This window comes from Spirosoma spitsbergense DSM 19989 (assembly GCF_000374085.1).
GTDB classification, from domain to species: Bacteria; Bacteroidota; Bacteroidia; order Cytophagales; family Spirosomataceae; genus Spirosoma; species Spirosoma spitsbergense.
Genome location: NZ_KB893545.1, coordinates 1 through 57,671, shown reverse-complemented (window position 1 = coordinate 57,671; position 57,671 = coordinate 1). Strand labels below are relative to the sequence as shown.

Sequence of the window (57,671 nt, the reverse complement as noted above, 5' to 3'; positions counted from 1 at the left end):
GGTCGGTTACTATCGGTTCGCTGCCAGGTGATAAACCAGCCCAGTCCCAGCAGGATGAGCAGGCTACCGATTCCCGCTTTTCGCTGTATGGGTTTGATAACCCGTCCGGCACTACGGGCAAAACTCCAGACCAGCAGTACAAAGCCAGCGCCCAGACAGCCTAAGGGTAAAACAACCCAGTCAGGTTTCAGCACGTACAGAAGGATGCCGCTAATCAGAGCGGCCACATAGCGCACAAACGGGGCACCTTTCATTCGGTTGTGTAAGCCGAACCCGGCAGCACCATTTTGTAGTGCTGGATACCCGCTTCTTCAAACATATGACCGACAGCAACAAAGCCAAAACCGGCATACAACGGCATGGCCAGTAGCTGGGCGTGCAGATAGATACTTTGGATAGGCTCCGGCTGCTGACTGAACACATCATCCAGCACCGCCTTTACCAATGCCTTGCCTACGCCCATTCCCCGATAATCCGCCAACACCGCAAAACGCTCCATCTTTATCCCGTTCGATGTGCGTCGCCACCGGGCTGTACCACAGGGAACATCATCTTTATACGCTAGGAAATGAGTGCTGCTATCCTCGAATTCGTCGTACTCTTCCCGGGCATCAACCCGTTGTTCCTCCACAAACACCTTTCGGCGAATGGTAAAGGCAGTTTCAAGGTCGGCAGGGGTAGCAATAGGGAGAACTGAAATCATGATCATTTACTGTTGGTGGTTTGTCGTCTGTCGTTTACAATTTGACTATCCTGTAGCAAACCGGAAACACTGAACTACAAACATCAAACTAATTATTCACTGCACCAGCAACCGTTTGCTGACTGTTTCGCTGCCGGTTTTCACCCGGACAATATACAATCCGGGGGACAGTCCAGTTACAGGCAGTATAACTCGCGTACTTGGCACATCGGTGTAGGAAAGGGTTCGCAACTGCCGACCAGCCATATCGAGCAGACCAACGCTGAATGACTGCGTTCCTTTCAATTGCACATCGACCGCCGGATCACTGCTGGCAGGATTGGGATAGACGGCAATAGTCAGGTTCTCCGATCCGGGCAAAGAGGCACTAGTACTGACTACTTTAGCCCGGCGTGCGTTAAGCACCAATACAGCCCGCATCCGGGCTACTTGCCCGGATGTGAACATATTCATGCAGGCATCGGGCCAGTAGTTCATGTAATTCTCCATCAAATCGCGCACCTGTCCTTTCCCATCGCAGTTGGAAAAAGTTTGCCGACAGGACTGCTGCGCCGTTGACCCATCCGCCATCGGGGGCGTATCAGCTACGTAATCGTTACCACAATTCGCATCGCCCCAAGGGTGAATAAGACCCAGCCAGTGCCCGATTTCGTGCGTTACGGTGCGGCCCAGCAGATAGAGAGACCGGTTTACTGTGCCCGTTTGCCGACCAAAAACCCGGTAGTCAATGATCGACCCATCGGTCAAATCATTCGTTCTGGGAGGCAATCCTTTTAACGTGTCGGTTGCCGTTGGAAACTGCGTGTAGCCCAGATAGTTGTCCTGAATGCTGGTAACCCAGATATTCAGATACCTATCACTGGGCCAGTAAACAATCTGCGACAGCAGCAAGTCGTCATCAAAAATACTGAACGACGATTTCTGGGCATAATAATGACGGGTAATACCCGTGGTAGGCTGCCCGTTGGGATCAGCGGTAGCCAGATAAAACTCGATCTGGGCATCAGCCCCGATGGGACTGGTATTGTATCCGTTGGTACCGGGCAGACGACGGTAGTCCTCATTCAGTACTTGAATCTGAGACAAAATCTGGGCATCGGAAATGTTTACGTTATTCACACCGCCAATGGTGTTAGACGCATTATTGTGTACTACGTGTACCACGATGGGAATACGGTAGATCACGTTGGCGGCAGGCTGGCGGAGCGATTGCTGTTTCTCCAGATACTGGTCGATCTGGTTATTCAGCTCATTGAGTTGACGGAGCCGATCCGGATTGCGTTGCTGCAGGATACGCTCATGGTCCATAACGCCACAGCGGTTGACCAGGGAGTCCGGGGTAGATTGGGCGTTGGCCGCGGAGGTCAGTAAACAAATAAGTGAACCGGCCAGCCACAGCCAGCCGGTTCGTTTTTTAGTAATCAGGCTCTTATTGCCCTGCTTTATCATACGCCGTAATAATTTCCCGAACCAGGCGGTGGCGCACTACGTCACGACCATCCAGTTCCACAAAGGCAATTCCTTTGATGTTTTTCAAAATATCGACCGACTCAACCAAACCGGATTTCTGCCGGTTGGGCAGGTCAATCTGCGACCGATCGCCGGTGATGATGGCCTTCGATGTTGGTCCCATCCGGGTCAGAAACATCTTCATCTGCATGGATGTTGTGTTCTGTGCCTCGTCGAGCAGAATAAAGGCATTGTTCAGCGTGCGCCCCCGCATGTAGGCAAGGGGGGCTATCTCGATGATGCGATTTTCGGTGTAAAACTTTAGTTTCTCCGCCGGAACCATATCGTCGAGTGCATCATAAATCGGGCGCAGATAGGGATCGATTTTCTCTTTCAGATCGCCCGGCAAAAAGCCCAGATTTTCTCCGGCTTCCACCGCCGGACGCGTAATGATAATTTTCTTAACCTCTTTGTTTTTCAACGCCCGTACGGCAATAGCGACCGCCGTATAGGTTTTACCCGTTCCTGCCGGGCCAACGGCAAATACCAGGTCGTATTTTTCGGCTGCTTCTACCAGCCGTTTCTGGTTGTCGGTCCGTGCCCGAACCACCACACCCCGGTTCCCGTACACCAGCACCTCATCGTCATTAGGCACCACCGGTGGCGTGCCGTTGCCGTTAACCGGTTGGCCGCTATTGCTGATGTAGGTTTGAATGGTTTCCTGGGTTAGTTTACCGTATTTCTGATAATGCGCCATCAGCGATTCCAGGATCTCGCTGATTCGGCTGATCTCCGGCGTTGTGCCCTTAATCCGTATCTCGTTGCCACGCGAGATAATCTTGCTCATGGGAAACGCAGCCGCCACCTCTTTTATATTGTGGTTCTCTACGCCCAGAAAATCAATGAGCGATACATTGTCGAGGGTAATAACTTTTTCGACCAAACGATGAATAGTTTAACGTGTGTATTTCCGAAAAGTAAGCGATTTCTTTGCTTCTACAACGTGTTTGGTGAAAAAATTATTCCTTTCCTTATTTTCCGTGCCGGTTACTACTTTCTGGCACAAAACGGGTATTTAATGGCAATAAATATCTATCTTGCTGACACACAGTTCACTGTCAGGCTTCCGTAATTAATACGACAATTTACCCCTCTTCCGTTGCCTAAAAAAAACGTTTTTTTTTCGATGTTGTAGCAACAACATTACCAGAATGTTACGTAAATTTTCCTTGTCCTGATCGGTATACGTCGTTTTAGCGGACTTGGCTTATGGGGGATGATTGCGTAAACTTGCAGTAAGACAATGGAGAATAACGCACGCCCAAATCAACACCTTCGGAAACCATCTGCCTTTGCCGGCGGTCGTCAGCAGGCTGGTAACCACTGGCTCGATACGGGCCTTGGCAAGCTCCCTCCCCAGGCCCTCGACCTGGAAGAAGCGGTGCTGGGAGCGCTGATGATTGAGAAAGATGCCCTATCGTCGGTAGTCGATATTCTAAAGCCGGAGACATTTTACAAAGAAGCACACCAGCGAATTTATAATGCCATCCTGACGCTCTTTGGTAACTCCGACCCCATTGACTTACTAACCGTTACCAACAAACTCCGGCAAACCGGCGAAATTGAACTGGTTGGTGGCGGTGGCTTCGTAGCAGAGCTAACGTTTCGGGTCAACTCGGCGGCCAACATCGAGTACCACGCCCGGATTGTGTCGGAGCAGGCCCTCAAACGGGCACTCATCGCCATGTCGTCTACCATCCTGCGGGATGCGTACGAAGACACCACCGATGTGTTTGAACTCCTCGACCGGACGGAGCAATCGCTCTTCAAGATTTCAGAATCGAACATCAAGAAGAATTACGCCGACATGAGTACCATCGTTCGGATGGCACTCAACGAACTCGAAACCAAGAAGAACCAGGAAGGACTAACGGGTGTACCATCCGGCTTCACCAACCTGGACCGGGTAACGTCGGGCTGGCAGCCTACCGAATTGATTATTTTGGCGGCAAGGCCAGCCATGGGCAAGTGCCTCGGAAAAGGTACAAAAGTCGTCATGTTCGACGGCTCACTTCGAAAAGTAGAAGACATTCGTGAAGGTGATTTGCTGATGGGTGACGACTCAACGCCCCGCCGGGTGTTGTCTATTGCACGAGGCCGTGAGCAGATGTACTGGATACGACAAAATAAAGGCATTGACTATCGGGTTAACGAGAGCCATATATTGTCGTTGAAACGGTCACGTACCGAAGGACCACACAAAAAAGGCGACGTGCTGAACATCAGCGTCCGTGACTACCTAATAAAAGCCGACAAGTTTAAAACTAATTATAAGGGGTATAAAGTAGCGATTGAATTTCCAGTCCGGTCCGTTCCACTGGACCCGTACTTTGTTGGGTTGTGGCTGGGTGATGGTCATGCTTACAGTTCGCGTATTACCAATACCGACACCGAAGTAGTTGACTATCTCCAATCCTATGCTGATGATCTGGGCCTGAAAATGGTTACCTACCAACAGGAAAACCGTACAGCTAACTATGCTATTACGTCGGGGAAACGCGGGGGTGCCCAATGGGGAAACCGACCTTTTGTGTTTAATATTCAGGAACAGCTGAGAGGCTTGTCAGTCATCGAAAACAAGCATATCCCAACATCATACCTCATAAATTCTACTGAAAACCGGCTGAAACTGTTGGCGGGCCTGATAGACAGTGATGGCCATTATCAGGAAGCGTTCAATTGCTACGAGATTACGCAGAAGAACAAAGAACTGGCTGAACAGCTAAAGTACCTCTGTGATACACTAGGATTTAAGTGCTCACTGAAAGAAAAACAGGCCGTCATTACGTCGCGGGGTTACATTTCAACCGTGTACCGTCTGCGTATCTTCGGCAATCTGGATTCTATTCCTGTACGAATTGAGCGAAAGAAAGCACGACCACTCAAAGCCCGTGCTGATTGGCGGGTCACCGGCATTAGCGTCGAAGCTGACAAGGTGGATGATTATTACGGCTTCACCATCGACGGAAACAGTTTGTTCCTGCTCGAAGACATGACCGTAACGCATAATACAGCCTTTGTCGTTAGCGCCCTTCGCAATGCGGCCGTCGACCATGGTAAACCGGTGGCTATTTTCTCGCTGGAGATGTCGTCTGTGCAGTTGGTTAACCGACTTATTGCGGCCGAAGCGGAGATTGACTCCGAAAAAATCCGGAAAGGAACGCTGGCCCCACACGAGTGGACTCAGTTGCACCACAAAATTCAGCGGCTCACCGAAGCCCCTATTTTCATTGACGATACTCCCGCCCTATCCATTCTGGAACTACGGGCCAAGTGCCGCCGACTGAAAGCCCAGCACGATATTCAGATGGTAGTAATCGACTACCTCCAGCTTATGTCGGGCGATACGTCGGGACGGATGGGTGGTAACCGCGAACAGGAAATCGCGTCTATTTCCAGGGCACTCAAGAACCTGGCGAAAGAACTGAACGTGCCGGTTATTGCGCTGTCGCAGTTGAGCCGGGCCGTAGAAACGCGGGGGGGCGATAAGAAACCACAGCTTTCCGACTTACGGGAATCGGGGTCTATCGAGCAGGATGCCGACATGGTCTGTTTCCTGTATCGCCCGGAGTATTATAACATCACACAAGACGAAAACGGTAATTCAACGGCGGGTATTGGCGAGGTAATCATCGCTAAAAACCGGAGTGGTTCGCTCGACACCATTCAGCTTCGTTTTATCAACAAGTTCACCAAATTCTGCGACCTCGACTCCTACTTCGAACCGGTTGCCACGCAGGGCTTTGCACCCGATGTTAATGGGCTGAGCAGTTTTGAAGCACCGCCCTCGGCAGGTAGCGTATTCAAAAGCAAGGCCAATAATATGACCAATTTCGGCAACGCTGACCCGAGTCAGGAAACGCCCTTTTAAGTAAACAGGGCAGACATTTTCTCTTCAGTTTTGCAAACTGTCCGGCGTAGGACACTGATAGGCGGCTCACGGTCAACTGTGGCATAAACCGACCTTGACCGTGAGCCGCCTATTGGCACTAAGTTATGAACAGCGGGCATCCCTGAAAGCGAAGCCAATAATTTATCATCGGGCCACGATCAACAGGCCAATCCCGACAATGTAGCAGAGCAACATGCCGTTCAGCAGCGCACTAACCCCTTTAGGAGCGGCCCGAAACTCTTTCCAGACGTAGATACCCCACAGAGCCGCTACGACGGTGGCCCCCTGCCCCAGCCCGTAACTGATGGCCGGACCCGCTTTGTCGGATGCCAGAATGCTGAACGACATCCCCAGGCACCAGATCATCCCGCCCAGTACCCCCGTCAGGTGGTCGCGGCTGCTGCCCCGGAAATAGTCGGTATAGCTCACCGGTGCCCCCACAAACGGCCGACGCATGAGCAGGGTATTGAACAGCAGGTTACTGCCCAGAATACCTATCGCAAAAAAGACCACGGCGGTGTAGGGGCTGAGTTTACCGGGCTCGGGCTGCTCAAAATTCGGGAACATCGACTGGGCTACATAGCCGTAAAACAGGCCCATCAGACAGCCCGCCACCACCGACAACAGCAGGCCCTTCGTAGATAAACCAGTACTGGCAATGCTCGTTCGGCGGTAGGCCACGGCGTTCAGCAGAATGGCCACCACAATCAGCACCATCCCACTGAACAGCAGGCCCGCACTGCCCACCGGGGCGTTAAGGTAGTTAACCACCACCCCAATCACCAGCGCCAGCCCGATACCCACCGGAAAGGCCACCGACATGCCCGCAATGGCAATGGCAGCCCCCAATAGGATATTGGCCGCGTTAAAAAGTACTCCACCCCACAGCGCCGAACCCAGATTAGCCGGGTCGGCTTGCCGGATATCGGCCAGGAACGAGCGGCCACCTTCGCCCAGGCTTCCCATCGTCAGGGCCAGTACGAGCGCCAGTGCTACAATGCCCAGCACGTAATCCCAGTAGAACAACTCAAAACGCCAGCTACCGGCAGCCAGTTTCTGGGTGTTGGCCCATGATCCCCAGCACAGCATGGTAACGATACAAAACAGGACGGCCGTACCGTAGGATTCGATAATAAACATAGATCAGCGGGGTTAGTAGCGGGCCAGAATGGGTTTGTCGCTATACACGAGCAGTGCCTGTAGCCGCAGGGTGTAGTCTTTATCGGGATTCAGCACCTTGAGCCGAACGGAATGCTTGCCGGGGGTTAGCTGGTATTTCCAGGTCAATTCGTGCCGACGACGGGTGAAGCTGGCAGGCAGGGTAACCGTTTCCATCTTCTGCCCATCAACGTACACCTCCATTGTGTAGGCGAAATCGCTCTCGTAGCGACCATTCGTCTGGTTTTTGGGCGTCGCCTGACCTATGACAGCGAAGCCGTTTCCCTCGAAACTGGCGGTGTATTCGTCAGTCAGGTCTTTGTTGATGCCACGCTTCTCAATTGGAAAATGACCGGCAAAGCTTTGTTCGAGCCGGACGGGTTTGGGAGTTTGTAGCGCAATGGTCACTTTATCGCCGGTCACCTTGCCGCCGTTGCGTTCAATTACCTGAAGCGCGTGCTTCATCCCGATACCGTACACATCGTTGAGCGACATGGTGGTGTATTTGAAGTCGATATCTTCGGCTTCTTTCAGGCCCAGCTTCCAGTAAGCCGGAATTTTGTCGTAGCCCAGCATGGTACCCAGAATCCCGCCCGCCGACGATGGATTACAGTCGGAATCCTGCCCGGTACGGGTGCTGATCTGCATGGTTTTGGTGTAGTCCCCCTGGCCGTAGAGCAGGCCCATGACAATGTAGGCCGCGTTTACTTTCGCATCAATGTTAAAGGTAGCAAACACCCCTTCCGGACAACCTATATCGTCCGACCACTTGCGCTGCACCTCAAACCAGGTGCGTTTCCAGTCGTTCGGGTACTGATCGTGCCACTTGATAACATCGGCAATGCACTGGTAAAAAGTGCTCTGGGCGGGAACGGTTTTCAGCCCCTCGCGTACAATGTAATTCACATCATCGCTGACGAAGGCCAGCGCGTACATAGCTCCCACATACACCCCACCATACCAACCATCGCCGTAGTTCATGATATGCCCGATAGGGTCGCCGATCTGCACGGCCGTATTGGGCATACCGGGCGCCATCAGCCCCGAAAAATCAGCTTCGATCTGAAAATCAATGTCGTCGGCATGGGGGTTGTTAAGCCAGTGACCCGACTCCGGGGCTTTCATCCCGTTGAGAATGTTGTAGCGACCCGCCTGGTTGGCGTGCCAGAGCATATAGTCAGCTTTGGCAAAAGCGTTGGCGTGTTCACTCACGGGTGCATCGAGGCCCTTTTTCTCGAACACATCCACAAACGTCAGGTCCATATACAGGTCGTCGTACAGGCCAAAATTCTCGACCATCGTTTTCTTGATGTAGCCGTCATACCAGGGAATAGGCTGATACTCGTTGATCATGGTCCCGTTGAACCGGAATTCGGTGGGGCCGCCAAACGTAACGCCAATCACCTGACCGGCCCAGCCTCCTTTAATCTTGTCCTGGAGTTTGGCTTTGCCCATCGTGACCGTAGCGGGCGGATTCAGGTTCGGTCGGGGCGCGGGAATAAAAGCCAGCAACGCCAGCAGAGGGAGCACTAAGTAACTTCGTTTCATTGGTTTTATTCGGAGAGTAGGATTCAGTTGGACAATAAGGGTAAGGCCTCGACTTCGTGGCGGTGGGGGAGTGATGCCTGCGCGCCCATGCGGGTAACGGAAATAGAAGCGGCTTTGCAGGCGAAGGCCACGGCCTCAAACAGACGTTGCCCTTCGGCTAAGGCCACCGCCAGGGCCCCGTTGAAACAGTCGCCGGCGGCCGTGGTATCAACCGCCGTTACGGGCGGGGCCGTCACCAGTTTCGTTTCTGCGCCGGAGTCTGTAGACACGTAGGCCCCACGTGAGCCGAGGGTAATAACCACATTGGGTACGCCCGCATCGTGCAGAGACCGGGCGGCCTGCCGGGCGGTGGTTTCGTCGGTAACGCGGATGCCGGTGAGCAGTTCGGCTTCGGTTTCGTTGGGCGTAATGGCGTACAGGCACGCCAGCACAGCGGGGTCAATGACCTGCGCCGGAGCCGGGTTCAGTACCACTCGCATACCCTTTTCGTGGCACGCCCGGATGGCATAGGTCACGGTTGGCATGGGCGATTCCAACTGAAGCAGCACCACCGTATTGCTGGGTTCGGCAATCGAAGCCAGGGCATTGGCTACCTGAGACTGATTCAGCCGGGCATTGGCCCCGGAGGCCACCATGATGCAGTTCTCGCCCCCCCCGTCTACCCCAATCAGGGCCACGCCCGAGGGTTCGTCGGCATCGGTCGTAATAAAATCACCCCGTATACCCTCGCGCTCGAACTGCTGGCGGGCCTGTCGGCCAAACACATCATTACCCACGTTGGCCACAAACGTGATGACGGTAGCCTCCTGCTGCCCGGAGCCGGGCAGTGGAGTTGCCAACCGGGCAGCAGCCACGGCCTGATTGGCCCCTTTGCCACCAGGATTCATTAGAAACGTGCCACCAATCACCGTTTCGCCGGGGGCGGGCAACTTGTCGGCTTTGATTACCATGTCGGTATTAGAGCTACCGATTACGCATACAGAAGAGCCCATACAGGATCAGGAATAGTTTAGAACAAACCTATTAAATTTTTGCATTCAACAAAGGCCTGTTTTTCAATCAGTAGCTATTTCTATTTGCGTTAATTTAGAGAAATAATAGCTTTTCAGGAGCAAAACACATTATTAATCAAAAATTTTAGCTATTCCTACATGACCATTGATGTATTGTATCCACTTGTTCAGTCGCTGACTAAATCCGAAAAACGGTACTGTCGGTTACTGGCCAGCCGACAGGCAGGCGACAAGCCGAACCGCACTGGCGGACCGGCGGACCGAGGCTTTCTGCGGCTGTTCGACTGCCTGTTGCGCCACGAAACAACGGGCGATACCCTGTCGACCGACCTGGCCCAGCAGTTTCCCGGTGCCACCCTCGAACCCGCCCGTAAGTACCTCTACCGGGTACTTATGCAGAGCCTGCGCCAGTTCGAGCAGGACAAACGGGTGGACGTCCGCATTGCGCAACTCCTGCAGGACAGCCAGATTCTATACGAGCGGGGGCTGGTGAAGGCCAGCCAGGAACAGTTGGAAAAAGCACAGTCGCTGGCCGGGCAGTACGAGCGCGGCCTGTATGGGGTGCTGGCCGCCCGGCAGCAGGTGGAGCAGTGGGTGCGTCTACAGTTCGATGGTGTAGATGAGCCGACGCTGGCCAGCCTGCACGCCCGCATTACGCAGGAGAGTGAACGCAGCCAGACAGCCCTGCACCATGCCGCCCTGTATGAAACCCTGCTGCACCGTTACCGGACTCGGGGTATGGTGGGCACCCCATCGGATACACTGCGACTCAACGACCTGCTGCTGGAAGAGCACCGGTTGCTGAACCGGCAGAACCGAACTGGTCCACCAATGCGGTCGTTTACCATGCAACAGCAGCACCTGCATTTTCAATCGGCCTATTTCCGCATGATTGGCGACGGGGCAGGTAGTTTGCGGGTGTACCGCGAACTGGACGATCTCTTTCAGCATAACTCCACTCTATGGGCCGAACAGCCGCTGTATTACGTCCAGCTGCTGGAAGGCATTCTGACCGACCTTCGGCTGCTGAAACAGTACGACGAGATACCTTTTTTCATTGAGCGGCTCCGGCTGATCGACACCCCGGTGCAGGGCCTGAATCGGACGGTACCCTATTCCGTTCTATACTATTCCATGCTGTCTGCCATCGATCAGGGTCAATACGCTGATGCCGCTACCCTCCGGCAAACCCACCTCGCCGACAATCCCGCTTTTGAGCGCGGACTGGCTCCGCTTGCCCTGCCCGTCCGCACCGAATTCGAACTGCTGCTGGTGCGGCTCGACGTTGGGCTGGGGAACGTATCGGCAGCTTTACAACGGCTCAACCGGGTGCTGGCGGGGTCGGTCCGCTCACTTCCGGGAATGCTCGCTACGCAAATCCGACTGACGAACCTACTGCTCCACGCCCGCCTGGGCAATGCCGACTACCTGAGCTATGCCCTGCGCTCGGCCGAGCGGAAACTAAAAGCCAGCGCGCATTCCCTGACCGGGGAACGGCTCACGCTGGACGTGCTGCGCGCGTGGCTAACTGGTCGGTTGGGGACGGATGCGGTAGCCCGTATCGACGGGTTTACCGGTAGTCCCGCCGATCATCAACTGCTGGTCAATCTGGATTTACGCCCCTGGGTGATGGCTGTACGGCAGGCAGGAGCCTTGGGATAAGTGTGCCGGTTCAGTTCATATCGTTTAACGACGTTACAACCTGCTCATGAACAGCCTTTTGTGTTTTTTTCATATTGAACACCTAATTGAAACTATTTTTGTTACAATACGATTTTATCAGCAATCAACCACCGCAGTATGAACAGCAATTTCCTGACGGCGATTCACATCATGACTTATCTGGCTTACCCCGGCAACGCAGGGGCACCGGCCGAATATGTCATTAAATTCGTGCGTTACGCGGGCAATGTAAACGCGCTGGTCACCTCCGACGAAATGGCCGGGGTTCTCGATACCAACCCGGTCGTTGTCAGGCGGTTGCTGGCTCAGTTGCGCACGGCCGGCCTGGTGGCCTCCCTGCGGGGTAAAACCGGCGGGTACCAACTGGAACGGCCCGCAGCCAGCATATCATTACTCGACGTATTTCTGGCAGTTGAAGGCGACCGGGTGGATTTTTTCGCCCTGGCCCAGCGCGATAACCGGCCGGGCTGCGGTCCCATTGCCAACAGCATTCAACAGACCCTGCACCCGATTTTCGCCCAGTCGCTCGATATTCTCAAGCAGAGTCTGAGCCGCCATTCCATTGCCGAGGTACTGAATCAATCCCTCGACCGGCTCCGAAACAGTTGTGCTCCCTAAAATTTTACCTGATAATGTAACAAAAAAAGTTCTAATTAAAACCAGATTGACTCATGAAAGCAGTTCAGTTTACCGAGCACGGCGAAGCCGATGTATTGCAGTTGGTTGATGTACCAGCACCCGAACCGAAGGCCGGTGAGGTATTGATTAAGGTTGCCGCTGCCGGGGTCAATTACGCCGATATCCTGCAACGAAAGGGCACCTATCCCCTCCCCGTCACCCTACCCTACGTGGCGGGTTACGAAGTGGCCGGTCGGGTAGAAAGTCTGGGCGAAGGCGTCACGAACCTGAGCGTAGGGCAACGGGTGATGGCCATGGTACCGAGTGGTGGCTATGCCGAATACGCTGTGGCCTCAGCGGCTCAGGCTATTTTGTTGCCCGATGGATTGGGCGACGCCGAAGCCACCGCCCTACTGGTACAGGGACTGACAGCCATGGGCCTGTTCCGTACGGGTCACTACGATTCGTTGCTGGTGCTGGCAGCTGCGGGGGGTGTTGGCTCAGTGCTGGTACAGATTGGTAAGAATGAAGGCAGACAAGTGATTGCGGCTGTGGGCAGCGACGACAAGAAACAGCAGGCGCTGGACCTGGGAGCCGATGTGGCCGTGAGTTACGGGAACGCCGATGCCGACTGGGTGCAGCAGGTGCGCGACGCCACCAATGGAAAGGGAGTCTCGGCCTCGTTTGACGCGATTGGTGGACAAGTAGGCGCGGATGCACTCAAAACCCTGGCCTTCGGCGGAACGGGGGTCGTTTTCGGCGCGGCCAGTGGTGAACCAACCATGCTGGCCGCCCAGCAGCTGGTGGGTCAGCTACAGGGGCTGCGCGGCTATTCGCTCTTTGGCGAAACGGCGAAATTTGGCGAGTATGCAGGGCAATTGTTTGGTTACCTGCAGGCGGGAAAACTCAAACTGCCCCTGCAAACTTATTCGATTGACGATGTACAGACCGCCCACCGCGACATGGAGTCGCGCCGGACGCAGGGTAAAGTAGCATTACTTTTCTAAGCAAACGCCCAGGGGGTCGTTTCTGCCAGCGCTAGCTGAAACGATCCCCTAAGCATCAGACCGATTACCGCCCCCAGCGCCCGCTGCCAGCGATCTGTCTGGTGCTGGATGTAATACGCCAGATTAAAGCCCGTTACGGTCTGGTTTTCGTCGACAAAATAGTCCGAATGAACCAGCCCCTACTGGCCACTGGCGGCTCCGTACACGACCATGGTGCCATCCGCAGTCAGGCAGTCAATCACGTTGGCCCAGAAGCGCGGCTTTTAGCTTCAAATCGCTCACTCAACCAGCTTTTAATCTGTTTGAAGAAAGCAAATTTTGGCCAATCAAACCTCGTCAACCACTAGTATAACGATGCCGGATTACGTTATTTGTACCTTGCTGTCGACAACCATGTCGGCACAGACACCATGACCAAAGAAGCACTCATCGCGTTCATCCAGAGCAACATACCCATTTCCGGACCGGCATTAGCCCATATCGTGGCGCATTTCGACGAGCGGGTGCTGGCGAAGAACGAATTTTTTCTCCGCGAAGGAACCATCAGCAACGAGTACCTGTATCTGGAATCGGGTTGCATGCGGGCCTTTACCCACGACACGGATGGCAACGAAGTCAGCATCTTTTTCTACGCCAGCAATACCTGCGTCTTTGAAGTTTCGTCGCTGTTCATGCGTCGGATCTCAACCGAAAACATACAGGCACTGACCCCCTGCCGTGGCTATTCCATCTCGTTCGATACGCTGAATACGCTGTTCCATTCCTCTCCCGAATTTCGTGAATTTGGCCGCATGATGCTGGTTAAAGCGTTTGCGGCCTTCAAACAGCGGTCGCTGGAGTTGATCAACAAAAGTGCCGAAGCCCGGTACGCCAACTTACTGGCGACCCAACGAGAAGTGATGCAGTACGCGCCCCTGAAACATATTGCCTCCTACCTTGGCATTACCGACTCATCGCTGAGCCGCATTCGCAAGGAGTTTTCGAGAAAATGAGCGTTCATTTCTTGCCATTTATCAAGTAGTCCCGCCCGGCTGGTCTGTTCCTTTGCAGAGTCATAAACAACCATCGCCATGGCACAATTACCGCTCTACATCTACCTCGTTTTCGGACTTACCGTACTGGTGTCCGTCTGGCTATTTTACCGCGCCACTCCCCACACCCGCCCGTTTTTAGCTGGTCTCCTGATCTGGATTATCATTCAGTCGGTGCTGGGTCTTTCCGGTTTTTACACGGCTGTTGACCCCGCACCTCCCCGCTTTCCGTTTCTGCTGCTGCCACCCGTGCTAACCATCGTTACGCTGTTCAACACCACTACCGGAAAACGCTTTGTCGATAGCCTCGACGGCAAACGGCTGACACTTTTCCACGTGATCCGCATCCCGGTCGAACTGGTTCTGTTCTGGCTGTTTACCCACCGGGCCATTCCCGAACTGATGACGTTTGAAGGCCGGAATTTTGATATTCTTTCCGGTCTGACGGCCCCGCTGGTTTATTATTGGGGGTTCGCTAAAGGGCGGGTACACAAGTCGCTGCTGCTCGCCTGGAATTTCATCTGCCTGGCCTTAGTCGTGAACGTAGCCATCAACGGGTTGCTAGCGGCCCCGACCCCATTCCAGCAATTCGCTTTCGGGCAGCCTAACATTGCCATTGGCTATTTTCCGTTTAATCTGCTCCCCGCCTGTCTGGTTCCCTTAGTTGTACTAGCTCACTTGGCATCTATCCGGCAACTGCTGGCCACAAAACCCATTGCCCGGACGCTTATGCCAGTACAATCATGAACGCGATTACCTCCGCCACCGGAAAAACCGGCTACGCAACTACCGTCGAGTTACCAGCGGTAGATGCTCAATCAGGTCTCGACGACCCGGTCTGTTTTTCGCGCCTGTGCCCGCCCAGTATCGAAAAGCCGAAGAAGTTCAGGCGAAACGGTGGTGGACCCAACCGAATATGGGAGGTTTACAGGGCACCGGATCAACTGAGCACCAATGCCTGACTTTCGGCCTCTTCCTCATCCAGTTCAGCCATTTGGGCTACCTGCCGGTCGATGTTCAGTAATCGTAGTACCAGCAGGGCGAATAGCAGCATACCGACGAATGAAAAAAACGTCAGCTCCCAACTGGCATTTTCTTTAATGGATCCAATCAGCGTGGCCCCAACCATCGAACCAAGCGCGCCGATTGTCATGTAAAAGGTAAACTGACTGGCCGAAATCAGTTTTGAGCAGCACTGCATGGCAATGGCATACACACCAATCTTTGCGAAAGCGTTCAGCCACCGATAAACGATAATAAAGCCGTAAATAAATGCCGTTTCAGTCCAATATGTTTTCAGGAAAACCAACCCGGTAACGATGGTTACAATGAGCAGAGCCGAGTTCCGGGCAAAACGCTCCAGGCGGTTATCGGTATAATTGTCGATACCGGTGCGGTCCGTGACATTCAGCCAGGGTGTGGGGGTAATATCGAGTTCCGGCGTACCGATAATCCGTTTTTCGTCATATCATTGATTGAAAAATGAACGGAATTCCCCGTGGGAATTCCTCCTACTACCAGGTGTGTATATGTATTATTTCCCTATCGATCAAAATACGCATACGGGTAGTATCAATGGCCAAACGCAGAAGCATCTGCCTATTTCCATGGTCAAATACCGCTGATGGATTACCTGGTTACCAACCGGCCTGTCTCCGGCGAATCGGGCTCAGGAATTTGGGGGGTAATGCCCGGACAGGACGCGATTTATTTCTGCGGAATCTGTTACTCCAGCGCGAGCCGGTTTGGTCGATACCAGGTCCGAAGACCCCGCCGATCTGGCGCAGAAGTTGGTGAGTACACGTTCCAGGGCCCACATCACTGGCCTGGCGGTCCCCATCCGAAAAGGCAGGCAGGACGAAATCATTCGGGCGTAGCAGCAGGCAGCACTGGCGACAAATGACCGTCTGGATGCCAGCTAACAAACTGGTTTAGGCCACTTTTTGGTCTGCCGGTTTAAAATTGACCAGGCTGATGGGGGTCGGTTGAGCCGGACACCCGACTAGAGCGTTATGCGTGCAAAAAACCGGGTAACGCTCAAACATAAGTCCGTGCGCTATAGCGTGAAAAGCTACATTTCACGGATTACTTTCAACAGTTTCAACCGTTCGACCATACATGCAAAGACCCTCAATGGCCAGCCATTGAGGGTCTTTGCGTTTCGATCCTTCAAAATCAGAAATTTGGTTTCAACAGGTACTTATTGTAGAACTCGTCGATGACCTTGACGGCCTCGGTAGGCGTATCGACAATGCTGATGAGTTTCATGTCTTCCTCATTGATGTTATGCTGCTCGCCCAGCATAACATTGGTAATCCAGTCGATCAGGCCCTGCCAGTATTGCCGACCAACGAGTACGATAGGGAAGCGGGCAATTTTTCGGGTCTGAATCAGCGTCATAGCCTCAAACAACTCATCCAGCGTACCCATGCCGCCGGGCATCACCACGAAGCCCTGCGCGTATTTAACGAACATCACTTTGCGGACAAAAAAGAAATCAAAGTTGATGCTCTTATCGGGGTCAATATAGATGTTGCTATGTTGCTCGAAGGGTAGTTTTATGTTCAACCCAACTGATTTCCCCCCCTGCTCAAAGGCTCCTTTGTTGCCCGCTTCCATAATACCCGGTCCGCCACCGGTAATAACGCCGTAGCCATGCCGCACAAGTTTGGCAGCAATTTCTTCGGTCATTTTATAGTATGGATTATCGGGTTTGGTACGGGCCGACCCAAAAATAGAGACGCAGGGTCCAATTTTGGCCAGTTTATCGAATCCTTCTACAAACTCGGCCATTACCTTGAAGATAACCCAGGAGTCGGCCGTTTTTATTTCGTTCCAGTCATGATCCTGGAACGCATCTTTAATCCGTTGTTCGTCGGGGGTTAGGAGTAACTCGTCGCGCCGGGGTAGATCATTGGCAATGCGTTCGGTGCTCTGCGTTTCTGAGCGATGAACATTTTCTTTTGTTTCTTCCATGTATATACTAAAAAAAGGCAGTGGGCGCGATACGTACTCACCGGGTAAACACTAAGACAATCCGTCCTATCTGCGTCAAAACAGCGTTATCTCTCTGCCGATTCTATTTTTTGCAGGGCGGAACGTAGTAACGAATACACGAAGAAAAACGTTTCAGAAACAGGATAACGTTATACCGTACAGCCTGTTTTACTTTCGCCGACTCTCCAGAAAGTGCTCGATTCGGTCCATGGCCACGGTCAGTTCATCGACGTTAGGCAGACAGACGATGCGGAAGTGATCATTCTGAATGTAGTTGAAGCCATTGCCTGCTACCACCAGAACCTTCTGTTCCGTTAGAAGATTGAGCACAAAATCGTCGTCATCGACCAGATTGAACTGGCCTAGGTCAATTTTCGGGAAAATATACAGCGCGCCCCTGGGCTTTACGCACGTGATCCCCGGAATGGCCGTCATACGCTCGTAGGCCAGCATTATTTGTTTGTGTAGCCGACCCGCGGGCATCACCAGATCATTAATACTCTGATAACCACCTAGGGCGGTCTGGATGGCGTACTGCGTCGGCACATTGGCACAAAGCCGCATACTGGCCAGCAACGTCAGCCCTTCTATGTACGATTTGGCCCGGTGACGTGCCCCGCTCAAAATCATCCATCCTCCCCTGAAACCAGCAGCCCGGTAGTTTTTGGACAAGCCTCCCATCGTAATACAGAGCGTATCCGAAATCATTTTAGCGATTGGGTAATGAATAGCCTCGTCATAGACGATACGGTCGTAAATCTCATCAGAAAAAACGATGAGTTTATGCCGCTCAGCCAGTTTGGCAATACCTTCCAGCACGGCTTTATTATACACCGCTCCGGTCGGGTTATTCGGATTAATGACGACAATAGCGCGGGTTCGGGCCGTTATTTTCCGTTCCAGATCGGCCAGATCGGGATTCCAGTCGGCCGCTTCATCACAAACATAGTGAACGGGTTTTCCTCCGCAGAAAGCCACGGAAGCCGTCCAGAGCGGATAATCGGGTGAAGGCACCAGCACTTCGTCACCTTCGTTGAGCAGCGCCTGCATAGACAGCATAATCAACTCGCTGACGCCGTTGCCGATGTAGATGTCGTTGATTTCGACCCCCGGCAAACCAATGTTCTGCGTGTGGTGCATTACTGCCTTCCGGGCCGAAAACAGCCCCCGCGAATCGGAATAACCCTGCGCATTGCGAATGTTCAGGATGATGTCATGAACGATTTCGTCGGGTGCATCGAAGCCAAACGTAGCGGGATTCCCAATGTTCAGACTGATTATTTTATATCCCTGGCTTTCCAGTTCAAGTGATTTTTCGTAGATGGGGCCACGAATGTCATACTTCAGGTATTGCAGTCGATCACTTTTGCGTATTTCCATGGCAGGCACTAGTAACTCGTCGGTTTCTTCTACGAAGGCTGATTCCATGCCGCAAAAGTACGGAACTGCCGGGATAAGTTGGGGATAGTAAATACACCATCGCACAAAACATCGGCATCATTCCCCCCTCTCTTCCTCCGAATGGGCTGCGCGATTTCCGTACCGGATAAAACCGGAACAGAGGCTTTATTGGCAGAAAGCGGGCTGGTTTACCCATTAATAAATAGGTTATTATAAACCTGTCCCATTTTCGCATATTTGCCCGTCACGTTTACCTAAGCTCTTAAAAACCTGTCACTTAGCCACTGCATCATGGAAATTACCCTACTGGTCATTGTACTTATTCTGGTCCTTATCGGGAACAACCGATTCAACGCGGTTAAAGAAGCCGTTAACCTCCAGCATTCTATTATCAGTCAACTACGGGCCGACTTACTGGCTTTTCAGAAGGAGTTGCGTTCCGGAGCTACTCCTCCCCCTGTATCCGAACAGCCTGTTACCATCATTACGGAACAGGAACTGGTAGCGGAGCCCATGCCTCCCATTAGTTCTCCCGTTTCGGAAACGGAGCCGGAACCCGTGCTGATGGAGTCGATCAGCCCCGTGGCTGAGCCGGAGCCAGTCCACGCCCCTGCTCCACAACCGATGATTCCGGCCCCGCCGAAGCCATCCTACTTCCAGCGTTTTCTGGCTGAGAATCCGGATCTGGAAAAATTTATTGGCGAAAACCTGATCAATAAGATCGGTATCATAATCCTGGTGGCCGGTATTGGCTACTTCGTCAAGTTTGCCATCGACCAGAACTGGATCAACGAAATTGGCCGCGTGTTGATTGGTGTACTGGCGGGCGGGCTATTGCTGGTGCTGGCGCACCGCCTTCGGACCACTTTCACGGCTTTTAGTTCGGTACTGGTAGCGGGGGGGCTGTCGGTGCTATATTTTACCATCGCCATTGCTTTTTCTGATTACAAAATTTTCAGTCAAACGGCAGCTTTTCTGCTCATGGTCGTTATTACGGGTTTTGCCATACTGCTGTCCATTGCCTACAACCGCGTCGCACTGGCCGTTATGTCACTTATCGGCGGATTTTCCACTCCGTTCATGGTCAGCACCGGGGAGGGGAATTATATCGTGCTGTTCAGCTATCTGCTCATTTTAGACAGCGGGATGCTGATACTTGCTTATTTCAAGAAGTGGCATCTGGTCCATTGGGTGGCTTACGGCTTTACGATATTACTCTATGGCACCTGGCTCGGTACCGAAGTATTGAATACGCCACAGCCCCCCTATGCCGGAGCATTGCTGTTTGCAACGGGGTTTTATGTTGTTTTCATGGCCATGAATCTGATCTACAACCTTAAAAATCAACTGAAATTTTCGGCGATCGAAATCACCTTGCTCCTGAGCAATACAGCTTTTTATTTCGCTGCCGGTATGCTCGTTCTGGCAAAAGTCAATCAGGGAGCCTGGCAGGGATTGTTTACAGCCGGATTAGCCGTGGTCAATTTTGGCATTGCCGTCCTGCTCTACCGTCGACAGGCGGTTGACCGAACGCTGATTTACTTACTCATTGGTCTGGTCATTACTTTTATTAGTCTGACTATTCCAGTGCAGTTGGATGGTAATTTTATTACTATGTTCTGGGCACTGGAAGCGGTGTTACTGCTCTGGCTGGCACAGCGGTCGGGGCTGCATCTGCTGGCAGCAGGGTCCGTTCTGGTACTGGGCCTGATGCTCATTAGCCTAGTAATGGACTGGTCGGATCTGTACATTACCGGGCTCATTCCGTCCCTACCCCTTATCCTTAATAAAGCGTTTGTTACCAGTACGATTGCCATAGTCGGATTAATCCTGACCTTTCGACTTCTCCGCAGCCAGCAGGCACCTTTCCAATTTTGGATTGGCCAGTTAACCGTACCCGTTTATCGACGTATCGTCGGCTATCTGATGGTTATCGTCGCCTATTTTGCCGGTTACAACGAAGTTGATTATCAGGCTACGGTTGCCTATGGATATGGGGCCAACAGCACCATTATACAGGGAGCCTATCAATTGACATTTACCCTCGTGCTGCTGCTAATTATCCGGCGTTATGCGGTTCGAAGCTGGTTGATTCAGGCAATTATATTCAGCGTTTTTGTCATACTATTCTATATAACCCTGTTCGACCCGGCATTGCATGAACTATTGCAGGCTTACTTCACCGGAAATGAGCCTGCAATAGCGGGTTTTTACATCCATTACGTTAGTCTGGCGGGTATGGTCGGTCTATTGCTTCTCCTTCCTGCACTCAAACCTGCACTTGAACCACTATCACCATTCATAAGGCAGGCCTGGCCCTGGTTTCTGGGCTTTATAGTAGTGTATACAGCCAGTTCAGAGTTGTTTTCGCACGTGGTTTATTTTCAGTTTTCGGGAAGTTCAGTACCCAGTTTACCGGGCCAAAAAGCAATTTTTTCGGCCCGGTACGATGCCCTGACGGAACAAATCGCCAAAGTAGGACTTCCCATTTTGTGGGGTGTTTGCGCGTTTGCCTTCATGTACACTGGTCTTACCCGCCGAAACCGCCAGTTCCGTATTTTATCGCTCAGTTTATTCGCGCTGACGCTGGTAAAGCTGTTTTTCTACGACCTTGAGGGTATTTCGGAAGGGGGGCGAATTGCCGCGTTTATTTCACTGGGCGCATTGCTGCTGATCATTTCGTTCATGTATCAGCGCATCAAACGCCTGATTCTTGACAACAATACGCTACCACCTGCTACCGACGAGCTATGACTAAACTCCTCTCTTTACTGACCGCCTTCTGGCTGATTTCACTTGTAAGTCGGGCGCAGTCGTTCCGGTTTCGGGCCAGCGTCGATACCGTTCAGCAATCGGGGTTCCAGCGGATTCTGCTACCACCCGATGTACTGGGCCGATTGAATAGCAACCTGACCGATATTCGGCTGTACGATAATCAGGAACAGGAAGTGCCGTATCTGCTCACGCGGCAGCAACCCACCCTGACGGCTCCTTTTATTGATTATGAGATCATTAGCCAAAAATCGCAGCCTAATGTAGCCACAACGCTGATTATACGAAACCAAACCAACGACCGCATCAATTCGCTGGGGATTATCCTGAAAAATACGAATGTGGGTAAAAAAGCCCGGCTGAGCGGGAGCGCCGATGCCCGGAACTGGTACGCCATCGACAATGCTATCTGGCTAGGCCCTGCACAGACCAGCCAAAACACAACCGACACGAAACTGCTCCACTTCCCACTGAGCGATTATGGGTATTACCGACTGGAAATCAATGATTCGCTGAGTGCCCCGCTGAACATTTTAAAGGTGGGCAATTATAGACCAACGACTATAGCCGGTACCTACTCGGTTATTACAGACCTGCGCATTTCGCAGCGGGACAGTAGCGATAAGCACACGTATATTCACCTGACCCGCAACAACCCCGCCCGGTTCGATAAATTGACGCTTTGGATCCCGTCAGCCACCCCTTTTCGTCGGCGGGCCGAAGTCGGTCTGTTTGTTATCCAACGATCAAAACGCGGCCGTAAAACCAGTCGGTTTGAGGTAGTCCATTCGTTTGACCTGCGTTCTGCAGATAGCAATGTAGTGTATTTACCCGGCATGAAAGCAAAAGAGCTGTACATCGTTATTGCCAATAAAGACAGCCCACCACTCCCGGTCGGCGATGTCCGGGCCTACCAGCTAACAGCTTACCTGCTGGCGAATCTGACGGCAGATAAAGCCTACCATGTCGGTTTTTCGTCGGATAACATTCCCGCACCCGCGTATGACCTGACCCCGTTCAGGGCAAATCTGCCCGCCAACCTGCCCATTATTGGTACCAATCGCGTAACGAATTATCTGGTTACTGACTACACCGGGGTTATTTTACGACCTGGTAATCTGCTCATCTGGCTCGCGTTGGGTATTGTGCTGATCGTACTCGGTTTTTTATCGTACCGAATGCTGCGGGACATGGGTAAATTACCTTCGTAGGAATCCTTATTAGTTCCTAAACCAACCGTTTCCATGCGTCCTTTATTCCCTAATCGCCAAACCATTTTCATCACCCTGTTAAGCCTGGTTTCTTCGTTTGCCGTTGCCCAGATGAAGCCGGGTCAGAAAGCCTATATGTACCTGATCTATCACAAACTCAATCCGGGGCTGACCATTCAGGATGCGTTGCCCGTGGAGCGCGAGTGGAAAAAGATTAATCAGGCCGCCGTAGACGAAGGGAAACTGATAGGCTGGTACATGACCGTGAAGCAGTTCACGTCGAACCCGAATCAGACGGAGTATGACTACGTGACGCGTATCGTTTCGCCGGAAATGGCCATGAAAGGAGCCTCGCCCGAAGCAATGGCCCGCATCTACGGCGATAGTGTACAGGCGAAAATGGCCGATCTTCAAAAGCGCGACCGCATGACGGCCCCAGTCGTTAAAATTGAAATCTGGGAAATAACCGACGGTACCTTCGCGCAAAACTTCGCCCCGGACAACACACAGATGATGGTTGTGGAACGGATGAAACGCCGGACGCCGGGTGCAGACTACGATGGGCTGGTGGGCCAGATCAAAAAGCTGGCGGAGCAACGCGTCGCCCAGAACAACCTGACGGGCTGGGATTTCTCTACGCTGGTGATTCCGAACGGTAGCGAGAAAGGGTACGAATTCAGCATGGCCCAGTACGTTACCAATATGAGTGCCATCGCCGACCCGGTGATGGCTGGTTCGGGTAAACCCATCATGGCGGCCCCGGCCTACAAACAACTCCGCAAACAGATAGACCAGACTTTTGATGTGGTGCGTCAGGAAGTGTATCGATTTATGGAGTATACGACACCCAAGGGTAAGTAGTAGCTTCGAATGAGTAATGGATAATGAACAATGTAGAATGTAAAATAGCTATTCATTTACCTTTCAGAGAGATCCCATTGTCCATTACTCCCTTCATGCAAATCTGGCAACAAACGATTCTGCTCCCCGCTTATTCCCGGGGTTTTCATCTCATTACCCGCATCGTTGAGCAGGAATTCACGGACCTGCGCCGGATCAAGGCGGGAGTATTGCAGGTATTTATTCAGCACACTTCGGCCAGCCTGACTATCAATGAGAATGTCGATCCGACCGTGAGGGGCGACTTTGAACGATTCTTCAACAGGACGGTTCCCGAAAACGCCCCCTATTACCAGCACGATTACGAAGGATCCGACGACATGCCCGCCCACCTGAAAGCAGCCTTGCTGGGGCATTCGGTGCAGATACCTATCACGAATGGACAGCTAAATATGGGCACCTGGCAGGGCATTTACCTGGGCGAACACCGCAACGACGGTGGCCGTCGGCGATTAATAGTAACGGCCTGGGGAACGGAGTAACTCAGGCCGTTACTCAATACCCTTCCAGCGCAGCATTTTCCAAACGTCGGCCACGCTAGTAACGGGCAACTGACAGGCGCGGTTGTAGCAAACGTAAATAGCCGTCTTTCCGTCGATGGGACCCCGTTGGTGCAGCAATGGCAGTTCACTTTTGTCGGAAGTGCCGGTGAGTACTTTGTTCGGGTAAAAATCAGCTTCGAGTTCGGCCCGGAACTGGTCGGCCTGGGGGCCAACGATGGCAATCTCGGCCGTAGGCCGGGAACGTAACGCCAACTGAGCCGCCCAATTGGTGAGGTAATCCGTATTTTCCCCGACCAACGGTTGCATTCGTCCCAGCATCCGGTTTGCCCGGTCAGCATAATTCGGTCGTTCCAGCAGCAGACTCAGGGTGTACAGGTTTTCGGCCATCATGGAGTTGGAAGCCGGAATCACGTTGTCGAACAGTTCTTTTTTGCGGGCAATCAGTTCTTCGCTGTTTTTATCAGTGAAGAAAAATAACGGTTCGGAGCCAGTGAGGTCATCTACCGTTGCGTCACTGAAATTAGCCAGCACGTACTGCGTTAACTGGTCGGCTTCCATCAGCCAGTTTTCGGTGAAGGTAGCCTGATAGAGCGCCAGAAGGCCATCAATTACGGCAGCGTAGTCGTCGAGAAAACCAGCCTGTTTGGCCCTGCCCTGTCCGCCAGCGGTGGTCTTGTAAGTGTGCCAAAGCCGCCCGTTGCGACTATCGCGCATCTTTTTCAGGAGGAAGTATGCCAGGCGCAGGGCCAGCGTCAGAAATTCCGGTTCGCCAAAGACGCGGTAGGCCGTAGCCAGCCCTTTCAGCATCAGCCCGTTCCAGGAACACAAAATCTTGTCATCCAGCCCCGGACGGATGCGCTCATCACGAATACGCATTAGCCGGATGTTGGTAGCATCCAGCCGTACACTGAGGTCAGATAGTGTCCAGCCCATCCGTTCGGCGAAGGTTTCATTGGATTCGGTTCGGTGGAGGATATTTCTCCCGTGTCCCTCCTCCCAGTTGCCTTCTTCGGTGATACTGTACAGGTCAGCAAACCAGTCGTAATCATCGCCCAATACCTCCCGAAGTTCCGGAGTAGTAAAGGTGTAAAACTTCCCTTCCACGCCTTCACTGTCAGCATCGAGGGCGGAATAAAAACCACCTTCAGGACTTAACAACTCACGCTGGGCGAAATGAATGGTCTGATAAACAACGTGCTTATAGAGTGGCCTTTTCAGCAGGCTATACGCTTCGGAATATAGGGTCAAAAGCTGGCCGTTGTCATACAGCATTTTCTCGAAATGGGGCGCAAACCAATTGCCATCCGTCGAGTAACGGGCAAACCCTCCGCCAAGCTGGTCATAGATACCGCCTAACGCCATACGGTCGAGGGTGAGTTTTACCTGATACAACGCCGACTCATTTCCTGTTGCGTCGTAATAACGCAGCATAAATCGCCAGATGGCAGGCATTGGAAACTTCGGTGCCCGGCGCATACCACCCTTTTCATCATCAGCCTTCACAGCTACTTTGCGGTAAAGTGATTCCAGGGTTTCGGTCGAAAACAGCGGGTCGTTTTCGGATAAGCCATACCGTTCAGCATCCGTCAGGTTGAGTTCCCGTGCAAACCCCTCCGCCGATTGGACGAGATCGTTCCGATGGTCACTAAATGCCGACTGGACACTGTCGAGCAGATTGACCCAGTTTGGCCGGGGCAGGTACGTAACGCCATAAAACGGCTTGGCATCGGGCATCAAAAATACGTTGAGCGGCCAGCCGCCCTGAACGCCCATCGCCTGTACGGCATCCATGTAAATGGCATCCACATCGGGGCGTTCTTCGCGGTCTACTTTGATGCAAATGAAATGCTCGTTCATTACCCGTGCTACGGATTCCTTCTCGAACGACTCGCGTTCCATCACGTGGCACCAGTGGCAGGCCGAATAGCCAATACTCACCAGAATGGGTTTGTCTTCCGCCATGGCCCGACCGAGGGCTTCGTCGCCCCACGGGTACCAGTCGACGGGGTTTTCGGCATGTTGGAGTAAATAGGGGCTGGTTTCGTACTGGAGTTGGTTCGGCATTATATGGGCGAATCGACAGATAAAACTGCGTCATCCGTCAGTGTGTAATCAATATTTTTTTCGTCTGGATTCCGGTTTCGTTCTGAATCTGGAGCACGTACAAACCAACGGGCAGATGGCCCACATCAATGGATTGTTTGGCACGGTCGACCCGTTTTATAACTACCGGCTGACCGTTTGTGTTTAGCAACGTCAGCGTCGTTGAGCGGGTGGGAAGTTGCCCGAATGACACCAACAGCGTGCTTTGAGTCGGATTGGGATAGACTGATACGTCGGCCAGTTCGGGTTCCGTAGCGGTCACGGTTCCCATATCGACCCGGCACAGATATACCTCCCGACCCGTCAGTTCAATCACCTGCTGCCAACCTTTGTAGCGCACCGTAAGGCTGGTTTTCTGCCCGTCGGCGGCATAGGGATTCTGGGCGGCAATGAGGATTTTATTGTCCTTCACCACCCCCCGCCAAACGGGCAGTTGTTTGTCCATCAGATCACGGGCCGGGGTTTCGATCACCCGTTCGTACGCTCCCTGAAACATATCGGCAAAGCGCGACAGCCGGTACAGGCCATGCGTGAAATACTCGTAGGTGGCGTAGTTATCCGTGCGGTTGGGTGCCAGGGTTGGGTTTTCCCAGAGCCACAGGCCCGATGCGCCTGAAAAGAACGGAAAGATAGCGGTGGCCTCCGCCATGAACGGTTGAATGAAATTAGGGTAACTGGTCGAGCTGTCGTGGTAGCGTAACCAAACCCAGGGCACCACCGGCTTGCTGCTCCAGGCCCGGTTTACCTCCACATGAAACAGCAGATAGGCCAGGTAATCGGGTGCCAGTGGATTCGGGTAATCGTAGTAATAGTAATCCGACGGCGACAGCGCATCGAGTTGCTCGTAATACGGTCCGCCGATGCCCCGCCCCACGGAATCCTGCACCATATAGTTCGTTCGGCTGAGGTTTGTCGTCCAGTCAGCCCAGCTAAACGTAGGTACATTCAGGTAGGTGTTCAGTACGGGCGTATCGGCGTAACTGGTCATGCTGACATTGGTAAAGTCGGCGTGTTGCCTCATGTAGCGAATAGCCTCGGCGTAGAGGTTGCGCATCGCCTTTTTGTAGGCCGCCACAAAATCAGCGTCGGTAAGGGTTCGGTATTGCGCCGGTACGCGGGTGTCGGTTTTTAGCTTCAGAATCCGGCTATCAGTTTCCAGAAATCGTTCGATATCCAGCGCGAACCGACTAACAGGCAATACGTACAGGCCAGCCGCGTTTTTCTGTCCACCCGCAAGGCCCGATAAAAACTGGTCCCATTTGACCCGGTAGGCGTTCAGGTCGTTTCCCCAGGGGCTTTCAATATCGCCCCAGGGTTGGTTCAGGCCGGTCACTACGCCGTAGTAGACCACCGCCCGCTGACTGGCCTTCACCAGCGACCCAAACTCACTGTCCTTCACATCGACCAGATGACTAAACCCATGCCGCAACGGACTCGCCTGACTATCGGTGAAGCGGGGGCCACCGTAGATGACGGGAAACGGGAGGGTGAAGTCGGGGAACTTGCTCCATTCAATCAGGTTCGGCTGGTTAACGGGCGTGAAATTCAGCCGGTCGGCGCACTGCTGCTGGGCCGCAGTCGTGCTAGTTAGCAGCAGCCAGCACGGGATGAAACCGATAAAGAAAATGCCAGAGGAAACCCGCATTGCTTGAAATTTGGCCAAAACTACGGAATTTTAGGGCTGCAACGTGGCCCGGTTGCTAAACGAATCGGGAACCGGTTCCCGTTATTCATCTAAACCAGTACGCCAAAACGGCGTTATCGTACTATGAAACCTATCCGACTTTTCCTGTTGTCAGCTATTCTATCGACGGTGCTCACTTGTTGCAAGAAAGACGATGGCACTACTCCCGTTCCTACCGCAGCTTCGCAGACCGATCTGCTGGTAGCCAACAACTGGCGCACCGTGCGCGTATCGACGCCCAATGGCGTAGAAATCAACAAAAGCCGTTTGAATCTGGCCACGCAGGTGTTGTATGACCTGAACATGCAGTTCCGGAACAACGGCACCGTCCGCGCCCTCGACCCCCGGCAATCCAACTCCGTTATCAACGGGGGCACCTGGACGCTGGCAACTGATTTTCAATCCATCGATGTTGATGTATCGGGATTCAAAGGAAACTTCCCCATCGTCATGCTGAACAAGAACAAGCTGGTCCTGCGCCAGCGTGCCCCGGTCGATGGCACCACGACCGATATTAATCTGGAGTTTGACCCCACTTTATAGGTGAAAGAGCGAATGAGCGAATTGCTGACGCATCATTCACTCATTCACTCTTTCGCTCTTTGGCTTATGCAATTTGAAACCGAACCGGGCTTTCTTATCACTGCCGATGCCTGGGGCGACCCAGCCAACCCGCCCGTTTTGCTCCTGCACGGGGGCGGGCAAACGCGCCATTCGTGGGGCGATACGGGCCGATGGCTGGCAGACGCGGGCTGGTATGTCATCGCACCCGACGCACGGGGGCACGGCGACAGCGACTGGTCGGTAAAGGAACACTATGGCATCGAATACCTGGCCAGTGATTTGCGGGCCATTTGTGCACAACTGGATCAGAAACCCGCGCTCGTCGGTGCATCGATGGGTGGTATGACGGCCCTGATTGCCGCGGGCGAACGGGCACCGGGCACGGAGTCAATCTGTTCGGCTGTCGTACTGGTAGACATTGCCCCACGCGCGGAACAGAAAGGCATTGAGCGGATTTTTGCCTTCATGAGCCGCAATCAGGATGGGTTTGCCAGTTTGGAGGAAGCATCCGAAGCCGTGGCCGCTTACCTCCCCCACCGGTCGAGCGCCCCCCCGGCACGTCCCTCCGGCCACCGCCGACTGGAAAAAAATCTGCGGCTGCGAAAAAGCCCTGCCGGCACCATGCGCTACTACTGGCACTGGGATCCAGCCATGCTGGCCGTGTGGCAACACATCAACGAGCCTGCGAAGCAAAGTCAAAATGCCGATCGGCTCTATCGGGCGGCCCGCGCCCTTACCGTCCCCACGCTCATCGTGCGCGGGGGTATCAGCGACGTGGTAAGCGAGAAGGTGATGGCCGAATTTCTGGATGCCGTACCGAACGCACAGAGTGTGAGCGTAGCGGATGCCGGCCACATGGTAGCAGGCGACTCGAATCATGCCTTTACGAAGGTGGTCCTCCATTTTCTACTGAGTGAATTAGCGAATGAGCGGATGAGTGAATAATTTAGGCCGCCCTACCTCATTCGCTCATCCATTAACTCACTCATTCACGCTTGAAAAACGTTCCCTGCACCCTCACGGCCTGGGCCTTTTACGACTGGGCCAATTCGGTTCATTCGCTCGTTATTGTATCGAGTATTTTCCCGGTCTATTTCTCGGCAACGGCCCTGAACGAAACGGGTGGTCCGATCATTAATTTTCTGGGCCTGAGTATCAAAAATTCGGTTTTGTTCTCCTACACCATCTCGGCGGCTTTCCTGTTTACGGCTCTGCTTTCGCCCATCTGTACGGCCATTGCCGATTACAGCGGACGCAAGAAAGCCTTCATGAAAGCCTTCTGTTATACGGGAGCCATCAGTTGCAGTCTGCTGTATTTTTTCACTAAAGAAACCACTACGTTTGCCATTATCTGCTTCTGGGTCAGCCTCATTGGCTGGAGCGGCAGTATCGTCTTTTACAACTCATACCTGCCCGATATTGCCACCGAAGACCAGTATGACCGGGTGAGTGCGCGGGGCTTTTCGATGGGGTATCTGGGCAGTGTACTGCTCATGGTGTTCAACCTGCTGGTGATTCTCAAACGCGACTGGTTCGGCAATATTTCCGAAGCGATGGCTTCCCGAATCGCGTTTCTGACGGTAGGATTGTGGTGGATTGGTTTCGCCCAAATCCCGTTCAGCCGCCTTCCCAACGGAATCAAAAAAACCGGGCAGCAAACGGGCAACTACCTGCTGAACGGCTTTAAGGAGTTGCGACAGGTCTGGGGCCAATTACAGGAGCAACCCCTGGCCAAGCGGTTTCTGGTGGCGTTTTTCGTGTACAACATGGCCGTGCAAACAGTGATGTACGTGGCCACTATTTTCGGGAGTGACGAGTTGAAACTCCCCGGCCAGAGTCTGATTATCACCATTCTGCTCATTCAGCTGGTAGCGATACCAGGGGCGTACGGTTTCTCGCGGCTCTCCGAACGAATCGGGAATACCTACGCCCTGATGGTAGCCGTTGTCATCTGGATTGGCATTTGTGCCGGTGCTTATTTCGTGCAGACCGAATCGCAGTTTTTCGGGCTGGCGGCCGTGGTGGGGCTGGTCATGGGCGGAATTCAGTCGCTGTCACGCTCCACGTACTCCAAGCTCATCCCTGCCACCACCGACACCGCTTCCTATTTCAGCTTCTACGACGTGACCGAAAAGATGTCTATCGTACTGGGAACGCTGGTGTATGGACTGATCGAACAACTCACCGGCAGCATGCGAAATAGTGTGCTGGGTCTGTTGGTGCTGTTTATCATCGGGTTCGTTCTGTTGTGGCGCATTCCTTCGCAAAAAGTTTACGGACAGCATTTGGAAGCCGCCGAAGTTTCCTAAATTTGTACTCCCCGGAAGGCGTTAGTGATGGCAGTTTTCATACACGGAAGCGGTCACTGACGCTTTCCAGGGAACAAAGGAGGTTAGCTCAGTTGGTTCAGAGCGCTGCTTTGACAGAGCAGAGGTCAGCGGTTCGAGCCCGCTACTTCCTACTAAGGCCCTTGAAAACAACCCGTTTTTAAGGGCCTTTTTGTTTCGTAAGCCTGTCCATCACCTTTGTAAGTTTCTGATAAAGTCGCATTTTGTCCGGGTGTACCGTATATTCACAACTCATACAGATAGAACACAAAGTGAACATTGAGCGTATCAAGCTGACTAACTATAAATCCATTCGTGAATTAGACCTGACCTTTGGTCAGATCAACATCATGATTGGTGGTAACGGTGTTGGTAAGAGCAATCTCATATCTTATTTTAAGCTACTTAATCGAATTATCAATCAAAACTTATCGGTTTATGTGGCTCGGAACGGTGGAGCAAATAGCTTACTTTATTTTGGGCGGAAAGTCTCCCAACAAGTATCATCGGAGATTATATTCAGCAATGGCTCTTACAGAAATGCCTATTCGTTCACGCTGGAACCTGATGTAGAAGACCGTCTTTACTTTTCCAGAGAACATATCGGTTTTGATAAAGGAATTGGTAACTGGTCGCGCTATCCTCTAGGTGAGGGAAAAACAGAAACGCAATTATTTGATTATAACCGAACTGATCGCGGTATTGGCGGTCCCCAGGGAATATCCCACTACATAATCAACGCGTTCAAAGGGCTTAGGTTGTATCATTTTCACGATACCAGCGACTCCGCCAGAGTTAAGCAAATTGGGGACGTAAATGATAATCGAGAGCTTCGGGAGGATGCCTCTAATCTGGCCGCTTTTCTGTATAAGTTAAAAGAAAGGCACCCCGCCAGTTTTCAGCAAATCGAAAGCACAATCAGACGAGTAGCACCATTCTTTCAGCAGTTTGATCTTAAACCCAACGAGTTATCACCGGACAAAATCCGTTTAGAATGGCGGGAAAAGGGGTCTGATGAATACTTTAATGCCAGCAGTCTTTCAGATGGCACGTTACGGATGATATGTCTGGTGACGTTGCTTTTACAACCACACCCACCCGACACAATTATCATTGATGAACCCGAATTGGGCTTGCACCCCACCGCTATTCATTTGTTAGCGTCCATAATCAAATCGGTAGCCAGTCGAATTCAGGTTATTATTTCGACTCAATCTGTGACGCTCATTAACCAGTTTTTGCCCGAAGATTTAATCGTGGTTGAACGCTCCGATAACCAGTCTGTTTTTCGAAAAATTGACAGTCAGGAACTGACGGTATGGCTTGACGAATACGCATTGGGCGAATTATGGGAGAAAAATGTACTAGGTGGTCGCCCATGAAGCAACTATTAATTCTTGTCGAAGGTCAGACGGAGGAAGCATTTGTAAAAGAAGTGCTGAATCCATACCTCAATCCGTATGGTAAACATCTGAATCCAACAATCATCAACACGAAAATTATCAGAGGGGGTAAAAACTACAAAGGTGGGCTAACGAATTATGGACAGGTAAGGCGTGATTTATTCCGTTTAGTACAGCAAAATTCATTAACTGTCACTACTTTCTTCGATTATTACGGCTTGCCAAACGACTTCCCGGGGGTGATAACCAGAGATAATTTCCCGAGCAATCAGCAGCGTGTTTCGCACATTGAGCAAAGCTTATTGGATGACATTGGCAGTCGAAATCTTATTCCTTATATCCAACTGCACGAGTTTGAATCACTACTGTTTACCTCAATGGAAGGCTTTCAGTACTGTTGTCAGAATCCAGCCCAATTAGAGATGTTCCAGCGTATTATTGACGAATTTTCAAACCCGGAAGACATCAATGATGGATTAACAACGGCTCCATCCAAACGAATTTTGTCCATCTTGCCCAATTACGAAAAACCATTTCAGGGTTGCATGATTTCGCTGGTGAACCGAATAGAAAATACACTGGAACGATGCCCACATTTTGCTGATTGGATGCAGAAATTGATTGCCTGTTGACTTTCAAATTGAGTAAATCAGGCCACTAAAAGCCCGACGGTTACCGACGGTTAGTTCAGAGCGCTGCTTTGACAGAGCAGCCGTCAGCGGTTCGAGCCCGCTACTTCCTACCGGAACACGTTGTCTGAAAGCCCCAAATTCGCTGAATTTGGGGCTTTTTCGTGTTTGGCTGACTATATGTGCATAAACTTCTACTCCAAATAACCTATGCAAAGGAAAGCAAGAGCCTAAACCTTATTCCTTCTTCTTATGGCAATCGCTTAGGCTTCCATTTGGTGAGTATCAAGCTTGTGGGGTCGGTTTAGCCAGACACTTGTAATAGCCCTGAAAAAAATTAACCTGCCCTGACTTCAAATCTGGTGATTTTGGCGATACAGACGAAAAACGGGCTATACGTGATCATGCATAGCCCGTTTTCCGTGATCTGAGACTCCTGATATGATTTCGTCGGCACGGCGTACTGAATTAATCAGCACTTTACGGGTCCACCGGGGCGCGGCTATTTTATTTTGGCCGCACCCCGGTGGACCCTTTTTGCCCTAGAGATTTATATGGGCAGGTACACACTAAACGTGGCCCCCTGACCGGGTTGGCTGCTCGCCGTGATCGCTCCGCCATGATTAGCTACCACCCGCTCACAGATCGCCAGACCGATGCCCGTTCCCGTAAATTCGCTTTTACCATGTAACCGCTGGAAGACCTGGAAGATACGGTCCAGGTACTTTTCGTCAAAACCAATCCCGTTATCGGCTACATCAATCCGATAGTACGCATTGGCAACCCGTGCGGGCTTCACCGATGGGGGTATTGCCATAGCCTCAAGCCGGTCAGCATTGACCTCAATCAATGGGACTACGCCCGCCCGGCGAAACTTTAGGGCATTAGTCAATATATTCTGAAAAAGTTGACCTAGTTGGGTCGCATCACCCCACACAGTGGGTAAAGAAGCCACCCTGACCACGGCTCCGGTTTCGGCAATAACTACCTCCAAATCAGTTAATACCCGATTGACCACTTCGTTGAGCGACAACCCAACACGCATATCGTACTCAGCTGACATCCGGGAGAAGCTGAGCAGGTCCCGAATCAGCGTCGACATCCGACTGGCGGCCGACTGCATCCGCTCGATATAAGTCAACTCCTCGCCCCGAATGTCGGCCAGGCGCGTCTTCAACAGATCGCCAAACTGCTGAATCTTACGCAGCGGCTCCTGCAAATCATGCGAGGCCACGTAGGCAAATTGCTGCAGGTTAGCATTGGACCGGTTCAGGAGTCGATTGATGGCTTCCAGTTCTTCATTATTGGTGGTCAGTTTTTCATTCATAGCGGCCAGCTCTTCCGTACGTAGCTGTACTTCGTGTTCCAGGGCTAGCTGTAATTCCCGCTGATTGGTGATATCCTGAGCCGTACCATTCATCCGAACCGCTTTACCGGCAGCATCAAAGATGGTCTTGCCCTGGGCATGCAGGATTCGTCTTTGACCCGTCCCGGGGTGAATGACCGTAAAGATTTCATCGTAAATGCCATCCGATTCAGGATTAAGGGCCCAGGCAACGGCGCTGGAAACCCGTTCCTGATCGGTAGCCTGCAGGAGGGGGATTACTGCCTGATAGGGCTGCTGACCAGGATCATAGCCAAACCACTCAATCAAGCGATCGGAATAGGTGAGTCCGTTGGTGGCTACATCAATGCTCCAGGTGCCTAACTGAGCCAGTTCTATCGCCCCTCGCAGGCCTGCCTGGGCCTCTTCCATCTCCTGACGGGCCTGTACCCGCATGGTTACCTCAATAGCCATTTGCAGGATGGCATATACCTGCCCATCAGGTTTATACAGGGGCTTTAAACTAAAATCGAAGTAGTACCTGCCGGGTACTCCATTAATGGTTAAATCGGCCGGGGCTGCTGTCGCTTCATACGCTTCACCCGTCGCGAATACCGTTTCCAGCAGTTGTAAAGCCGTCTGGTCACTACTGGCAGTCAAGACTTCCCGAACCGGTTGACCCAGTATGGAAGTACCTTTCCCGAAGAAATCAATCATTAACTCATTGGCAATCTCGATCACCAGTTCCGGGCCGACAAACAGTGCCGTGGCTACCGGGGCTTCCTGAATAAGAGAGCGGAGGCTGGCCTCGCTGTCCTCGAGTTTTTTACGAGCCATAACCGGCTCAGTTACGTCGATGGCTACCTGTAGGATGCCGGTAGTACGCTCATTCTCGTTGAGAGGGAGGTAGCTAAAGGTATAATAACCAGTCTCACTTTTACCGTTCTTTTCCAGTTGAGCCGGAAACTCCGTGACCGTATAGGGAACACCGGTGCGATAAACTTCCTGAATGATGGCTTCTGCCGGTTGTCCTGCCAACTCGGGTATTGCCTGCAGCCAGGGCCTGCCAATAATTGAGGCTGGTTTACCCACTATTTCCAGCGCTTTGCTATTGGCCGTTTCGATGATCAGGTCATCACCCCGCAGGGTGCCGATGGCCACCGGAGCCATCTCAATGAGCATACGGAAGCGTTCCTCACTGGCCTCGAGTTGTTGCCGGGTCTGAACGGCCTGCGTTATATCCTCTGCCATGCCCAGGAAGCGGTGAAATCCACCCTGGTCATTAACAAATACTTTGCCTCGGCTACGTAACCAGCGAACCTGGCCTTGGTTATCGGGTTGGGTGCGAAACAGAACCTCATACTGACCGTTGAGCTTACCATCCAGCGCCTGCTGTATAGCCTGGTGAACCTGGGGCTGGTCTTGCGGGTGGACCAAGGCCAGCACCTGATTGTAGTCAACTGAGTCCTCGCCTGTAGTAAAGCCAAAGAGTTCACGGCAGCGCTGGTCCCAGTGAATAAGTTGGGTGGCTGGATTCAATTCCCAGGTACCAATACCGGTGGCTTGCAAGGTAAATGATAGCCGCTCCGTCTGGGCAACCATTTGTTGATCGATGGGCCTGTTTTCACCGTTCATTGCGTAACGTGTAGTTTGTTCGCAAGTTAGCGTATACGGCTGATTGATGAGCGCTTGGGCGATCCGAATAGACCTAAAATAGTTCGGTACTGGCTTGGCACCCACTTTTCAATTAGTCGTCCGTATCACTTAAGCAGGGTCTGGGTATCCGGATGGGGTGGTTTGTCCGGGAGTTTCTGGCCGGTCAGGGCAATTGTGTATCAACTTCCAGCCATTTCGATCCTGATTCCGTATGAGAACCTGGTTTCTTCCGAGGCACCCGGGACCGATTGAAGCTACCCAGCCACCTCTCCGGCTATACTTAGCGAGCCGCTTATTATTAGCCTGATGCCCGGCAGGCAACCTATTTCGGTCTGTTCAGACTCAGGTAAATGCCTTTCAGCCAGGCCAGTCCAGGGGATGAACCGGGGTTTTCAGTCCAGCCAGTACAGGGGATTGATTCGATGGCTACCGTTTAATAAAAAGTAATTTTTATTAAAGAAAATTTAACTTTCCTTGTACAGTTAATAAACCAATCTCTCCGATTGATTTACCAATGGCTATTACCACGTGTTTTAACCAGTTTCTATTATTCCAATCCCCGTGCTCATGAAAAAAGTATTTACAGCCCTTCTCTTTTTCTTACTTGTCCAGACGACTTTTGGGCAAAAAGAGCCTGCTCCCACCAAAGGAGAACCCATCCCTGTTGATAACACGGATGTACACGTACTGACGCTTCCTGATGGCTTGCGGCCCGGTGTTGGCGGCCCCTCCAAACCCGTTACGACCAATGCCCTGTCAACAACCGGGCTGATGGTGTTCATGGAAGAAAACATCAACAGTTCCAACAATACGGCAGCCACTGCCACGCCTTTGGGGAGTACCTCCGTAAAGGTCCGGGGTAATATATACCCCAATGCCGATGTTGATTTTTATTCGTTCAACGCTACGGCCGGAGACCGTATTTATGCGGCCACCATGACGACATTTAGTGCGGGTAGTTCTACCGATAGTCAGTTGAGGCTGATCGGCTCCGATGGCACAACTGTCATCGAGTTTGATGAAGATAATGGCTCTTTGGGGACGACTTCGTCGTCAATTGCCGGGGCCGTTATTCCCACAACGGGTACGTACTACCTGCAGGTGAACAACTTCTCGGCAACGAATACCCTGCGGCCGTATGACCTGTACCTGAAAGTGCAGGGTGGCAGCCCCACGCCCGAAGTAGAAGGCAACGATGGGGCCGGTACTGCCAACGATACCCCGGCAAGTGGCTGGATCAGCGGGTCGAGAGACCCGGCCATAGGTACCGAGCAGGACTGGTTTTCCATCAGCCTGACGGCTGGTGAAACCGTTTTTTTAAGCCTGGATCTGGATCCCGAGCGGGATGGGGTTACCTGGAACGGTCGGCTGGGATTTGCCCTGTTTGGCGATGCCGCGAATCAAATTCTGGTCGTCGATGATGCCAGTACCGCCAGTCCCACCGATCCCCTGTCGGAAGCCTTCTTTTTTACCGTTAAAGAGACGGGCACCTATTACCTGTTCGTCGATTCAGCTACCCCTGCAACCGGGGGACCAACGGCTACCTATAACCTGTCGGTCTCCAAACTCGCAGCCGCTACAGGCTATACCACCTATACCTCGGCGGATGTACCCAAAACCATTGGCCCGGCTACCGGTAGTGTCAATTCAACCATAACCATTCCGGATACGAAACGAATTAAAGACCTGGCCGTACGCATCACGCTTGACCATACCCTGATGGCCGATGTAGACGCCATACTCACGACGCCGGAGGGCAATCAAATTGCGCTGTTTACCGATATTGGTGCTACGGCAACGGGCGGGCAAACCCAGATGGATCTGCGGCTCAGTGATTACAATGCTATCCCGTTCGCTTTTTCGGTGGTGAAGCCGATGGGCTTACAACCCGAACTGAACTCAAAACTCGACCAGCTGAAGGGCATGAAAACCAACGGTACCTGGACGTTGACCCTTTATGATGATCTGACCAATGCATCGGGTGGCACGCTCACCTCCTGGGCACTCGAGGTGCTGGAAGATACCACCCCCGCCACCCTGGCCAGCGCCACTACCATTTACAGTCAGGATTTTGAAAGCGGAGACGGTGGATTTACCCACTCGGGTACAGCCGACAGTTGGGCCAGGGGAACGCCAAACACCCCGGCCACCACCACGACCAATCCGGTGGCGTCCTTTACCACGGCCAACAGTGGCGTAAACTGCTGGAAAACAAACCTGACCGGCACGTATGATCTTAGTTCCAATCAGGTTTTAGAGTCCGGCGATATCAACCTGACGGGTGTAACGGCCAATGTCGTTACGCTAAGCTGGGCCATGAAATACCAGCTGGAAAGTGCCACATTCGACCGCCTTGAGATTACGGTAGAAGAAGTGGGCGGCAGTGGCCTCACCCAGCCCGTCTACTACTGGCTGGGTGCTACCCAAACTGCGGGCGTGGGCAGTCCCACTGTTAACGTGCCAATGTCATCGGGCTGGAGCATCTATTTTGCTGATATTTCGGCCTTCAAAGGCAAAATCATCCGGTTCAAGGTAAGGCTCATCACGGACACCTCGATTAATTTTGCCGGCGTAGCCATTGACGATGTCAAGATCTATGGCGACTGTACCTCACCCACGGCTACCCTGTCGGCCAGTCCGTCTACCACCCTAACCTGTGCCCAGAGCAGCCTGACGCTGACTGCGGGCGGGGGTAGCACCTACTCCTTCAGCGGGCCGGCCGTGGTGAGTCAGAGCGGCAACACGGCCGTGGTCAACGCCAGTGGCACCTACTCGGTGACCGTTACCAATGCCAGCGGCTGTAGCAGTACCACGAGTATTGCCATTAGTCAGAACAACACAGCACCCACACCCACTATCTCAGCCAGTCCGTCTGCCACGTTAAGCTGCGCCCAGAGCAGCCTGACGCTGACCGCGGGCGGGGGTAACACCTACGCCTTCAGTGGTCCGGGGGTAGTGAGCCAGAGCGGCAACACGGCCGTGGTCAACGCAGCGGGGGTCTACTCCGTCACCGTGACCAGTACGACTAACGGCTGCTCCAGTACCACCGCCATCACCATCAGCAGCAATGCCAGCGCGCCCACACCGACCCTATCGGCCAGTCCGTCTACCACCCTGACCTGCGCCCAGAGCAGTCTGACACTGACCGCGGGCGGGGGTAATACCTACGCCTTCAGCGGTCCGGGCGTAGTGAGCCAGAGCGGTAACACAGCCGTGGTCAACGCAGCGGGGGTCTACTCCGTCACGGTCACCAACACGACCACCGGGTGCTCCAGTACCACCGCCATCACCATCAGCCAGGATGCTTCCACACCCTCGGCCAGCCTGGTCAGCAGCGGCACGCTCACCTGCGCAGTCACTTCGGTCACCCTGACGGCCAGTCCCGGTGGACTGAGTTATGTCTTTAGCAGTGGAGCCACCCAGATCGGGTCAAGTAATCAGGCCACCGTCACCACCGCCGGTCCCTACTCGGTGACCGTTACCAACGCCGGCAACGGTTGTTCGGGCGTGGCCAGCACCAGCGTCAGTTCCAGTACGGCCCTGCCCACAGCCACCATCAGCGGCAACACGACCGTTACCAGCGGTGGCTCGACCACGCTCACCGCGTCGGGGGGAACCTCCCAGACCTGGTCCACCGGAGAAACAACCCCCAGCATTTCCGTCACGGCGGGCACCTACTCGGTGACCGTCACCAACGCCAGCGGTTGCAGCAGTTCCACCAGCGTGACCGTCAGCACCGTCAACTCGGCACCGGTGGCTACGGCCAATGCCAACCAGACGGCCACCGTGGGCGTGCCCTTCGCCTACACGGTCAACGCCTTTACCGACGCCGACACGCCCAACAGCCTGACCTACACGGCCAGCATAAGTCCGGCCAATGGGTTTAGTTTCGATCCTAATAGTCGCGTTATTTCGGGTACGCCTTCGATGTCGGGAGTAAGCAGTGTGACGGTGACGGCGACCGACCCGGGCAGCCTGTCGGCCAGCACCAGCTTCACCATTACCGTCAATCCGGTTCCACCAACGCCTATCTTCAGCATCACGGGGGTGACGACGGTGAGTTGCCAGGTGCTTTCGGCGGGCCAGCGCCAGGTGAGCTTCAATCCCCGCTACGCCGGGCTGGATGGCAGTCCGGTGAGCTTCTCGGTGGTGAACGAACTGGCCCCTACCACCAATCCGGGTCCCTACACGCTGAACCTGTACACCGATAATCCGGTCATCACGCTGCGGGCCCTGCAAAGTGGAGCTGCCACGAGCTTTGCCTACAACTGGCTCTCAGCCTGTAGCTCCTCGACGGCCAATACTCCTCCCACGGTAGCGAATCCGGTGCCACCCCAGTCGGCTACGGTGGGCATCGCCTACACGCTGTCTTTAGCGAATGTGTTCACCGATGCCGAGACGCCCAACGGCCTGGTGCTGTCGGTGACGGGTCTGCCCGCGGGGCTGAACTTTGTGGCCCCCTCGACCATCTCGGGTACGCCCTCAATGTCGGGTGTCTCCACGGTGACGGTGACGGCGACTGATCCGGGGAGTATGAGTGCCAGTACCAGCTTCACCATCACGGTGAGTCCGGCGGCCGGTACGCCCCCCCCACCAACGGGTACCTTCAGCATCACCAGCGTGCAGACCATCAGTTGCGAAGTGCTCTCGGCGGGGCAGCGCCGACTGACCTTCAATCCGCAGTATGCGGGGCTGAACGGGGCACCGGTGAGCTTCTCGGTGGTCAACGAACTGGCTCCTACCACGAGTCCGGGTCCTTATGCATTGAATCTGTACACCGATAACCCGGTCATCACGCTTCGGGCTATGCAAAGTGGCGTCAGCAGCAGCTTTGCCTATAACTGGCTGGCGGTGTGCAGCAGTACAACGGCCAACACGCCCCCCACGGTGGCCAATCCGGTGTCGCCCCAGTCGGCTACGGTGGGTGTGGGCTACACGCTGTCTTTAGCGAATGTGTTCACCGATGCCGAAACGCCTAACCAGTTGACGCTCTCGGTGACGGGTCTGCCCGCGGGGCTCAGTTTCAGCCCTCCTTCGACCATCTCGGGTACGCCTTCCCTGTCGGGAGTGAGCAGCGTAACGGTGACGGCCACCGATCCGGGTAGTCTCTCGGCCAGTACCAGTTTCACCCTGACGGTGAGTCCGGCGGGTACTACTCCTCCGCCCAGTGGCCCCTTCAGCATTACGGGGGTGACGACCGTGAGTTGTCAGGTGCTCTCGGCGGGGCAGCGCCGGGTGAGTTTCACGCCCCGCTACGCGGGTCTGGACGGCAGTCCGGTAAGTTTCTCGGTGGTCAATGAACTGTTGCCGACGACGAGTCCGGGTCCTTACAGTCTGGACCTGTACACGGACAATCCAGTCATCAGTTTGCGGGCGGTGCAGAGCGGGGTCAGTACCAGTTTCAGCTACGGCTGGCTGGCGGCCTGCAGTCCGGGCGCCCGGCTGGGCGTCAGTCCCGAAGTGCCCCTGAAGGTAGTGGTGCTGGGCAATCCCGTCCGGGAAGACCGTGTCTGGGTGGAAGTACAGGGCGAACAGGGACAGCCAGTTACCTTGCGGGTGATTGATGAGAAGGGGTATGCTGTCAGTCTTATCCAGGATGTCTTGTCGAAGGGAATGGACCGGTTCCAGGTTCTGATTGGGAAAAGTGGGGGTGCCTACATCCTGAATGTCAGCACGACCACCCAGCGCCAGAGTGTCAGGATTATCAAACACTAAGTCAGGCGGTTCTTTTGTCGAGTAAAAGGCAGGAGGACAGAAGTTTAAATCATGAATACAACACAGCCTCAGACCTGTTTGGTCCTGAGGCTGTGTTGTATCAATTCAACTGTAAGCATTCAGGACGGGTCGTATTAAAAATCGTTCAGAAAACCTCCGAACGACAAAACGGCAACTGGCCCTGGCAATTAAACCCTTTGTTTCCGGTTGCGATACCAGGTATCATGGTCTAACTTGCGAGGCTCATAAACTGACGCGATGAGCCGCATATCTGGTCGCACCACAGTAGTGGCCTGCCCCGGTAGTTGCAACCTACATTACAAACTATGAAAAGATTATTCTATTTGGCGCTAGCCCTATTGTTGGCAGGAGCTTGTCAGCGCGTTTCAGTTCCGACTACCAAACGCGTAGTCATAACGGGGATAGACCCTTCCAAAAAACCGGGTGATGATTTTTTTTCGTATGCCAATGGCATTTGGAACGATACCGCCCGAATACCGGCCAGTCAAACCGGCGTAGGAGCGTATTCCTTTATGAACTACCCGCAACGCATACGGTTGCAGGGAATTCTGGATAGTATTTCTACACGCCAGAATCCGGCGGGAAGCATCGAACAAAAGGTGGGCGATTTCTATGCGTCAGGCATGGATACTACCGCTATCAATAAACGTAGTTATGAACCCATTAAGGCCCTGCTTGCCCGCATCGATGCGCTGACCGATGTTCCTTCCTTATTGACCCTGGTAGCTGAAGAACAAAAAGTAGGTAACAGGTCCATCATTAGCTTTTATGTTGGTCCCGATAATGAACAAAGTACGATCAACATCGCCCAGTTTTCTCAAACCGGAATTGGCCTGCCGGAACGGGATTATTATGTCAGGACCGATTCGTCAACCCGCGCTATTCAAAAAGCGTATCAAAACTACCTCACCCGCTTATTTGAATTGACAGGGACTGAGGCATTGACTGCCGGCCAAAACGCAGCCGTTGCCTATGCTGTTGAAAACCAATTAGCCACTGCCCATCGGACGAATATTGAACGCCGGGATGTAAAGGCGAACTTCAATAAAATGGCGGTTACGGAACTGGCACAAAAACAGCCTGCTTTAAGCTGGACAACGTTGTTGAACAACTTAGGCGTAAAAGCCGACTCCGTCAACATAGCACAACCGGCTTACTACGACAAGCTGAATACCCTATTAACAGCCATTCCCATCAACGATTGGAAAGTCTATTTGAAAGCGCATGCCTTGACCAACTATGCTAATTTCTTAAGCCAACCCTTTGTCGATGCGTCTTTTGCGTACTCAAAAATTCTGACCGGACAGGCCGTTAAGAAAACACGGGCCGAAGAAATGACGCAGGCAGTCGATGGTTCGCTTGGCGATGCACTGGCCCAGATATACGTAAAAAAATACTTTCCGGAGGATGCCAGGAAGCGCATAGCCGTCCTGGTCGACAACCTCAAAAAAGCCTTTGAAGCCCGCATCAACAAGCTGGACTGGATGAGCGATTCCACCAAGACGAAGGCGAAAGAAAAACTGTATGCCTTCAACCAGAAAATCGGTTACCCGGATAAATGGAGAGATTACTCGAAGGTAGCCGTAAAAAGAGATGATTATTTTGAAAACCGATTGTCGACTACAAAAAATGAGTATCTCTACAGCCTGGCAAAAGTGGGACAGCCTGTCGACCGAACGGAATGGCATACGACTCCACCAACGGTAACGGCCTATAACAATCCTCCACTCAATGAAATTGTTTTCCCGGCTGGCATCTTACAAGCTCCTTATTTTGATGTGTATGCCGATGATGCGCTTAACTATGGCGGTATCGGGATGGTGATTGGTCACGAAATAACGCACTCGTTCGACGATCAGGGGGCACAGTACGATAAAGATGGCAATGTAACAAACTGGTGGACTAAAGCGGACTATGCGAAATTCAAAGCCAGAACCCAGCAGGTAATTGACCAATACAACCGGTTTACCGTACTGGATTCCGTGCACGTTAAAGGGGCCTTGACCGTGGGAGAAAACACCGCCGACATTGCTGGGGTGGCCATTGCATATGATGCCTTCAAGTTGACCGAGCAGGGAAAAAGCACGACGAAACTGGATGGCTTCACGCCCGATCAGCGGTTCTTTATCTCCATAGCCAGAATCTGGCGCGTAAAAACCAGGGATGCGTTTATGGGTATATATGTAAACACCAATCCACACTCACCAGCTAAGTGGCGGGTGAACGGACCACTGATGAACTTCACGCCTTTTTACAAAGCATTTACGGTGCAACCGGGGGATAAAATGTATAAACCCGAGAAAGAAAGGATCACCGTCTGGTAAGGTTTGGACTAAAAGAAGCGGTAAAGGGGGGAACAGGTGCACGCACAAGTTTGTAATTTTGCTTACGCTACAGTGTGACCATCTAAAAGCCAGCGAGTGCCGACTGCTCGCCCCGACCAGTTTAAAAGGGGACGAATTCGATTACCTGCTACAGTACGTTTCTCCTGTCGGCGAGTACTTTTTCCGGTATCACACCCGCGAAGGCAAAAGTAGAACACCATCAGTAGCATACAGTTATTGAGTAAATTTAGAGAGACATTTACACAAGCACCCTAACTTCAGTTACTAGCTCATGGAAGACATTTCTATACAAGAGGCTGAAATAACAGGTATTGAACACAGGCAGGAAGACAAAGAACTGCTGTTAACGGGTAAACTTCCTTTGGAGACAACCTGTCGGATTGCTTTTCAGGGAGTTGACTGGTGGGAACTTTGCTCCTTTGGCGTTCAAAATGTATTGTCTTCCGTTAAAGGCTACGATGGAAATTCCCTGACGGAAGCTATCATTACAGACCAGGATATACCCGAGCAATACGTTCGATCAGTACAGGAAGGGAACCATCAACTCTTCGTGTTGAATGCTTCCATCGGTTTATCAGGCTGGATCATTGCCGCAGCCATGAAGGTAGAAACAGCCTGTCGCCGTTGACCAAACCAGGTTCAGTCAACGGCGACAGGTATATAGTGGCTAAATTACTTGCCTGTATACTGCCGATTCGTATTGACGGTTATTAAACCAATGATACACCTCTCTCACTCAAAATTCGTTCAAAAATCCCTTCTCTGTAGGTCGTAACATAAATCGCAGGTTTGACTAAGGGGCGATCTGACTTGCTCACAGGAGTGGCTCAGTTAGTGGCCAAAATGACCACTGTTTTGAGGTTTTGCTCATCACAGCTCAACCATACGCTGTACGATTCTGCAAGCCCGCTCGAGGAGATAAGGGCGACTGTATTGATAACCACTACGTTCTGCAGGTGGGTGACATCGAAAGGCAAAATGGGTGGGCAGCACAGGTTCCCCCGCGGTCGTAAAAAAAGCTCATTCGTTTTGCACGGTGCTGGAGCCGGTCACGCGCTGCCGTACAGTAGGTGTCCCCCGGTAGCGAATGGCACTGGCCCCGCTGGCATCGACCACCAGTACATTGCTTACGTTGACACTCGCTTTGCTGGCCCCTGATGCATCAACCGTAGCCTCACCAACGGAATAGGGGAAGGCCTGCAAACTCGACACGCCTGACAAATCCGCCGACAGTGCCGTTCCACGCCCGTTTAGTTGTAACGCTGATGCCCCCGAAATATCTGCTGTCATTCGGACAGCCTCGCCGATAAACTCTCCTTTGGAGGCTCCTGATAGTTCGATACTCAAGCCAAACACATACGATACCACAGGGTAATTCCAGAAACTCACGCAGTACATCCTGTTTGTCACAAGCTCAATCGCACACTTCCCCAAACCCCTCATAATCAACCAACTACCCCATAACACAATCATCAAAATATCGCTTAGTTGATGAAAATTTTTTCTCTCCTGGCGGGGATTCATCAATCTCAAAAAACAATTCGGCTACATCCGTCTTTCAAAGATGGCTAACTTAGCATTTCATGCAATCACCTTCTACTGAAATGAAACCGAGAATTGTCTGTTTTACCGGGCGGCTGCTTATTAAACTTCTGCTGGTTGGCTGGTATGTCTGTGCACTCGGGTTACCAGCTTCTGCTCAGACGCCAACGCAGTACACCTCATTTAAGCCCGGTGCCGTGTGGCTCGCAGATGATGGCCTTCCCATCGACTGTCATGGGGGCAATATCATTTACGTTGATTCTCTGAAAACGTTTTACTGGTACGGTGAACACCGGGGCATACCCAGAGGGGCGTCGTGTTATTCGTCAAAAGACCTGTACAACTGGAAGAATGAAGGGGTAGTCCTGACGAAAGGGACGATTGAGACGTTTGAACGACCCAAAGTGATTTATGATGCCGCGAAGCATCAGTATGTGATGTGGTTTCATTACGATGGCAACCGCTATACCATTGCAGAACTGGGCATTGCCATCAGCGACAAACCCACCGGCCCCTTCGTGGTTCAACACCATTACCGGCCCAACGGACACGAATCGCGGGATATTGGTATGTACCTGGACCCCGAAACGCAAAAAGCGTACATTGGCTACGCGGCCGATCATGTCAACCGCACCATTCGAATGGTGGAACTGTCGGGCGATTACCTCAGCACCACTGTCCGGGACACCGATATAGAAGCCCACTGCGAAGGCCCCGGTATTCTAAAGCAAAATGGTGTGTATTACCTGCTCACCAGCGGATGCAGCGGCTGGACGCCCAACCCGGCTACGTACTACACGGCCTCTACCATTATGGGGCCTTACACGAGCCATGGCAGTCCGTTTGTTGGGGATGCCGGCAACAACTCGTTCAATTCTCAGCCCTGCTATATTTTCAAAATTCCGGGCTACAAAAACGCTTACCTCTACATGGGTGACCGGTGGAACGGGGGCGGTCATCCGGATTCGCAGTACGTGTTTCTGCCCATTACCATCACCCCGGATGGTAAAATGGAGCTTCACTGGTATGGAGAGTGGAATATGAACCTGTTTACCCCTGAGAAGAGTAGCCGGTAAGCGGTAGTGAATAGCCCCAAACCGAGCATTGGCGACCACGGGTCAACTTGTCCTGGAATCGAATGATTGTGCGCATACGATTGAATACCCATGACACCAGGAGCAGGGGACTTGTGCTTTTTACGTGTCTTGTTAAGGTCTTCAGAAATAAGCCGCACCGATTTCTATGGGTTAAGCAAAGGCTGGGTATATTTTTTGTCCTATTTTCCACTCCGCCACACTACCGCGCAAACCCGAAGCGGCAAGTCTTTATGTTAGCCGGTCTTACGAGGGTCATCAACATGACTATTCACTGGTCTAAGAAGAGTTTGCCCCAGCTCAGGCCTGATTTGCCCAGTGCGGGGTATACCTGACCCCTGGCTTTCAGGACTTTTTTGATGATTATGCGTGTGACCAGGTGGTGATGGGCCATAAGCGGAAGCGAGTCAAGAAGGGGCAAAGCCATGAACTACGTATTGAGTAAAAGGCCAGTAATAAGGTAATCAACAGTGATCGGGTAGTCGTTGAACATACGCTGGCAAGTATGAAACGTTATCGTACATTAGTACATCGAAACCGGCTTAAAGTAACTGGCCAGTTAGACAGGCTATCAGGCATCTGCGCAGACATCAGAAGCTTAACTACCTCATAATCAACCCACATTAGCTCTATTAAATAGGAAAATACATGACCAAAAAGCGAATATTTTTTACAGGGGGATCGGGAAAAGCAGGAAAGCACGTAATTCCCTACCTGCTCGACCAGGGACATAAAGTGATGAATGTAGACCTGAAGCCTTTGGATCACCCAGGGGTGGATAATCTGATAGCTGATATTACGGATTCCGGACAAATTTTTAATGCCATGAGTTCGTATGCCGGGTTAGATGAATTAGAGCCAGGTAATGGCGTACCAAAATTTGATGCTGTAGTCCATTTCGCTGCCGTGCCCAGGATCTTAATCAAACCGGATAATGAAACGTTTCGGATCAACACCATGGGTACCTACAATGTGATTGAAGCGGCTGTTAAACTGGGCATTAGAAAGATTATTATTGCTTCGTCAGAGACTACTTATGGCATCTGTTTTTCAGATGGCCAAACCAACCCTAAATCGTTGCCTCTGGAAGAGGATTATGACGTTGATCCAATGGATAGCTACGGATTATCGAAGGTTGTCAATGAAAAAACGGCACGCAGCTTCCAGCGACGGTCAGGGGTTGACATTTATGCCCTTCGTATCGGAAATGTGATTGAGCCTCACGAATACGCTGAACTATTTCCGCATTATTTTAAACATCCTGAAGTGCGACGCAGGAATGCCTTCTGTTATATTGATGCGCGTGACCTGGGACAGATTGTGGATTTATGTTTGAAAAAAGACAGCCTTGGTTATCAGGTTTTCAATGCTGGAAACGATCAAAACGGTGCCATTATTCCCAGCAAAGAACTGGCTGAAACGTTCTTCCCTACGGTGCCAATTAGTCGCGAACTGGAAGAGCATGAAGCCTTGTTTTCAAATCGAAAAATCCGTGAAGTTCTGGGATTTAAAGAACAACATAACTGGCAGAAATACGTAAAATGGGAGTCGTAAGGTAACCGTGGACTGTTTGTCGTATGCTACGGATTAGGCTTGACAGGTAGTAAAACGGATTTATCGAAAGGGTACCCCACCCCTACCCAAAATTCGTTCAGTTAACCGTCCGATTGTGGTCGTGACTTGTCAGGATGGGAATAATACCCAAGTTCACTTCCTGTCTTCGGCCCTGGGGTGGCGGTCCACTCTGACTCCAACCGGGTGCACTAATAAAACCCAAACATAGAGAAGCCACGTCTATTAATTCTGGACATGGCTTCTCTGTGCCATTTGCTGTGCGATATCAATCACCAGATAAATTTGACTATCTGTCCAACTCAGTCAGTAGCCTACGGTTTGAATGTATTTCTTTGTTTAAGCGCGAAGTTGACCATCAGAATCAGGACGGGCACTTCGATGAGCGGCCCCACGACGGCGGCAAAAGCGGCCCCGGAGTTGATGCCAAATACGGCAATGGCCACGGCAATGCCCAGTTCGAAGTTATTGCCCGCTGCCGTGAAGGCTAGCGAGGTCGATTTGGCGTAGTTAGTGCCGGCCCGTTTGGCTAAGTAGAAAGCCGAGAAGAACATGATGACGAAATATACCGTCAGGGGCAGGGCAATGCGGAGCACATCGAATGGGATCGACACGATCAACCGGCCTTTCAGACTGAACATGACCACGATAGTGAACAAAAGCGCGATTAGCGTCATCGGGCTGACAGTCGGCAGAAATGTTTTTTCGTACCAGTCCACCGACTTTAGCCGGGTCAATACAACGCGGGACAGAATACCGGCCAGAAATGGAAGACCTAAGTAGATAAATACACTTTGAGCTACCTCCCCAATAGTGATGTTGACCGTATAGCCCTGTAAACCGAATAGGGGCGGCAGAATGGTGATGAATACGTAAGCATAGACCGAGTAAAACAGCACCTGGAAAACGCTATTGAAGGCAACCAGCCCGGCCGCATACAAGCGGTCTCCACCGGCCAGATCATTCCAGACAATGACCATCGCAATGCAGCGGGCAATACCAATCATAATCAGCCCCGTCATGTATTCGGGCTTATCGGGCAGGAAAAGGACCGCCAGTCCAAACATGAGCAGTGGACCAATTACCCAGTTCTGAAGCAGGGATAGACCCAGAATTTTGGGATTGTTGAACACCCTGGGTAGTTCGGCGAAGCGGACTTTGGCTAAGGGCGGATACATCATCAGGATCAACCCAATGGCCAACGGCACATTGGTGGTGCCAATGTTAAATTGGTTGATAAACCCCTCCGTTTGGGGTAATAGGTAGCCGATGGCAACGCCTACGGCCATTGCCAGAAAAATCCATAAGGTTAGAAACCGGTCTAAAAATGAGAGCCGGGGTTTTTGTGAAAGCGTCGGAGTACTGAGCATAACGAGTTAGTTATGAGCTGTAAAAGCTGGGGTAAGTTGTTGGAGATAAGTGTTGATTTCGTCGGCCGTTGCGCGGGCCGACCGGCCAACGCCGATTAGCGTAGCCGAGGCAAAGCCCGTCCAGGCTCCGTAGCCGACCAGCCACAGCCCCTGCAATTGGGTGGCTCTCGTGCCTTCGGTGGCGATTCGTCCGTCCGCGTCTACGATGCCCAGCGGTCGTAAATAGTCCGTCGCCGGTCGGAAACCCGTACACCAGATAATAGTATCAAAGGCTTCGCTTCGGCCATCGGCCCACTGAACGCTGGTTTGGGTAAAGCCCACGAATGGACGAACGGCGTGCAGTACGCCCCGGCTCCGGGCTTCCCGCACGCTGGGTACCATCACGATATCGCCCAAATTACCCGCAGGTGTTGGGATTTCGCCGGTCTGCAACGTCTTATACCGCTCCGTCGCCCGGCTGAATAACACCCGCCCGTCAACGGCATCGGGCAGGAACATTGGTTCGGTGAGCGTCACCCAGACGGTTTGGGCAACCCGCGAGACTTCAGCCAGAATCTGAGCCCCTGAATTACCCCCGCCGACGATCAACACCCGTTGGCCCGCTAACCCATCCGGCGACCGGTACCGGGCCGAGTGAAGCTGTAAACCGGTGTAGTCGGTCAGGCCAGGATAGGGCGGAACGAATGGGTGGGTGGCCGTTCCAGTGGTGCTGACTACGGCTTTCGTCTGCCAGGTCCCCCGATCCGTTTCAATTTCGTAGCCGTTTTGGGTGGCCCTGACCCGCTCAACCCGCACCGGTCGCTCAATGGGTAATTTGTAGCGGGCCTCATACGCGGCCAGGTAATCGACCACTTGTTGCCGTGAGGGAAACTCCCCGGTATCATAAGTGCCTGAGGGTTGGGGCATCGGCCAGCCAGGCAGGGACGAGGCTTCGGCCGGGGAGAAGAGCCTCAGTGAATCCCAGCCTTGATTCCAGGCTCCCCCCGGCTGCGCACCGGCATCTAAAATAACGAAGGAACGCCCTGTCCGGCGCAGGAAATAGCCCAACGCCAGGCCACTCTGTCCCCCGCCGATGACGACAATGTCTACTTCTTTACTTGAAGGTTGGTTCATGACTATCAGGATTAGTAAGCTCTCCGGAGCCGATCAGCCAATTCATCGGGCAGCGGGCTTTCCTCGATGGCCCGTACCGCCCTTTCAACATCATAGCCTACCCGGATCATCGTTACGTGCGGTTGAGCAGGTAGGTTAGCGTGAATGTCGCTGATAAAGGCAAAGCGCATAAATCGGAGATGATCAGTGAGCAGCTATTGGAACAGTGACTGATGCTTAGCAGCATTCGGTTGATTCGGATGGGCGTTTAAGGCCGGCGAAGAGGTAATTGAACTCCCCGACCATTCCCTCGAATACCTCCCAGTTTATGCAGTAGCAGGACTTGGCTCCGTCGATTTCTCCCTTGACGAGACCCGCTTTCTTGAGTTCTTTTAAGTGCTGGGATACCGTTGCCTGTGCCAGAGGCAGTACGTCGACTAATTCCCCGCAGACGCAGGTGGTACGTTCAGCCAGGATTTTTAGAATGGCAACGCGGGCCGGGTGGGCGAGGGCTTTGGCGAAGTCAGCTAAGGAGACTTCGGCCGTATCGAATGCTTCTTTCTTATTGGTGGCCATCTAGTTAATTGTATATCGTAAATATACGATTATTTGAGGGAGTATTAATCAGATCGACATTTAATCGTATATTTACGATGATAATTGAACATTCTACCCGACCCTCTTCCCGAACGCGGCTCTATTATGCGGTTTTTCAACATAGCTCTCTTCCTCCTTCTTATGGCAACGACCATCGGTCAGGGTAATGACCCAATCAAAAAAGGCGTTTTGAACGATACTTTAGTCACGTACATCAACGCCCTTAAACCTGATTTTTCCAAGATCCCGGATGACCGCAAGGCGCAGTTGGATAAAATCGCCGGATTTATTCAACAGAAAGTAAGCGCTGGCGAACCCGTGCAGCTTACCTACATCTGTACCCACAATTCCCGGCGTAGCCACTTTGGGCAGATATGGGCGGCCACGGCTGCCGCTTATTATGGCATTCCCAACGTTAAAACCTTTTCGGGTGGGACGGAAGTGAGCGCCTTCAACGAACGGGCGGTAGCAGCCTGTGTCAGGGCCGGGTTTGATACTAAGAAAGTATCGGAAGGTCCCAATGCACTATATGAGGTAAAGTATGCACCAGATACCGAACCCATCAAAGCCTTCTCCAAGAAGTACGACGATATCACCAATCCCCAGCGCGATTTCTGTGCGGTCATGACGTGTTCCCAAGCGGACCAGGCCTGTCCCATTGTCCGGGGCGCTGCGGCACGGGTAGCGACGCCTTACGATGACCCAAAAGCGTTTGATGGCAAACCCGAAGAAACCGCCAAATACGACGAACGTTGTAAGCAGATTGCCACCGAAACGTTCTATGTTTTTTCTAGAGTGAAGGTAAAAGTTTAAAACAAGTTGTAACCATTAAAGCGGGATACCGTAGTTTCTGTCTCAATGCCCGCCTACTATTGATCTCAATGATTGTCGACGGACAGTACTTGTCAGCTTCATATAGGCAGGGAATAGCTCAAAACACCCTCACCGGCACGCTTCTGGTGGATGTTGTGTAGCGTTTTCCTAATGTGACATTAATGTTTATTACCGTGCCCGCTCCCCTCCTACCTAAACCGACTATTTTCGTCCAACAAAAGGGTAATGAATGGTTTTCTTAGATTCTAAAGCGAACTGGAACGGCATTGTCAATTTTAATACCTGTCAACTACAATCCGTAGTATACGGTGGTGGTATTCCTGGATTTCATGAAATGTTGCGTATCCTGAATGACTGACGAGACCCTGAGCGAACGGAAATGCTGGAGTGGATTGGTGAGGTTTATGATGCTCAGGAGTTTGACCAGCAAGAGGTCAACCAGCAGTTAGCCACCTTTTTTCATTCATAATCACTCAACTCTCCAAATTGACTTGGTAAGTTTCCCCAACTAACCAGTTATTAGCTGCTTATGCTTATTGTACCGAAAAAATCACTTGATTTATAGAACAAAGTGGGCAGGAACGATAATTCCAACCCACTTTTAACGGCTTAACCTACTTCAATGGTTTACACCATTGGCATCGAACATCACAGCTTTACTGCCCACTTCAGCTTCATACTTCTTCACCCCCGACGCATCGACGATAATGGCCGCTTCGCTGATTTTCTTGCCCGGCATCCGCTGGTCCAAACAGTCAACGAGCCCGTCTGACCCGCCAAATCCGGCATTCAGTCCGGTCTTTTTTCAGGTACGGCCAGGTAGTCAGAAATTTGTTTCCTATAAAACGAACCAAAGCAAACACAACATGACTATCCTGAAAAATACCTGTGCACTACTGATAGGCTTACTACTGCGGGCCGCTGCCATTGCCCAACCAACAACGCCCCCGGTTGGCGAGAAGCCTGTTTTGCTCATGAACCGGATTGGCCCCTCAGCTTCCGAACTATACATGGCCAATGCTGATGGCAGTAACGAACGCAAGCTACTGGCTACGAGTGGGCTGGACTACCATGCTTCGTACTCGGGCAATGGCCAGTGGATTGTGTTTACCTCCGAACGCAATGGGCTGGGACAAGCCGACATTTACCGCGTTCATCCCGATGGCACCGCGCTCGAACGGCTCACCGACAGCCCGGCCCTCGATGATCAGGCGGCCCTCTCACCCGACGGCAGCAAGGTGACGTTTGTCTCCACCCGCGAGATGCACACGGCCAACATCTGGCTACTCGACATTAAATCCAAAAAGGTCACGAAGCTAACAGCACTACCCGCTATTCAGGGCGACTCAACCAAGCCCAACGGGTTTTTCCGCCCCTCGTGGTCGCCCGATGGAAAATGGATTGCGTTTGCCTCCGACCGAAATACCCAATGGTTAGGCCACGGCAATGGGGCTGGTTGGGAACACGTGCAGGAGCTTGGCATTTATGTAGTTCACCCCGACGGTACCGGTCTCCGTAAGCTATCGCAGGCGGGTATCTGTTCCGGATCACCCAAATGGTCGCCAGACGGCAAGCGCGTGGTCTTTTATGAACTGCCCGTTGAAGACACCTGGGCGGCCCGTCGGCCAAACCTGGCTCCCAAAGCCACCTCGCAGATTGTATCCGTTGACCTGGCCACGGGGCAGCGTACCGAGCACACAGCGGGGCCGGGTCTGAAGCTCATGCCCCAGTTCGTTACCGCCGAAACCATCGGGTACCTCGCCAAAGGCGGTCCCAACGCGGGTATCGCTTACACCAACGGCAAAGCCACCCTTCCGGGAGCCATGCGATCACCCGCCTGGTCGCCCGACGGAAGCCACGTAGTTTATGAAAAAGTCGACTTTACCCACCGCCAGCAGAACCAACCCCTCTACAGCTGGGATACCCACTACGATTACCGCTATACTGACGTGTTTCCCAACTTTGCCAAAGACGGTAAACTGGTAGTTACGGACAAAGACTTCGACTCGTCTATTTCGATTATGGATGCCGATGGCTCGAACAAACAAAAAGTCTACACGGCCACCCGATCCAGCGTTGCGTTTGCGCCCGCCTGGTCGCCGGATGGACAGCGGATTGCCTTTGGCTTCGGGGGTTACCTGCAATCGCGCAAGACGAACGGGGCTAAAGTGATGATGGTGAACCGCGACGGCAGCAACCCGCAGGACCTGACCGATGGTCTGCCCAACTCAGGCTTCCCCAGTTGGTCACCCGATGGGCAGCGGATTGTGTACCGGGTTTGGGGCGAAAAAGATTCGGGCCTACGAATTCTTAATCTCAACGACAAGTTGGTGCAGGTACTCACGACTGAGTACGACAACCTGCCGTTCTGGTCACCCGATGGATCACTGATTTCCTTTACCCGCAAACACGACGATAACAACTTCGATATATTTACAATCCGGCCCGATGGTACCAATCTGCGCCAGCTCACCACTACCCCGGCCAACGATGCCCATGCCTACTGGACTGCCGATAGCAAGCACCTGATGTGGAGCAGCGGCATCTACGGATTCAAAGACGAAGCCGCTCTGTACGATAACACCTTTCAGCCCTACGGTGCCATCTTTAGTATGAACGCCGACGGTTCCGACAAACGGCAACTGACCGACAGCGCCTGGGAAGATTCAATGCCGGTAGTTGTTCCGAAAGCCGGTCAGCCCTGAGAAACCCCTGTGGGCGTACGTCGATAGCTGACACTACGCCCACAGGGGTTTCTCCTTTGATTCGCCCCGGCAGAGCGACCATGCTGGCTATTAGGAATAGGAAAGGGGAGAGCATAAAAAAGCCTGGGGTAAAACGACTATTTTCATACTTTGGGTAGTTCTTCCGAAAGGTACATAATTCGTCGTTTGGTCTTGTCGACCGAATCGACTGTCCTAATCAAGCCAGAACAATAGTAGTGTCCTTAGATTCTAAAACGAAATGCAACAGATGATTTTGTTGCTATATTTTGCACTTTTCACAGAAAACCATCAAGGAGTTACCCCCTCCCTGGCTCCGTTTAAATGGCTATGTTTGCAGCAATCGCCAAACTCGGGGCCGCCCGCGCGGCTGGATACGGTCATTGGTCCCAACCATAGAAATGTCTTGGTTACGCTCACTGAGCGTAGCGGTAATTACCTGTTAATGAAACGAGTAGACGATAAATCGGCTCGTACGATTATTTCCTGCCTGAAAGAAAGTATGCGCAGGTAGCCAAGTCTCTTAACGTCAGCTTTTATTTTGCTCACCCCTACCATGCCTGGGAGTGGGGGGCCAACGAGCACAATAATAAACTGATCCGTCAATACGTGCCCAAAAAGATAGACTTTCCGCAGATGTCGGCACAAGAGGTAAAAAGTTACCAAGAGTGCCTTAGTGACCGACCCTGCAAGAACCGGGTCGCCGGAGCGATTGAACTATTCCACCCCCAACGAACACATTAAATCAATCCTCTCAACGCCAATTGTTGCATTTCAAACTTGAATCTACGTGGTAAGTTTCCCCAACTAACCAGTTATTAACTGCTTATGCTTATTGTACCGAAAAAATCACTGGAATTGATAGCTTGCCAGCCCCAAACTTAAAGGGCGATCCAGTTATTTTGACAAATTTGTCCAACTAATAGGGGGACAAGACATTCTGCCGGTAAATCAAAAGTCCTCATACCAACCAAAGCTTTGCTGAATTATTGTCGTTTTATTCTCCTTGAGGTACGTTAAATACGCCTGAGCCACGGGAGAGAATTGCTTGTCTTTATGCCAGATGAGCATCCAGGACGTTTGTAAAGGCAAACCAGGTACGGGAATAATGTGTAAATCATTATTTATCAACTCACTTTTTAGCCCAATCAACGGCATGATGGAGTACCCCAGGCCAGCCAGCAGTGCCTGTTTAACCGCTTCGTTTGACGTCAGTTCCAGCCGCTTTTGCACGACAAGATTGCCATCTGTAATAAACTTTTCCATCATAGACCGGGTGCCGGAACCTGCTTCGCGGTAAATAAGCGGGAGTTTTTCCAGCAAAGCCGGGCTGTTATTCCCCCGGGCCGTTTTATCTAAATAAGCCCCCACTAGGTAGAGTTTGTTGGGCATCAGCACCAGATGATGTACAGCGAGCTGCTGCGGCAAAATAGACACCAGCGCAAAATCGACCTCGTTGTTGGCCAGACTATCAACCACCTTTTGCCGGTTTGTCACATCCACAGACAGTTCAATGCCATCGTGCTTCTGCATAAAACCCGACAAAAAGTAGGGTATCACGTACTTCCCCGTCGAGACAACAGATAGGGTTAACTTTCCGTACAAAAGCCCTTTGTAAGCCAGCGTTTTATCATTGATTGCTTGAACTTCGTTGAGTACTTTTTGGGCCGCCCATGCAATCTCGCGCCCAAAATCGGTCAGGTGAATCCGTCGGCTAATAACCTCAGTCAGAGGGATGTCAAATTGCTCCTGAAAGTTTTTTAACTGAATCGATACCGCAGGTTGCGTTAGATGGAGTTCTTCGGCCGCCCGGGTGATACTCAGGGTTTGTGAGATTTTTAAAAAGACGTGTAATTGGTGCAGGGTGTAGTTCATAAAAAATCTTTATGCTATTCATCAAATATATAAATTTTCACTTATAAATATCTCCTCACACCTTTGCGGCACATCTTTCACCAATCAAGTCAATGACACGAATAACCGTAGCGAAGGGCGATGGAACCGGACCCGAGATCATGAACGCGACCCTCGCCATTTTGCTGGCCGCCGACGCTCAGATCGAGCTGGATGAGATTGAGGTGGGTGAGCAGGTCTATCTAGCCGGAAATATGTCCGGTATTTCTACTGAATCCTGGGACGTAATCCGGCGTAACAGGGTATTTCTCGAAGCACCCATTACCACCCCGCAGGGGCGGCTACAAAAGCCTCAACGTCACGATTCGGAAAATGCCGGGGCTTTACGTCGATATCCGGCCCTGCATGAGCCTGCATCCGTTTGTTAAAACCAAACATCCCGGCATGGATGTGGTCATCATCCGTGAGAACGAAGAAGACCTGTATGCCGGCATGGAACACCAGCAAACTAACGAAGTAATCCAGTATCTAAAACTGATCAGCCGACTGGGATGCGAAAAAATTGTGCAGTACGCCTTTGCCTACGCCCAACAGTGTGACCGCAAAAAAATCACCTGCTTTACCAAAGCTTGCGTCTCTCCCAATCAATCACCTCAAAACAAGAAAAAAGATGAATAAAATTGAAAAATTAAACTTAATCGAAGGCAATTTCTCAAAAGAAGAAGCCAGGGAGATTTTAATGAGTATTTTCTCTTCCAAAATCAATTTTCACCGATTGAAAAATTTTAGTTCCCAGGAACGGTATGGAAAGCAAGATGAAACTGCTCAAAAAAGACTTCCCGAATTAAAAAAGGAAATAGAAAAAGTGTTGCAGATAGTTTCAGAAGCCAAATCAAAAAACAAGAGACTACTAATTACTTCAGAAATAGTTATACAACTATCGGATGATTAATTGAGATGGTCGGGTCTGTCAGTACACGACCATCTCAATTTCTTTGTAATACGCCCCTTCAACTTGTCCCGGGCTTTTATAACCCAGTCCTAAGTACAGGACAAAAGTAGGGAGTAGCTGATGTTGAGGTAGTTTTGTGTCGCTAAACGTAAACCCCTCCAACTACTCCCTATGCAAAGTAACGAAGATGCTGTCTACGATGCCATCAAAGATCATTTTCAATGTGATAAACGGCGTATCCGCTTTATGGCCCTGCTGATCATTGCCCTCTTGAAACTGGCTGACTCCTCATTGGCTCAATGGAGTCTGGCTATCAACCAAACC

The 57,671-nt window shown here is 52.2% G+C and carries 45 protein-coding genes, 1 tRNA gene and 1 pseudogene (1 of these 47 running past the window's edge); 27 read left to right on the top strand and 20 right to left on the bottom strand.

What is annotated here, in order from left to right:
* The 4 genes from B157_RS0115465 to B157_RS0115450 form a co-directional block, all read right to left on the bottom strand.
* Nucleotides 1-254, bottom strand: partial view of a ComEC/Rec2 family competence protein gene (locus tag B157_RS0115465; RefSeq protein WP_020604209.1) — the 5' end (the start) only. 1,915 nt of this gene lie to the left of the window's left edge; only the first 254 of its 2,169 coding nucleotides appear in the window; it begins with the start codon at nt 252-254; the stop codon falls past the left edge of the window.
* Nucleotides 251-703: a GNAT family N-acetyltransferase gene (locus tag B157_RS0115460; RefSeq protein WP_041952133.1), complete on the bottom strand. Its 453-nt coding sequence runs from the start codon at nt 701-703 to the stop codon at nt 251-253. The genes B157_RS0115465 and B157_RS0115460 overlap by 4 nt, the downstream gene beginning before the upstream one ends.
* 96 nt (nt 704-799) lie before the next feature.
* Nucleotides 800-2,152 carry a M43 family zinc metalloprotease gene (locus tag B157_RS0115455; protein ID WP_020604207.1) on the bottom strand — a complete coding sequence of 451 codons (1,353 nt, stop codon included), beginning with the start codon at nt 2,150-2,152 and terminating at the stop codon, nt 800-802.
* Nucleotides 2,133-3,095 carry a PhoH family protein gene (locus tag B157_RS0115450; protein WP_020604206.1) on the bottom strand — a complete coding sequence of 321 codons (963 nt, stop codon included), beginning with the start codon at nt 3,093-3,095 and terminating at the stop codon, nt 2,133-2,135. The genes B157_RS0115455 and B157_RS0115450 overlap by 20 nt, the downstream gene beginning before the upstream one ends.
* A 360-nt stretch (nt 3,096-3,455) precedes the next feature.
* Here B157_RS0115450 and dnaB point away from each other — a divergent pair, with 360 nt between their 5' ends.
* Complete coding sequence (dnaB, locus tag B157_RS0115440) at nt 3,456-6,083, top strand: replicative DNA helicase (RefSeq protein ID WP_020604204.1); 2,628 nt, start codon at nt 3,456-3,458, stop codon at nt 6,081-6,083.
* Between the two features lie 165 nt (nt 6,084-6,248).
* On the opposite strand, the gene B157_RS0115435 is transcribed toward dnaB, so the two are convergent.
* The 3 genes from B157_RS0115435 to rbsK are packed head-to-tail and all read right to left on the bottom strand — an operon-like array spanning nt 6,249 to nt 9,802.
* Nucleotides 6,249-7,244, bottom strand: coding sequence for a GRP family sugar transporter (locus tag B157_RS0115435; RefSeq protein ID WP_020604203.1), 996 nt, complete (start codon nt 7,242-7,244; stop codon nt 6,249-6,251).
* 12 nt (nt 7,245-7,256) lie between these two features.
* The gene (locus tag B157_RS0115430; protein ID WP_020604202.1) at nt 7,257-8,810 is read right to left on the bottom strand and encodes an ADP-ribosylglycohydrolase family protein; all 1,554 of its coding nucleotides are present in this window, start codon (nt 8,808-8,810) and stop codon (nt 7,257-7,259) included.
* A gap of 23 nt (nt 8,811-8,833) precedes the next feature.
* A complete protein-coding gene (rbsK, locus tag B157_RS0115425; protein ID WP_026308726.1) occupies nt 8,834-9,802 on the bottom strand; it encodes a ribokinase in 969 nt (322 codons plus the stop codon).
* A 159-nt stretch (nt 9,803-9,961) separates the two neighbouring features.
* Here rbsK and B157_RS0115420 point away from each other — a divergent pair, with 159 nt between their 5' ends.
* From B157_RS0115420 to B157_RS0115395, 6 genes are all read left to right on the top strand, one after another.
* Nucleotides 9,962-11,485, top strand: a complete 1,524-nt coding sequence (locus B157_RS0115420; protein WP_020604200.1) for a hypothetical protein — start codon at nt 9,962-9,964, stop codon at nt 11,483-11,485.
* Between the two features lie 138 nt (nt 11,486-11,623).
* Nucleotides 11,624-12,124, top strand: coding sequence for an Rrf2 family transcriptional regulator (locus tag B157_RS35465; RefSeq protein WP_020604199.1), 501 nt, complete (start codon nt 11,624-11,626; stop codon nt 12,122-12,124).
* Nucleotides 12,125-12,177: 53 nt separating this feature from the next.
* Entirely contained in the window at nt 12,178-13,131 is a 954-nt protein-coding gene (locus tag B157_RS0115410) for a quinone oxidoreductase family protein (protein ID WP_020604198.1), read from the top strand.
* 410 nt (nt 13,132-13,541) lie between these two features.
* Complete coding sequence (locus B157_RS0115405; RefSeq protein ID WP_020604197.1) at nt 13,542-14,123, top strand: Crp/Fnr family transcriptional regulator; 582 nt, start codon at nt 13,542-13,544, stop codon at nt 14,121-14,123.
* 78 nt (nt 14,124-14,201) lie between these two features.
* Nucleotides 14,202-14,909, top strand: coding sequence for a hypothetical protein (locus B157_RS0115400; RefSeq protein WP_020604196.1), 708 nt, complete (start codon nt 14,202-14,204; stop codon nt 14,907-14,909).
* A complete protein-coding gene (locus B157_RS0115395) occupies nt 14,906-15,124 on the top strand; it encodes a hypothetical protein (protein WP_020604195.1) in 219 nt (72 codons plus the stop codon). The genes B157_RS0115400 and B157_RS0115395 overlap by 4 nt, the downstream gene beginning before the upstream one ends.
* On the opposite strand, the gene B157_RS0115390 is transcribed toward B157_RS0115395, so the two are convergent.
* On the bottom strand, nt 15,103-15,471 hold the full coding sequence (locus B157_RS0115390) for a hypothetical protein (RefSeq protein ID WP_020604194.1): 369 nt from the start codon (nt 15,469-15,471) through the stop codon (nt 15,103-15,105). The two genes, B157_RS0115395 and B157_RS0115390, sit on opposite strands and share 22 nt — an antisense overlap.
* A 436-nt stretch (nt 15,472-15,907) precedes the next feature.
* Between B157_RS0115390 and B157_RS40095 the strand changes: the two genes are divergently transcribed.
* A complete protein-coding gene (locus B157_RS40095) occupies nt 15,908-16,039 on the top strand; it encodes a hypothetical protein (protein ID WP_281168471.1) in 132 nt (43 codons plus the stop codon).
* Nucleotides 16,040-16,337: 298 nt separating this feature from the next.
* Here B157_RS40095 and B157_RS0115385 read toward each other — a convergent pair whose 3' ends face one another.
* Together B157_RS0115385 and B157_RS0115380 are read right to left on the bottom strand one after the other, a co-directional pair.
* On the bottom strand, nt 16,338-17,138 hold the full coding sequence (locus B157_RS0115385) for an LOG family protein (protein WP_020604192.1): 801 nt from the start codon (nt 17,136-17,138) through the stop codon (nt 16,338-16,340).
* A gap of 189 nt (nt 17,139-17,327) precedes the next feature.
* Nucleotides 17,328-18,539 (bottom strand): pyridoxal phosphate-dependent aminotransferase, encoded by a 1,212-nt coding sequence (locus tag B157_RS0115380; protein ID WP_026308725.1) that lies wholly within the window; start codon nt 18,537-18,539, stop codon nt 17,328-17,330.
* Between the two features lie 312 nt (nt 18,540-18,851).
* Between B157_RS0115380 and B157_RS0115375 the strand changes: the two genes are divergently transcribed.
* From B157_RS0115375 to B157_RS0115360, 4 genes are all read left to right on the top strand, one after another.
* A complete protein-coding gene (locus B157_RS0115375) occupies nt 18,852-21,314 on the top strand; it encodes a DUF2339 domain-containing protein (protein ID WP_020604190.1) in 2,463 nt (820 codons plus the stop codon).
* A complete protein-coding gene (locus B157_RS0115370; RefSeq protein ID WP_020604189.1) occupies nt 21,311-22,543 on the top strand; it encodes a hypothetical protein in 1,233 nt (410 codons plus the stop codon). Before B157_RS0115375 ends, B157_RS0115370 begins: the two co-directional genes overlap by 4 nt.
* A gap of 33 nt (nt 22,544-22,576) precedes the next feature.
* Entirely contained in the window at nt 22,577-23,404 is an 828-nt protein-coding gene (locus B157_RS0115365) for a hypothetical protein (protein WP_020604188.1), read from the top strand.
* A gap of 95 nt (nt 23,405-23,499) precedes the next feature.
* Nucleotides 23,500-23,925: a secondary thiamine-phosphate synthase enzyme YjbQ gene (locus B157_RS0115360; RefSeq protein WP_020604187.1), complete on the top strand. Its 426-nt coding sequence runs from the start codon at nt 23,500-23,502 to the stop codon at nt 23,923-23,925.
* 9 nt (nt 23,926-23,934) lie between these two features.
* Here the strand turns inward: B157_RS0115360 and B157_RS0115355 are convergent, their stop codons facing one another.
* Complete coding sequence (locus B157_RS0115355) at nt 23,935-26,010, bottom strand: thioredoxin domain-containing protein (RefSeq protein WP_020604186.1); 2,076 nt, start codon at nt 26,008-26,010, stop codon at nt 23,935-23,937.
* A 37-nt stretch (nt 26,011-26,047) separates the two neighbouring features.
* Nucleotides 26,048-27,694, bottom strand: coding sequence for a T9SS type A sorting domain-containing protein (locus tag B157_RS0115350; protein WP_041952131.1), 1,647 nt, complete (start codon nt 27,692-27,694; stop codon nt 26,048-26,050).
* A 123-nt stretch (nt 27,695-27,817) separates the two neighbouring features.
* Between B157_RS0115350 and B157_RS0115345 the strand changes: the two genes are divergently transcribed.
* The 6 genes from B157_RS0115345 (at nt 27,818) to B157_RS0115320 (ending at nt 32,659) form a co-directional block, all read left to right on the top strand.
* A complete protein-coding gene (locus B157_RS0115345; RefSeq protein ID WP_020604184.1) occupies nt 27,818-28,276 on the top strand; it encodes a hypothetical protein in 459 nt (152 codons plus the stop codon).
* Between the two features lie 66 nt (nt 28,277-28,342).
* Complete coding sequence (locus B157_RS0115340) at nt 28,343-29,242, top strand: alpha/beta fold hydrolase (RefSeq protein WP_020604183.1); 900 nt, start codon at nt 28,343-28,345, stop codon at nt 29,240-29,242.
* Nucleotides 29,243-29,292: 50 nt separating this feature from the next.
* Complete coding sequence (locus B157_RS0115335; RefSeq protein ID WP_020604182.1) at nt 29,293-30,606, top strand: MFS transporter; 1,314 nt, start codon at nt 29,293-29,295, stop codon at nt 30,604-30,606.
* A gap of 77 nt (nt 30,607-30,683) precedes the next feature.
* Nucleotides 30,684-30,758 (top strand) — tRNA-Val (locus B157_RS0115330).
* A 138-nt stretch (nt 30,759-30,896) separates the two neighbouring features.
* Nucleotides 30,897-32,006 (top strand): AAA family ATPase, encoded by a 1,110-nt coding sequence (locus tag B157_RS0115325; RefSeq protein WP_020604181.1) that lies wholly within the window; start codon nt 30,897-30,899, stop codon nt 32,004-32,006.
* Nucleotides 32,003-32,659 (top strand): DUF4276 family protein, encoded by a 657-nt coding sequence (locus tag B157_RS0115320; RefSeq protein ID WP_020604180.1) that lies wholly within the window; start codon nt 32,003-32,005, stop codon nt 32,657-32,659. Before B157_RS0115325 ends, B157_RS0115320 begins: the two co-directional genes overlap by 4 nt.
* A 547-nt stretch (nt 32,660-33,206) precedes the next feature.
* Here B157_RS0115320 and B157_RS0115315 read toward each other — a convergent pair.
* Nucleotides 33,207-35,615, bottom strand: coding sequence for a PAS domain-containing sensor histidine kinase (locus tag B157_RS0115315; protein ID WP_020604179.1), 2,409 nt, complete (start codon nt 35,613-35,615; stop codon nt 33,207-33,209).
* Nucleotides 35,616-36,203: 588 nt separating this feature from the next.
* On the opposite strand from B157_RS0115315, the gene B157_RS0115310 reads away from it, so the two are divergent.
* The 3 genes from B157_RS0115310 to B157_RS0115300 all read left to right on the top strand — a co-directional run bounded on the left by B157_RS0115310 (nt 36,204) and on the right by B157_RS0115300 (nt 44,345).
* Nucleotides 36,204-41,351 carry a beta strand repeat-containing protein gene (locus B157_RS0115310; RefSeq protein WP_020604178.1) on the top strand — a complete coding sequence of 1,716 codons (5,148 nt, stop codon included), beginning with the start codon at nt 36,204-36,206 and terminating at the stop codon, nt 41,349-41,351.
* A 326-nt stretch (nt 41,352-41,677) separates the two neighbouring features.
* Nucleotides 41,678-43,696 (top strand): M13 family metallopeptidase, encoded by a 2,019-nt coding sequence (locus tag B157_RS0115305; RefSeq protein WP_020604177.1) that lies wholly within the window; start codon nt 41,678-41,680, stop codon nt 43,694-43,696.
* Between the two features lie 292 nt (nt 43,697-43,988).
* Nucleotides 43,989-44,345 carry a hypothetical protein gene (locus B157_RS0115300; protein ID WP_020604176.1) on the top strand — a complete coding sequence of 119 codons (357 nt, stop codon included), beginning with the start codon at nt 43,989-43,991 and terminating at the stop codon, nt 44,343-44,345.
* A 392-nt stretch (nt 44,346-44,737) separates the two neighbouring features.
* Here the strand turns inward: B157_RS0115300 and B157_RS35455 are convergent, their stop codons facing one another.
* Nucleotides 44,738-45,106 (bottom strand): GIN domain-containing protein, encoded by a 369-nt coding sequence (locus tag B157_RS35455; protein ID WP_157618456.1) that lies wholly within the window; start codon nt 45,104-45,106, stop codon nt 44,738-44,740.
* A 215-nt stretch (nt 45,107-45,321) separates the two neighbouring features.
* On the opposite strand from B157_RS35455, the gene B157_RS0115290 reads away from it, so the two are divergent.
* Together B157_RS0115290 and B157_RS0115280 are read left to right on the top strand one after the other, a co-directional pair.
* Nucleotides 45,322-46,335, top strand: a complete 1,014-nt coding sequence (locus B157_RS0115290) for a family 43 glycosylhydrolase (protein WP_020604174.1) — start codon at nt 45,322-45,324, stop codon at nt 46,333-46,335.
* Between the two features lie 666 nt (nt 46,336-47,001).
* Nucleotides 47,002-47,907: an NAD-dependent epimerase/dehydratase family protein gene (locus B157_RS0115280; protein ID WP_020604172.1), complete on the top strand. Its 906-nt coding sequence runs from the start codon at nt 47,002-47,004 to the stop codon at nt 47,905-47,907.
* A 332-nt stretch (nt 47,908-48,239) separates the two neighbouring features.
* Here the strand turns inward: B157_RS0115280 and arsB are convergent, their stop codons facing one another.
* From arsB to B157_RS0115260, 4 genes are read right to left on the bottom strand one after another with little or no spacing between them, the layout of a single operon-like run.
* Complete coding sequence (gene arsB, locus B157_RS0115275; protein ID WP_020604171.1) at nt 48,240-49,295, bottom strand: ACR3 family arsenite efflux transporter; 1,056 nt, start codon at nt 49,293-49,295, stop codon at nt 48,240-48,242.
* 6 nt (nt 49,296-49,301) lie between these two features.
* Complete coding sequence (locus tag B157_RS0115270) at nt 49,302-50,408, bottom strand: ArsO family NAD(P)H-dependent flavin-containing monooxygenase (RefSeq protein ID WP_020604170.1); 1,107 nt, start codon at nt 50,406-50,408, stop codon at nt 49,302-49,304.
* An 11-nt stretch (nt 50,409-50,419) separates the two neighbouring features.
* A complete protein-coding gene (locus B157_RS39360; RefSeq protein WP_020604169.1) occupies nt 50,420-50,578 on the bottom strand; it encodes a hypothetical protein in 159 nt (52 codons plus the stop codon).
* Between the two features lie 46 nt (nt 50,579-50,624).
* Nucleotides 50,625-50,963 (bottom strand): ArsR/SmtB family transcription factor, encoded by a 339-nt coding sequence (locus B157_RS0115260; protein ID WP_020604168.1) that lies wholly within the window; start codon nt 50,961-50,963, stop codon nt 50,625-50,627.
* A gap of 162 nt (nt 50,964-51,125) precedes the next feature.
* Here B157_RS0115260 and B157_RS0115255 point away from each other — a divergent pair, with 162 nt between their 5' ends.
* Nucleotides 51,126-51,797, top strand: coding sequence for a low molecular weight phosphatase family protein (locus tag B157_RS0115255; RefSeq protein ID WP_041952129.1), 672 nt, complete (start codon nt 51,126-51,128; stop codon nt 51,795-51,797).
* Nucleotides 51,798-52,437: 640 nt separating this feature from the next.
* On the opposite strand, the gene B157_RS40090 is transcribed toward B157_RS0115255, so the two are convergent.
* Nucleotides 52,438-52,569 (bottom strand): hypothetical protein, encoded by a 132-nt coding sequence (locus B157_RS40090; RefSeq protein WP_281168469.1) that lies wholly within the window; start codon nt 52,567-52,569, stop codon nt 52,438-52,440.
* Between the two features lie 115 nt (nt 52,570-52,684).
* Between B157_RS40090 and B157_RS0115245 the strand changes: the two genes are divergently transcribed.
* A complete protein-coding gene (locus B157_RS0115245) occupies nt 52,685-54,523 on the top strand; it encodes a PD40 domain-containing protein (protein WP_020604165.1) in 1,839 nt (612 codons plus the stop codon).
* A 969-nt stretch (nt 54,524-55,492) separates the two neighbouring features.
* On the opposite strand, the gene B157_RS0115240 is transcribed toward B157_RS0115245, so the two are convergent.
* Nucleotides 55,493-56,416 carry a LysR family transcriptional regulator gene (locus tag B157_RS0115240; protein WP_020604164.1) on the bottom strand — a complete coding sequence of 308 codons (924 nt, stop codon included), beginning with the start codon at nt 56,414-56,416 and terminating at the stop codon, nt 55,493-55,495.
* Between the two features lie 92 nt (nt 56,417-56,508).
* On the opposite strand from B157_RS0115240, the pseudogene B157_RS35450 reads away from it, so the two are divergent.
* Nucleotides 56,509-57,073: pseudogene (locus tag B157_RS35450) on the top strand (isocitrate/isopropylmalate family dehydrogenase).
* Nucleotides 57,066-57,347 carry a hypothetical protein gene (locus B157_RS0115225; RefSeq protein ID WP_020604161.1) on the top strand — a complete coding sequence of 94 codons (282 nt, stop codon included), beginning with the start codon at nt 57,066-57,068 and terminating at the stop codon, nt 57,345-57,347. The pseudogene B157_RS35450 and the gene B157_RS0115225 overlap by 8 nt, the downstream one beginning before the upstream one ends.
* The last annotated feature ends 324 nt before the right edge of the window (nt 57,348-57,671 follow it).

Bases quoted from the DNA above. Each gene is read 5' to 3' on its own strand.
- B157_RS0115460 (WP_041952133.1), bottom strand. From the start codon at position 703: ATGATTTCAGTTCTCCCTATTGCTACCCCTGCCGACCTTGAAACTGCC.
- B157_RS0115455 (WP_020604207.1), bottom strand. From the start codon at position 2,152: ATGATAAAGCAGGGCAATAAGAGCCTGATTACTAAAAAACGAACCGGC.
- dnaB (WP_020604204.1), top strand. From the start codon at position 3,456: ATGGAGAATAACGCACGCCCAAATCAACACCTTCGGAAACCATCTGCC.
- B157_RS0115435 (WP_020604203.1), bottom strand. From the start codon at position 7,244: ATGTTTATTATCGAATCCTACGGTACGGCCGTCCTGTTTTGTATCGTT.
- B157_RS0115430 (WP_020604202.1), bottom strand. From the start codon at position 8,810: ATGAAACGAAGTTACTTAGTGCTCCCTCTGCTGGCGTTGCTGGCTTTT.
- rbsK (WP_026308726.1), bottom strand. From the start codon at position 9,802: ATGGGCTCTTCTGTATGCGTAATCGGTAGCTCTAATACCGACATGGTA.
- B157_RS0115420 (WP_020604200.1), top strand. From the start codon at position 9,962: ATGACCATTGATGTATTGTATCCACTTGTTCAGTCGCTGACTAAATCC.
- B157_RS35465 (WP_020604199.1), top strand. From the start codon at position 11,624: ATGAACAGCAATTTCCTGACGGCGATTCACATCATGACTTATCTGGCT.
- B157_RS0115410 (WP_020604198.1), top strand. From the start codon at position 12,178: ATGAAAGCAGTTCAGTTTACCGAGCACGGCGAAGCCGATGTATTGCAG.
- B157_RS0115405 (WP_020604197.1), top strand. From the start codon at position 13,542: ATGACCAAAGAAGCACTCATCGCGTTCATCCAGAGCAACATACCCATT.
- B157_RS0115400 (WP_020604196.1), top strand. From the start codon at position 14,202: ATGGCACAATTACCGCTCTACATCTACCTCGTTTTCGGACTTACCGTA.
- B157_RS0115395 (WP_020604195.1), top strand. From the start codon at position 14,906: ATGAACGCGATTACCTCCGCCACCGGAAAAACCGGCTACGCAACTACC.
- B157_RS0115385 (WP_020604192.1), bottom strand. From the start codon at position 17,138: ATGGAAGAAACAAAAGAAAATGTTCATCGCTCAGAAACGCAGAGCACC.
- B157_RS0115380 (WP_026308725.1), bottom strand. From the start codon at position 18,539: ATGGAAATACGCAAAAGTGATCGACTGCAATACCTGAAGTATGACATT.
- B157_RS0115375 (WP_020604190.1), top strand. From the start codon at position 18,852: ATGGAAATTACCCTACTGGTCATTGTACTTATTCTGGTCCTTATCGGG.
- B157_RS0115370 (WP_020604189.1), top strand. From the start codon at position 21,311: ATGACTAAACTCCTCTCTTTACTGACCGCCTTCTGGCTGATTTCACTT.
- B157_RS0115365 (WP_020604188.1), top strand. From the start codon at position 22,577: ATGCGTCCTTTATTCCCTAATCGCCAAACCATTTTCATCACCCTGTTA.
- B157_RS0115360 (WP_020604187.1), top strand. From the start codon at position 23,500: ATGCAAATCTGGCAACAAACGATTCTGCTCCCCGCTTATTCCCGGGGT.
- B157_RS0115355 (WP_020604186.1), bottom strand. From the start codon at position 26,010: ATGCCGAACCAACTCCAGTACGAAACCAGCCCCTATTTACTCCAACAT.
- B157_RS0115350 (WP_041952131.1), bottom strand. From the start codon at position 27,694: ATGCGGGTTTCCTCTGGCATTTTCTTTATCGGTTTCATCCCGTGCTGG.
- B157_RS0115345 (WP_020604184.1), top strand. From the start codon at position 27,818: ATGAAACCTATCCGACTTTTCCTGTTGTCAGCTATTCTATCGACGGTG.
- B157_RS0115340 (WP_020604183.1), top strand. From the start codon at position 28,343: ATGCAATTTGAAACCGAACCGGGCTTTCTTATCACTGCCGATGCCTGG.
- B157_RS0115320 (WP_020604180.1), top strand. From the start codon at position 32,003: ATGAAGCAACTATTAATTCTTGTCGAAGGTCAGACGGAGGAAGCATTT.
- B157_RS0115315 (WP_020604179.1), bottom strand. From the start codon at position 35,615: ATGAACGGTGAAAACAGGCCCATCGATCAACAAATGGTTGCCCAGACG.
- B157_RS0115310 (WP_020604178.1), top strand. From the start codon at position 36,204: ATGAAAAAAGTATTTACAGCCCTTCTCTTTTTCTTACTTGTCCAGACG.
- B157_RS0115305 (WP_020604177.1), top strand. From the start codon at position 41,678: ATGAAAAGATTATTCTATTTGGCGCTAGCCCTATTGTTGGCAGGAGCT.
- B157_RS0115300 (WP_020604176.1), top strand. From the start codon at position 43,989: ATGGAAGACATTTCTATACAAGAGGCTGAAATAACAGGTATTGAACAC.
- B157_RS0115290 (WP_020604174.1), top strand. From the start codon at position 45,322: ATGAAACCGAGAATTGTCTGTTTTACCGGGCGGCTGCTTATTAAACTT.
- B157_RS0115280 (WP_020604172.1), top strand. From the start codon at position 47,002: ATGACCAAAAAGCGAATATTTTTTACAGGGGGATCGGGAAAAGCAGGA.
- arsB (WP_020604171.1), bottom strand. From the start codon at position 49,295: ATGCTCAGTACTCCGACGCTTTCACAAAAACCCCGGCTCTCATTTTTA.
- B157_RS0115270 (WP_020604170.1), bottom strand. From the start codon at position 50,408: ATGAACCAACCTTCAAGTAAAGAAGTAGACATTGTCGTCATCGGCGGG.
- B157_RS39360 (WP_020604169.1), bottom strand. From the start codon at position 50,578: ATGCGCTTTGCCTTTATCAGCGACATTCACGCTAACCTACCTGCTCAA.
- B157_RS0115260 (WP_020604168.1), bottom strand. From the start codon at position 50,963: ATGGCCACCAATAAGAAAGAAGCATTCGATACGGCCGAAGTCTCCTTA.
- B157_RS0115255 (WP_041952129.1), top strand. From the start codon at position 51,126: ATGGCAACGACCATCGGTCAGGGTAATGACCCAATCAAAAAAGGCGTT.
- B157_RS0115245 (WP_020604165.1), top strand. From the start codon at position 52,685: ATGACTATCCTGAAAAATACCTGTGCACTACTGATAGGCTTACTACTG.
- B157_RS0115240 (WP_020604164.1), bottom strand. From the start codon at position 56,416: ATGAACTACACCCTGCACCAATTACACGTCTTTTTAAAAATCTCACAA.
- B157_RS0115225 (WP_020604161.1), top strand. From the start codon at position 57,066: ATGAATAAAATTGAAAAATTAAACTTAATCGAAGGCAATTTCTCAAAA.